This is a genomic window from Bradyrhizobium sp. MI1.11, from assembly GCF_055811255.1.
On the sequence record NZ_JBVVPM010000063.1, the window covers coordinates 1 to 42,919 of the forward strand.

General features: G+C 62.3%; 46 protein-coding genes and 2 pseudogenes. 21 read left to right on the forward strand and 27 right to left on the reverse strand.

Annotated features, from left to right (window positions below; all coding sequences use genetic code 11):
* Positions 1–269: 269 nt before the first annotated feature.
* On the reverse strand, positions 270–1,088 hold the full coding sequence (locus AC0L30_RS36255) for a quinoprotein dehydrogenase-associated SoxYZ-like carrier (RefSeq protein ID WP_007601393.1): 819 nt from the start codon (positions 1,086–1,088) through the stop codon (positions 270–272).
* A 50-nt stretch (positions 1,089–1,138) separates the two neighbouring features.
* Positions 1,139–2,065, reverse strand: a complete 927-nt coding sequence (locus AC0L30_RS36260) for a quinoprotein relay system zinc metallohydrolase 2 (RefSeq protein ID WP_473406311.1) — start codon at positions 2,063–2,065, stop codon at positions 1,139–1,141.
* A gap of 128 nt (positions 2,066–2,193) precedes the next feature.
* Here AC0L30_RS36260 and AC0L30_RS36265 point away from each other — a divergent pair, with 128 nt between their 5' ends.
* Both AC0L30_RS36265 and AC0L30_RS36270 read left to right on the forward strand, forming a co-directional pair.
* Complete coding sequence (locus AC0L30_RS36265; RefSeq protein WP_473367357.1) at positions 2,194–3,075, forward strand: substrate-binding domain-containing protein; 882 nt, start codon at positions 2,194–2,196, stop codon at positions 3,073–3,075.
* 1 nt (position 3,076) lies between these two features.
* Positions 3,077–3,634, forward strand: coding sequence for a PQQ-dependent catabolism-associated CXXCW motif protein (locus AC0L30_RS36270; protein ID WP_007601399.1), 558 nt, complete (start codon positions 3,077–3,079; stop codon positions 3,632–3,634).
* 160 nt (positions 3,635–3,794) lie between these two features.
* Here AC0L30_RS36270 and AC0L30_RS36275 read toward each other — a convergent pair whose 3' ends face one another.
* The 6 genes from AC0L30_RS36275 to AC0L30_RS36300 form a co-directional block, all read right to left on the reverse strand.
* Positions 3,795–4,094, reverse strand: a complete 300-nt coding sequence (locus AC0L30_RS36275) for a copper-binding protein (protein ID WP_007601401.1) — start codon at positions 4,092–4,094, stop codon at positions 3,795–3,797.
* Between the two features lie 131 nt (positions 4,095–4,225).
* The gene (locus tag AC0L30_RS36280) at positions 4,226–4,840 is read right to left on the reverse strand and encodes a hypothetical protein (protein WP_007601402.1); all 615 of its coding nucleotides are present in this window, start codon (positions 4,838–4,840) and stop codon (positions 4,226–4,228) included.
* Positions 4,837–5,685, reverse strand: a complete 849-nt coding sequence (locus tag AC0L30_RS36285; RefSeq protein ID WP_035994388.1) for an ABC transporter permease — start codon at positions 5,683–5,685, stop codon at positions 4,837–4,839. Before AC0L30_RS36285 ends, AC0L30_RS36280 begins: the two co-directional genes overlap by 4 nt.
* Positions 5,682–6,488 (reverse strand): ABC transporter ATP-binding protein, encoded by an 807-nt coding sequence (locus tag AC0L30_RS36290; RefSeq protein ID WP_473406312.1) that lies wholly within the window; start codon positions 6,486–6,488, stop codon positions 5,682–5,684. The genes AC0L30_RS36285 and AC0L30_RS36290 overlap by 4 nt, the downstream gene beginning before the upstream one ends.
* A complete protein-coding gene (locus AC0L30_RS36295) occupies positions 6,485–7,453 on the reverse strand; it encodes a YVTN family beta-propeller repeat protein (RefSeq protein WP_219678751.1) in 969 nt (322 codons plus the stop codon). The genes AC0L30_RS36290 and AC0L30_RS36295 overlap by 4 nt, the downstream gene beginning before the upstream one ends.
* 8 nt (positions 7,454–7,461) lie before the next feature.
* Positions 7,462–8,643 carry an ABC transporter substrate-binding protein gene (locus tag AC0L30_RS36300; protein WP_473406313.1) on the reverse strand — a complete coding sequence of 394 codons (1,182 nt, stop codon included), beginning with the start codon at positions 8,641–8,643 and terminating at the stop codon, positions 7,462–7,464.
* 58 nt (positions 8,644–8,701) lie between these two features.
* Here AC0L30_RS36300 and AC0L30_RS36305 point away from each other — a divergent pair, with 58 nt between their 5' ends.
* Complete coding sequence (locus AC0L30_RS36305; protein ID WP_007601407.1) at positions 8,702–9,271, forward strand: DUF3280 domain-containing protein; 570 nt, start codon at positions 8,702–8,704, stop codon at positions 9,269–9,271.
* Positions 9,272–9,280: 9 nt separating this feature from the next.
* On the opposite strand, the gene fghA is transcribed toward AC0L30_RS36305, so the two are convergent.
* Together fghA and AC0L30_RS36315 are read right to left on the reverse strand one after the other, a co-directional pair.
* Positions 9,281–10,126 (reverse strand): S-formylglutathione hydrolase, encoded by an 846-nt coding sequence (gene fghA, locus AC0L30_RS36310; protein WP_219678758.1) that lies wholly within the window; start codon positions 10,124–10,126, stop codon positions 9,281–9,283.
* Between the two features lie 70 nt (positions 10,127–10,196).
* The gene (locus AC0L30_RS36315; RefSeq protein WP_007601414.1) at positions 10,197–10,817 is read right to left on the reverse strand and encodes a response regulator; all 621 of its coding nucleotides are present in this window, start codon (positions 10,815–10,817) and stop codon (positions 10,197–10,199) included.
* Between the two features lie 146 nt (positions 10,818–10,963).
* Between AC0L30_RS36315 and AC0L30_RS36320 the strand changes: the two genes are divergently transcribed.
* The 6 genes from AC0L30_RS36320 to AC0L30_RS36345 all read left to right on the forward strand — a co-directional run bounded on the left by AC0L30_RS36320 (position 10,964) and on the right by AC0L30_RS36345 (position 16,429).
* Positions 10,964–12,322 carry a histidine kinase gene (locus tag AC0L30_RS36320; RefSeq protein WP_219678762.1) on the forward strand — a complete coding sequence of 453 codons (1,359 nt, stop codon included), beginning with the start codon at positions 10,964–10,966 and terminating at the stop codon, positions 12,320–12,322.
* 153 nt (positions 12,323–12,475) lie between these two features.
* A complete protein-coding gene (locus AC0L30_RS36325; RefSeq protein WP_473406314.1) occupies positions 12,476–14,965 on the forward strand; it encodes a TonB-dependent receptor in 2,490 nt (829 codons plus the stop codon).
* A gap of 130 nt (positions 14,966–15,095) precedes the next feature.
* Positions 15,096–15,395 carry a hypothetical protein gene (locus AC0L30_RS36330; protein ID WP_007601417.1) on the forward strand — a complete coding sequence of 100 codons (300 nt, stop codon included), beginning with the start codon at positions 15,096–15,098 and terminating at the stop codon, positions 15,393–15,395.
* The gene (locus tag AC0L30_RS36335) at positions 15,392–15,625 is read left to right on the forward strand and encodes a hypothetical protein (RefSeq protein WP_007601418.1); all 234 of its coding nucleotides are present in this window, start codon (positions 15,392–15,394) and stop codon (positions 15,623–15,625) included. Before AC0L30_RS36330 ends, AC0L30_RS36335 begins: the two co-directional genes overlap by 4 nt.
* A 169-nt stretch (positions 15,626–15,794) precedes the next feature.
* Positions 15,795–15,962, forward strand: coding sequence for a hypothetical protein (locus AC0L30_RS36340; protein WP_007601419.1), 168 nt, complete (start codon positions 15,795–15,797; stop codon positions 15,960–15,962).
* A 59-nt stretch (positions 15,963–16,021) separates the two neighbouring features.
* The gene (locus tag AC0L30_RS36345; RefSeq protein WP_219678769.1) at positions 16,022–16,429 is read left to right on the forward strand and encodes a hypothetical protein; all 408 of its coding nucleotides are present in this window, start codon (positions 16,022–16,024) and stop codon (positions 16,427–16,429) included.
* Positions 16,430–16,456: 27 nt separating this feature from the next.
* On the opposite strand, the gene AC0L30_RS36350 is transcribed toward AC0L30_RS36345, so the two are convergent.
* A complete protein-coding gene (locus AC0L30_RS36350; protein WP_007601421.1) occupies positions 16,457–16,663 on the reverse strand; it encodes a hypothetical protein in 207 nt (68 codons plus the stop codon).
* Positions 16,664–17,153: 490 nt separating this feature from the next.
* Here AC0L30_RS36350 and AC0L30_RS36355 point away from each other — a divergent pair, with 490 nt between their 5' ends.
* The 3 genes from AC0L30_RS36355 (at position 17,154) to AC0L30_RS36365 (ending at position 20,655) form a co-directional block, all read left to right on the forward strand.
* Positions 17,154–18,617: a GH1 family beta-glucosidase gene (locus tag AC0L30_RS36355; RefSeq protein WP_473406315.1), complete on the forward strand. Its 1,464-nt coding sequence runs from the start codon at positions 17,154–17,156 to the stop codon at positions 18,615–18,617.
* Positions 18,618–18,763: 146 nt separating this feature from the next.
* Complete coding sequence (locus AC0L30_RS36360) at positions 18,764–19,996, forward strand: acetyl-CoA C-acetyltransferase (protein WP_219678774.1); 1,233 nt, start codon at positions 18,764–18,766, stop codon at positions 19,994–19,996.
* 356 nt (positions 19,997–20,352) lie between these two features.
* On the forward strand, positions 20,353–20,655 hold the full coding sequence (locus AC0L30_RS36365) for an HU family DNA-binding protein (protein ID WP_007601427.1): 303 nt from the start codon (positions 20,353–20,355) through the stop codon (positions 20,653–20,655).
* A 72-nt stretch (positions 20,656–20,727) separates the two neighbouring features.
* On the opposite strand, the gene AC0L30_RS36370 is transcribed toward AC0L30_RS36365, so the two are convergent.
* The 5 genes from AC0L30_RS36370 to AC0L30_RS36390 all read right to left on the reverse strand — a co-directional run bounded on the left by AC0L30_RS36370 (position 20,728) and on the right by AC0L30_RS36390 (position 24,714).
* Positions 20,728–20,883, reverse strand: coding sequence for a hypothetical protein (locus tag AC0L30_RS36370; protein WP_007601430.1), 156 nt, complete (start codon positions 20,881–20,883; stop codon positions 20,728–20,730).
* Positions 20,884–20,888: 5 nt separating this feature from the next.
* Positions 20,889–23,294: an endopeptidase La gene (lon, locus tag AC0L30_RS36375; RefSeq protein ID WP_473406316.1), complete on the reverse strand. Its 2,406-nt coding sequence runs from the start codon at positions 23,292–23,294 to the stop codon at positions 20,889–20,891.
* An 8-nt stretch (positions 23,295–23,302) separates the two neighbouring features.
* Entirely contained in the window at positions 23,303–23,686 is a 384-nt protein-coding gene (locus tag AC0L30_RS36380) for an Hsp20/alpha crystallin family protein (RefSeq protein ID WP_007601432.1), read from the reverse strand.
* A gap of 154 nt (positions 23,687–23,840) precedes the next feature.
* Complete coding sequence (locus AC0L30_RS36385) at positions 23,841–24,407, reverse strand: YciE/YciF ferroxidase family protein (protein WP_354172330.1); 567 nt, start codon at positions 24,405–24,407, stop codon at positions 23,841–23,843.
* Positions 24,408–24,507: 100 nt separating this feature from the next.
* Positions 24,508–24,714, reverse strand: a complete 207-nt coding sequence (locus tag AC0L30_RS36390) for a hypothetical protein (protein WP_007601434.1) — start codon at positions 24,712–24,714, stop codon at positions 24,508–24,510.
* Between the two features lie 89 nt (positions 24,715–24,803).
* Between AC0L30_RS36390 and AC0L30_RS36395 the strand changes: the two genes are divergently transcribed.
* From AC0L30_RS36395 to AC0L30_RS36405, 3 genes are all read left to right on the forward strand, one after another.
* Complete coding sequence (locus AC0L30_RS36395) at positions 24,804–25,430, forward strand: MarC family protein (RefSeq protein ID WP_007601435.1); 627 nt, start codon at positions 24,804–24,806, stop codon at positions 25,428–25,430.
* 158 nt (positions 25,431–25,588) lie between these two features.
* A complete protein-coding gene (locus AC0L30_RS36400; RefSeq protein ID WP_007601436.1) occupies positions 25,589–26,242 on the forward strand; it encodes an L-fuculose-phosphate aldolase in 654 nt (217 codons plus the stop codon).
* Between the two features lie 12 nt (positions 26,243–26,254).
* Positions 26,255–28,042 (forward strand): chloride channel protein, encoded by a 1,788-nt coding sequence (locus tag AC0L30_RS36405; protein ID WP_007601437.1) that lies wholly within the window; start codon positions 26,255–26,257, stop codon positions 28,040–28,042.
* A gap of 50 nt (positions 28,043–28,092) precedes the next feature.
* On the opposite strand, the gene AC0L30_RS36410 is transcribed toward AC0L30_RS36405, so the two are convergent.
* A complete protein-coding gene (locus AC0L30_RS36410; protein ID WP_007601439.1) occupies positions 28,093–28,350 on the reverse strand; it encodes a DUF2798 domain-containing protein in 258 nt (85 codons plus the stop codon).
* A gap of 288 nt (positions 28,351–28,638) precedes the next feature.
* Here AC0L30_RS36410 and AC0L30_RS36415 point away from each other — a divergent pair, with 288 nt between their 5' ends.
* Positions 28,639–29,028: a hypothetical protein gene (locus tag AC0L30_RS36415; RefSeq protein WP_007601441.1), complete on the forward strand. Its 390-nt coding sequence runs from the start codon at positions 28,639–28,641 to the stop codon at positions 29,026–29,028.
* 653 nt (positions 29,029–29,681) lie between these two features.
* Here the strand turns inward: AC0L30_RS36415 and AC0L30_RS36420 are convergent.
* The 5 genes from AC0L30_RS36420 to AC0L30_RS36440 all read right to left on the reverse strand — a co-directional run bounded on the left by AC0L30_RS36420 (position 29,682) and on the right by AC0L30_RS36440 (position 32,376).
* Positions 29,682–29,885, reverse strand: coding sequence for a hypothetical protein (locus tag AC0L30_RS36420; protein WP_354172321.1), 204 nt, complete (start codon positions 29,883–29,885; stop codon positions 29,682–29,684).
* A gap of 122 nt (positions 29,886–30,007) precedes the next feature.
* A complete protein-coding gene (locus tag AC0L30_RS36425; protein ID WP_354172319.1) occupies positions 30,008–30,271 on the reverse strand; it encodes a hypothetical protein in 264 nt (87 codons plus the stop codon).
* 185 nt (positions 30,272–30,456) lie between these two features.
* Positions 30,457–31,167, reverse strand: coding sequence for an ion channel (locus AC0L30_RS36430; RefSeq protein ID WP_473406317.1), 711 nt, complete (start codon positions 31,165–31,167; stop codon positions 30,457–30,459).
* 124 nt (positions 31,168–31,291) lie between these two features.
* On the reverse strand, positions 31,292–31,660 hold the full coding sequence (locus AC0L30_RS36435) for a response regulator transcription factor (protein WP_354172315.1): 369 nt from the start codon (positions 31,658–31,660) through the stop codon (positions 31,292–31,294).
* An 83-nt stretch (positions 31,661–31,743) separates the two neighbouring features.
* Positions 31,744–32,376 (reverse strand): response regulator transcription factor, encoded by a 633-nt coding sequence (locus AC0L30_RS36440; RefSeq protein WP_354172313.1) that lies wholly within the window; start codon positions 32,374–32,376, stop codon positions 31,744–31,746.
* Positions 32,377–32,773: 397 nt separating this feature from the next.
* Here AC0L30_RS36440 and AC0L30_RS36445 point away from each other — a divergent pair, with 397 nt between their 5' ends.
* Together AC0L30_RS36445 and AC0L30_RS36450 are read left to right on the forward strand one after the other, a co-directional pair.
* Positions 32,774–34,114, forward strand: coding sequence for a carbohydrate porin (locus AC0L30_RS36445; protein WP_473406318.1), 1,341 nt, complete (start codon positions 32,774–32,776; stop codon positions 34,112–34,114).
* A gap of 13 nt (positions 34,115–34,127) precedes the next feature.
* Positions 34,128–35,999 (forward strand): sensor histidine kinase, encoded by a 1,872-nt coding sequence (locus AC0L30_RS36450; RefSeq protein ID WP_473406319.1) that lies wholly within the window; start codon positions 34,128–34,130, stop codon positions 35,997–35,999.
* 181 nt (positions 36,000–36,180) lie between these two features.
* Here AC0L30_RS36450 and AC0L30_RS36455 read toward each other — a convergent pair whose 3' ends face one another.
* Complete coding sequence (locus AC0L30_RS36455) at positions 36,181–36,468, reverse strand: helix-turn-helix transcriptional regulator (protein ID WP_354201711.1); 288 nt, start codon at positions 36,466–36,468, stop codon at positions 36,181–36,183.
* 47 nt (positions 36,469–36,515) lie between these two features.
* Positions 36,516–38,240: a DUF3631 domain-containing protein gene (locus AC0L30_RS36460; protein WP_473406320.1), complete on the reverse strand. Its 1,725-nt coding sequence runs from the start codon at positions 38,238–38,240 to the stop codon at positions 36,516–36,518.
* A gap of 61 nt (positions 38,241–38,301) precedes the next feature.
* On the opposite strand from AC0L30_RS36460, the pseudogene cax reads away from it, so the two are divergent.
* Positions 38,302–39,183: pseudogene (cax, locus tag AC0L30_RS36465) on the forward strand (calcium/proton exchanger); the annotation flags it as partial.
* Between the two features lie 175 nt (positions 39,184–39,358).
* On the opposite strand, the pseudogene AC0L30_RS36470 reads toward cax, so the two are convergent.
* A pseudogene (locus AC0L30_RS36470) lies at positions 39,359–39,625 on the reverse strand (tyrosine-type recombinase/integrase); the annotation flags it as partial.
* Positions 39,626–39,841: 216 nt separating this feature from the next.
* Here AC0L30_RS36470 and AC0L30_RS36475 point away from each other — a divergent pair.
* Both AC0L30_RS36475 and AC0L30_RS36480 read left to right on the forward strand, forming a co-directional pair.
* Positions 39,842–40,159, forward strand: a complete 318-nt coding sequence (locus tag AC0L30_RS36475; RefSeq protein ID WP_473249426.1) for a DUF1488 family protein — start codon at positions 39,842–39,844, stop codon at positions 40,157–40,159.
* A gap of 222 nt (positions 40,160–40,381) precedes the next feature.
* Positions 40,382–41,137 carry an outer membrane protein gene (locus tag AC0L30_RS36480; protein ID WP_354172300.1) on the forward strand — a complete coding sequence of 252 codons (756 nt, stop codon included), beginning with the start codon at positions 40,382–40,384 and terminating at the stop codon, positions 41,135–41,137.
* A 322-nt stretch (positions 41,138–41,459) separates the two neighbouring features.
* Here the strand turns inward: AC0L30_RS36480 and AC0L30_RS36485 are convergent, their stop codons facing one another.
* Positions 41,460–41,696, reverse strand: coding sequence for a hypothetical protein (locus AC0L30_RS36485; RefSeq protein ID WP_354172298.1), 237 nt, complete (start codon positions 41,694–41,696; stop codon positions 41,460–41,462).
* A 260-nt stretch (positions 41,697–41,956) separates the two neighbouring features.
* Positions 41,957–42,919 (reverse strand): hypothetical protein (locus AC0L30_RS36490; protein WP_473406321.1); only part of this gene is annotated, 963 nt, incomplete at its 5' end.

Below are 42,919 nucleotides of genomic sequence, written 5' to 3' on the forward strand. Positions count from 1 at the left end.
CTTGGCCGGAGCCTGTCGCGACCCAGACCTTCTCTCTCGACGTCTTCAGCCTCAAAAGCCAATAGCGCAACAAGCCCACAGGGGGAGAAGGTGGCGCGAAGCGCCGGATGGGGGTATGCCTCCGCGAATACTATCGCAAGAGAGTAGCTCGCGGAGGCAAACCCCTCACCCAAGCGAAGTTTTGTCTACCAGGGGTGCTGCCCTCTCCCACAAGGGGCGAGGGCACAGCCATCCGCAATGCGTTTGACTTTGAAGGGGAAGGTGGCGCGCTACGTCCCCGGCTTCTCCACATCCCACTCGTTGCGGAACACGTGACCATCCGTGTCCTTGGCTTCCGCGCGAAAACGCTTGGCGCCGTTGGACACATAGGTGAAGCGCAGATTGGGATCTTCCGAGATCGAGATGCCGCCTTCCATCGAAAGCACGGGGCTGTCGTCCTGTGTCAGCTTGAGCTGGTTGACGAAGAAGGCGGGAATGTAGAGCTGCGTGACCTGGTCCATCTGCAGCCCGGAATTGTTGGGATGGCCGATCATGATCTGCGCCTCCCGCATGCGGCTCGCGGGGGCCTCTTCGCGCGCGAATTGCCGGTAGCGCATCTGGCCGAGCCGGTTCTGGGCTTCCTCGGCATTCTTTCCCGCTGGTGCCGAGCAGCCGCCGGAGGCCTTCACATAGACTTTCGAGACGTAGAGCTGGCCATCGCTGAGCTCGGCCACCGCATGAACGTCGGTGTAATTGTTGACGCGCACGCGCGTCGAGATTTCAGTGACGTTGGCATCCGGTCCGAGCTCGAATTTCGCCGCCATCGGCGCGGGGTTACGATCGATCACCAGCGTGATCGAACGGATGCGGCGGGCATCGCCGGGCGAGAGCTTGCTGCGCAGGGTCACGGGCACGATGGCCGCGTCCTCGGCGCGGTACGGCATCTCGATGCCAATGACATTGCCGCCGTCATTCATCGGACGGTTGCTGAAGATGTCCTGCACCAGTCCCGGCCAGGGATCGTAAGCTTCTTCAGCCTGCACCGGCACGGCGAATGCAATGCCGAGGAGCAGGGCGATCAGAGGCAGTCGGCGCGTGCATCCCGTCATGGTCATGGTCCTGCGGACGAAGCAACGTAACGGACATCGTAGCGCGTCCGCTACTCCCATTCAATTTCCGAAAATGCTGCGGTTGCGTTGCGAGCGTTGTAGTCGTCGAACAGCTCCCAGTGCGGCCGTTCCGAGGCGGCGGCCTTGTCAGCGGCGGTTCGGATCGGTTCGCCCTTCTTGTTCGCTGCCCGGACGTCCGTCAGCAGTGCCATCAGATAGCGCCGCTCATCGATCAGCGCCGCAGGCCATTCGCTCACGGGCCCGTGACCGGGAACGACGCGCTGCGCCGGAATGCTATCGAGTTCCCCGAGGGTGCCGAGCCAGCCGCGAATGCTGCCGTCCATCACCGGAATATGGCGGAGGAAGACGAGGTCGCCAGCGAACAGCGTCTTCGTCGTCTCATCGAATACGGTCAAATCATTGTCGCTGTGCCCGGCCGGCCAGGCCCGCAAGCTCAGGCGGCGCGCGCCGAGATCGAGCGTCATTGTATCCGTGACAAGCATTGTGGGCGGCACGATCTTCACGGGAGATATCAATTCGTCGCCCATGATGCGCCTAAAATTGTCGAGATAGTACGGGCCGCGCGCAGCCAGCGCCCGCGGCAGCCTGCTGTGACCGACGAAAATGGTGTCTCCGACGGCGAAGGCCGCATTGCCGAAAACATGGTCGGGATGGCCGTGGGTATTGATGACGTAGCGGATCGGCTTGCTGGTGCGGGCTCGCACCGCCGCCAATAGCGCCTCGCCCTCGCGAAAGCTACCGCCGGTATCGATCACGGCCACCGCATTCTTGCCCACGATGAAGCCGACGTTGGCGATGTCGCCCTCGTTCTCGCGGGTCATCAGCGCGATGGTCCCGGAGTGTACGAATATTCCCGGCGCGACTTCGCTCACAGGCAATTCGGCCGCTGCGGCGCATGCTAGCGTCGCTGTCACCAGCAGGGACAAGGCTGCGATCACGAGAGCGATGCGAGACACTTTTCCGCCTCAGTTCAAAGGGTTGCGCGCATTGCACTGCAACAAAGAAAGCCAGCACAAACTCTGGCAAGACATGGCGCGTCATGCGTTGCATGGCTAGCATTCAAACAAGCGTAGGAGGAAGCGCGATGACGGAGGCCGGACGACATCGTCGCTGGTTGTTTTCACTGAGTATCCTGGTTGCGTCTTGCGCGTTCGGCGACGTCGCCATCGCGCAGACCAACGAGACGGGTGACCTCTCGTTCGAGCTGGTCGACCCCAAGGTGCTGCGCGTCTGTTCCGACCCGCGCAATCTGCCGTTCTCGAACGAGAAGGGCGAGGGGTTCGAGAACAAGCTTGCCGAGCTGTTTGCGGACAAGCTCCAGAAGAAGCTCGACTATGTCTTTTTTCCGCAAGCCACCGGCTTCGTGCGCATGACGCTCGGCTCGCATCGCTGCGACGTCATCATGGGCTTCCCCCAAGGCGATGACCTCGTGCAAGGCACCAATCCCTATTACCGCACGAGCTATGCGCTGGTCGCGAAAGCAGGCGGCGGGCTGGAGGAGGTCGACACGCTCGAGGATGCCAGGCTGAAGGGCAAGCATGTCGGCATCGTCGCCGGTACGCCGCCTGCCACCAACATGGCCATCGCGGGACTGATGGGTGATGCAAAGCCCTATCCGCTGATGATCGACACGCGCTACGACAATTCGGCGCAGGCAATGATCGATGATCTCACGGCGGGCAAGATCGACGCCGGCGTGCTGTGGGGACCGATGGCAGGATTCTACGCAAAGAAGGCGGGGTCGCTTCATGTCACGCCGCTGGTGAAGGAGACCACCGGGCCAAAACTGGTCTATCGCATCGGCATGGGCGTGCGTGGCGCCGACCAGAACTGGAAGCGGCAGCTCAACAAGCTGATCCAGGAGAACCAGGGCGAGATCAACAAGATCCTGCTCGATTTCGGCGTGCCGCTGCTGGACGAGAGCGATCGGCCGCTCGGCGCGGAGACGGCCAAGAAGGCACCATGACATGAGGCGGCGCGTTGTCGCTGCGCTGGTCGCCGCCGTGCTGATGGCGCCGGTCGTTGCGCAGCAGCAGGAGCCGTTCGAGCCCGAGGGCTATCGCACCGACAACTACCGCGCGCCCGTGCCGGCGACGCTCGGCGGCGCGCGCGTGCTGTCGACGTCAGAAGCCGAGGCGATCTGGCACGCGAAGAGCGGCGCCTTCATCGACGTGCTGCCGCGCGCGCCGAAGCCGAAGAACCTTCCAGCGGGGACCGTCTGGCGCGAGGCGCCGCGCAAAAACATTCCGGGCAGCATCTGGCTGCCGGATACCGGCTACGGCACGCTGCCGCCCGCCATGGACGACTATTTCCAGCGCGGCCTCGCGCGTGCATCACACGGCGACAAGACCGCGCTGCTCGTGATCTATTGCCTGGCCGATTGCTGGATGTCCTGGAACGCCGCCAAGCGCGCGCTCGCGTATGGCTACTCCAGCGTCGCCTGGTATCCCGATGGCACCGACGGCTGGGAGCGTGCAAAGCTTCCGACTGAGGAGGCGCAGCCCGAGCCGCGGCCGGAGCAGTGAAGAATTGAGCCGAGCTGTGTCCTCGACGGCCTCGTGGTTCGGGACGACCGCTTCGCGGTCTCCTCACCATGAGGGTCTGACATCTCGCCACGAAACCAGACCTCATCCTGAGGAGCCCGCCGTAGGCGGGCGTCTCGAAGGATGCCGCAAAGATCCCGGCCTACTGCTTCTGCAACTTCGTCAGCGTACCCGTGCCGTTATTGTCGGTCGCAGAGTAGCTCACTCGGTCGCCGGCGTGGACGGCGTCGAGCATCGCGGCATCCTTGGCCTTGTACTCCTGGAGCGCGCCTGCGCCGCCTGCGCTGCCGCCGACTGTGCCCTTCTGCGTCTGCTGGATCGAAATCGTGCTGTTGAGCCGATCTATCCGCGTGACCATTCCGGTCAGATCGTCAGCGAATGCGCTGCTTGCGAGCATGCTGATGGCCGCAGCGCCTGCGAGGATGAATTTTGTGGTTCCCATCGAGGCCTCCCGATGCCTTGGATTACCCGTCGACAAGACATCCTAGACCGATTTGGTTCCGGCATATAGCACAGGTTAATGATCGCAATGGAGGCGCGGGAACCTGCCGCAAGCGGTCAATGAGGCTGACGCTATTCCATTTCCTGCTGGATCACGCGTCCGAGCGCAAACAGCCGCTGGTCGATGGTGGTGGGAACCTCGCAAACGAACCGCACGACCTTGTGGCGGTCCTCGAAAATGCGGGTCTTCCAGATCAGCTCGTTGCTGAGCGCCTCGACCTTAGCCTCGTCGCGCGGCGTGGCGCCCTGGAGCGCCTGGAGCTGGACACTCTCCTCGCGGATCTTGTCGGCGGCTTCGCGCTGCTTGCGGCTGACGCGTTCCAACCCGCTCATGACCTGCGAGCGCTGAGCGTTGAGCGTGTCGAACAGGCCTGCGAACAGCAGTTTCGCATTCGCGGTCTTGTCGGCCGCGGAGCCCGCCAAAAACTCCTTCACCAACTTCTCGGCCTCTTCCAGCGGTGTCTTGCGTGCCGACAGTTTGGCGACCAGCGCGCTGACCTTGGCGTCGTCCTTCCACTTGTTCTGCACGTCGTCGAGCGAGGGGCCAGCCCAAACGGCCGCGAGCGAAATTTCCGGCACTTTTGCCTGCGTGCAGGGCCAATCCGGATAGCGCGGATCGGCCGCGCGTGCCGCCGTGCCCGCGGCTGCGAGCATCAGAGCGGCCATGGCCAGAACCCGAACCGTCATCCTTCGCCTCCCGCAGGGCCCCGTCGCGCCAGCCCGCGCGAGGGATCATAGGCCAGAATCGCGCCGATCATGAAGACGATTGTGCAGGTCGCGACCACCGCCAGCGAGATCCAGTTGATCTGTCCGTACAGCGCGAAGCGGATCAGCTCGACCGCATGGGTGAACGGATTGGCCTCGCAGACATAGTAGAGATATGGGCTGCCCTCCTGCACCCGCCAGAGCGGGTAGAGCGCCGATGAAGCGAAGAACATCGGGAAAATGACAAAGTTCATCACGCCGGCAAAGTTCTCCAGCTGCTTGATGCCGGAGGAGATCAGCATGCCGAGCGAACCCAGCATCAGTCCGGACAGGATCAGTGCCGGCAATACCGTGAGATAGCCTGACAGAGGAGGGGTGATGTCCCAGAACCAGGCGATCAGCAGGAACGCATAGACCTGGAGCAGCGACACCGCGGTGCCCGCGAGCAGCTTGCAGAACAACAGGTAGCCGCGCGGCAGTGGGCTGACCAGCAGCGTGCGCATGTTGCCCATCTCGCGGTCATAGACCATCGAGAGCGAGGATTGCATGCCGTTGAACAGCTGGATCATGGCCATCAGCCCGGGCGCGATGAAGACCTCGTAGAGGATGTAGGTCTCGTAGGGCGGGATGATGGAGATGCCGAGCACCTGGCGGAAACCGGCGGCGAAGATGAACAGCCACACCAGCGGCCGCACCAGCGCCGAGACGAAACGCTCGCGCTGGTGCAGGAAGCGCAGTCCTTCGCGCCAGACGATGCCCGTGAGGCAGGTCATGTATTCGGCGGCCGAGAAGCCGCGTGGCGCCTCGCGCATGCTGATGCTGCTCATGCGCCACCGCCCGGCACGGTCTGCGCGCCGGTCAGGCGCATGAAGGCGGAGTTGACGTCCTGCGCGCCGGCTTCCGCGACGACGCGGCTCATCGGTCCCCGCGCCAGCACCTTGCCCTGGTGCAGCACCACGAGATCGTCACCGGCCATGATCTCGTCGAACAGATGCGTGGCCCAGAGCACGCCGATGCCTTGCTCGCTCACGAGCTGGCGCACATGGCTGATGATGTCGGCGCGCGCTTTGACGTCGAGGCCGACGGTGGGCTCGTCCAGCAAGAGCAGGCGTGGCCGATGCAGCAGCGCACGGGCGATCTCCAGCCGCCGCATCTGCCCGCCCGAGAGATCGCGCACCTTGCTGCCGGCGCGCTCGGTAAGCCCGATGCGACCGAGCAGCTCGGCGGCTCGCGCGCGGGCCTCGCGGCGGCTGATGCCGTGGAGTGCGGCGTGATAGAGCAGGTTCTGCGTCAGCGACAGATCGAGATCGAGCGTGCGCGGCTGGAATACGACGCCGAGCAACCGCAGCGCTTCTCCGGGACTCTTGCTGACATCATGGCCGAAAATGCCGACGCGGCCGGACTGGATGCCGAACAGGCGCGTGACCAGCGAGAACAGCGTGCTCTTGCCCGCCCCGTTGAGGCCAAGCAGGGCCGTGAAGCTCGCGGGCTGCACGTCGAAGGACACGTCCATCAGCGCGCGGCGCGGGCCATAGGCGTGGCTGACGCTGTCGATCGATAGCGCGGGCACACCCGCCGGATCGGGCCTTGGTGTTTCGCGTTGTTCGGCGATGGGAGCAGGGCTGGTCATGGCGCGATCGTGATACCCCAGGGCAGTTCGCCCACCTGAATGGTCTTGATCACCTTTTGCGCGGCGACGTCGATGACGGAGACGTCGTTCGAGACGCCATTGGTGGTGAGCAGAAATTTTTCGTCCGGCGTGAAGGCCATGTGCCAGACCCGTTGTCCCACCAGCAGATATTTGGTCACCTTGCGCGAGGCGGTATCGACCACGGCGATGCGGTTGGCTGGCCCGAGCGCGATGAAGGCGGTCTTGTCGTCCCGGGTCATGCCGATGCCGACGGGCTGGATCGCCTCTTTCCTCAACCCCGGAATCTCGAAATTGATCTTCCCGGTCACCTCGTGCTTTGCGGGGTCGATGATCGAGACGGTGCCGCCGATCTCCGAGGACACCCACAATTCGGAAGCGTCGTGCTTGAATTCGGCAAAGCGCGGCCGCGCGTCGACCAGCACGTTGGCGACGATCTGGCGCGACGACGTGTCGATGAAATGCGCCATGTTGGTGGTCTCGGACGTGTTGATCAGCGTCTTGCCGTCCGGGCTGATCGTCATGCCCTCGGGCTCGACGCCGACCTGGATGTCGCCAAGGCGGGCGCGCTTCTCGAGGTCGATCACGGTCACCGTGTTGTCGTTCTCGTTCGCGACATAGAGGACCTTGCCAGCGGCATCCTGGGCGAACAATTCCGGGTCGGGCCCGGAGGGCAGGCTGTCCACCACGGTTTGCGTCTTGGCGTCGATCATCTGGATGGTGTCGTCGTCGCCGACCGCGACCATCACGAACTTGCCGTCGCGCGTGAAGTCGATGCCGCGCGGGCGCTGGCCGACCTTGATGGTCTTGGTCACCGTCCAGCTGTCGGTGTCGATCACCGACACCGTGTTGCTCTTCTCGTTCGAGACATAAGCGATGAACGCATGCGCCGGCGCTGCCGCCAGCGCCAGTCCGAACAGCAACCCAACACGCCACGTGCGCAACATCTGCTTTCTCATTTCAGCTTGCATTTGCTCTCCGGGCGGTCATAGCCGAGCGTGTCGAGCTCGGAGACTTGATGCAGGAAACCTTCTTGCGGCGACACCGACACCACCATGCGGCCATCGACCAGCAGGATCGGCTGGCGCAGCTGCAGGTTCCAATCGCGCAAGGTCAGCTTGGTGCCCTTGAAGGCGGCGACCGAGAACTCCGGGCCCTTGATGAAATCGGTGACCTTCTTGATATCGCCGGAATTGGTGCGCGAGGTGGCCTCTCCGATCATGCGCACGGCCGTCCACGCCTGCATGTCGAGCGCGGTCATCCGCCGCGCGTTGAGCTTGACGAAGCGGTTCTGCATCTGGATCGCGCCCCACTGGTCCTGCGCGGCATCCCAGCTCCGCGGCACCAGACCGGCAGAGCCCGCGACAGGCCGCGGATCCCAGGTGCGATAGGGCAGGTAGGCGCCGAACACCTCGCTCTCGTCGGCCGCGACCAGCACGTCATAGGCCGGAGCCTGTTGCGTGAACACCGGCATCTGGCGCTGGATCAGCGTCACGCCCGAGTCCGTGCGGCGCGCGCCGCCTTTGTCTTCGAAGCTGCGCTCCTGCACGATCTTGGCGCCGAACCGCGTCGCGGTGCGCCGGAGCGCATCGGCGAACAACTTGTCCTCGTCATGCGAGCCGACCACGAGCAGCCAGCGCTTCCACTGCTTCCACACCAGATATTGGCCGAGCGCATCGGCCAGCATTGCGCGGGTCGGCGCGGTATGGATGACATTGGCGCGGCAATCGGCCTCGCGCAGCCGCTCGTCGATCGCGCCGGCGTTGAACAGCAACGTGCCGCTCTCGCGCAAGGCGTCGGCGACTTTCAGCAGCGCGTCGGCCGGCAGATCGGCGATGATGAAGCCGTTGCGTGCGGCGAGGTCGGTCGCGGCCTGCACGGCATTCTCGCCCTCCTTGATCCGCCGCTCCTCCAGCGCAAAACGCTGGTTGAGGAATTTGCCGGTGGTGTTGTTGTCCTCGATGGCGAGGCGCGCGCCGGCGACGCCGTCATTCTCCGCGGGCTGCTCGACCAGCGACAGCGTCGATTTGGTGCCGGCGATTCCGAGATAGCCGACGCCGATAATGACAGGGTCGGCCGCGAGCGCGCTCGTCGCAGCAAAACCCAGGCCGATCAGGCCGACCAACCATCGGATCATGTTTCCTCCGTACAACTCCCCGGCTTGACCGCCGATGGAGAATTGTCTCTGCTAAAGCATGACCGATTTGTCAGGGCATGCAACCCCGCATTTCGTCCTCGCGCGCGTGAGGCCAGGAATCACGATCATGCGAGCGCTGATATGTTTCGCAGCTTTGTTGTTGACGGGCTCGGCCGCGTTCGCCGATCCGCCGAAACTCGCGGTGTTCGATTTCGAATTGATCGACACCAGCCTGCCCGGCGAGTTCTACGGCTCGAAGCCGGAGGAGGCGCGGCTCGACCTCATCAGCGAGCAGTTGCGCAAGGCACTGGTTGAGTCAGGCAGGTTCCAGCTGATCGATATCGCGCCGGTCCGGGACGCGGCCCGTCACGCCAATCTGCAGGCTTGCGGCGGCTGCGACCTCAAGCTTGCCGGGCAGCTCGGTGCCGATTTGGAAATCACCGGCATGGTGCAGAAGGTCTCGAACCTGATCATCAATCTGAACATCTATCTGCGCGACGTGAAGACCGGCAACATGATCACGGCCGCCAGCGCCGACATGCGCGGCAACACGGATGAATCCTGGACGCGCACGATGAGTTATCTGATCCGCAACAGGTTGCTGGCACCGAATTACGGCAAGCCGTGAGGGGGATATTTACTCCTTCAATCGCTCCGCATGCCAGTGCAGGTGATCGCCCATGAAGGTCGAGATGAAATAATAGCTGTGGTCATAGCCCGCCTGCCGCCGCAGCGTCAGCGGGATGTTGGCCTTGGCACAGGCCGCCTGCAGCAATTCAGGACGAAGCTGCTCCTTCAAGAAGTTATCAGCCTCGCCGACATCGACCAGAAAGCCTGAAAACTTCGCGCCGTCCTCGATCAGCGCCACCGTGTCGTGGCTGCGCCACATATCCTTGTTCGGCCCGAGATAGCCCGTCAGCGCCTTGATGCCCCAGGGCACGAGCGATGGCGCCACGATCGGCGCAAAGGCGCTGGCCGCGCGAAAACGGTGCGGGTTGCGCAGCGCGACCGTCAATGCGCCATGGCCGCCCATCGAATGGCCCATCACCGATTGCCGCTTGGCATCGACCGGAAAATTCTCCGCCACGAGTTTCGGCAGTTCGTCGGTGACGTAGCTCCACATGCGATAATTGCGCGAAAACGGCGCTTCCGTCGCGTCGACATAGAAGCCGGCGCCAAGACCGAAATCATAGGCATTATTGGCATCGCCCGGCACGTCGGGGCCCCGCGGGGAGGTGTCGGGCGCGACGAAGATCAGGCCGAGCTCGGCGCAGGCTTTGCGGAATTCGCCTTTCTCGGTGACGTTGGCATGCGTGCAAGTGAGGCCGGAGAGATACCAGACCACGGGCAGCTTGGCGCCCTGCGCGTGCGGAGGAACATAGACCGAGAACACCATGTCGGTTCCGGTTGCCTGGCTGGCATGGCGATACACGCCCTGCACGCCGCCATAGGATGTATTGGTCGAGACAGTCTGGATCGTCATGCCGTTATGCTCCGTGGCATCAAGCCACATCAGGATTGCAACGCTTGTGTGACCGAATTCGTGGCGGCCGTCAGGCCACGCCACTGTCGATCGCCAGCCGCACCAGCTCGACAGAGGTTTTCACCCCGAGCTTCTGGCGCATGATGGACGAGGTGTTGGCGACAGTCTTGTAGGACGACTGCACCAGCCAGGCGATCTCGGAAAGGCTCTTTCCGGCGCTGAGTAGCCGCAAAATCTCCATCTCGCGCGCATTCAGTTTCGACAGCGGGCTTTGCGCCAGCGCGGGTCCCGCAAAGGCGATGCTGCGCGCGATCGCGCTCGGCAGATAGGTGCCGCCGCCGCCAACGATGCGAATCGCCTCGACGAGATCATCGGGGTCACCGGTCTTGGAGACATAGCCCTTGGCGCCGCACTCGATCGCACGCGCGGCAAAAGCAGGGTCGTCGTTCATGCTGAACATGATGATTCGGGCCTCGGGCGCGCGCTCGAGGATGCGGCGCGCGAGCTCAAAGCCGGACACGGTCGGCAGGTTGATGTCGATGATCGAGAGGTCGGGGCGCTCGACGATGAAGACGCACTCGCCGTCTTCGGCGTCGGCGGCCTCCAAAATCTCGATCTCGCCCTCGTCGGCCAGCACGGCACGGCAGCCGGAGGCGACGATGGGATGATCGTCGACGATCAAAATGCGCATAGGCGTTCCTCGTGACAGCGTCTTGGCCTGTTTCGCGCCCGGCCGGGATTGCTGTACGCTTTCGATTAGATATCGGGCGCTTCGCCTCTGTCAACGTTATCGGACAGGCGCAGGCCAATCCTTCGCGGGGGGTACGGGCGATACCAATGTGGCAAAATCTATCCTTGCGCGGGCGCATCAACCTGCTCCTGGCGCTGCTGCTGGCGCTGGGACTCGCCGTCAATATCGGCCGCCAGGTCGCAGAAGCCGGGCCGCGCGTGCAGGCCGAGGACCAGAGCGTGATCCGGCTCGCGCGCGAATTCATCGAGATGATCGTTGCGGATCTCAACGAGGCGCCCGATCCGGATGCCAGGCTCAACCAGATTGCGCGCGACCTCAGTCGCCTGCGCCATGTCAGCATCGCGCTTCGGGACGAAGCCGGCAGTCCGCTGACGCAGCCGCGGACCGACGTCGATGACGACACCCGCGCGCCGCCGGCCTGGTTCGTCAGCCTGGTTCATCCCGAGCAGACCGCGGTGAGCGTACCCGTCTCGATCCACGGCAAGCCGGGTTCGCTGCTGATCACCTCCCATCCCGATGACGAGATCGCCGAGATCTGGGACGCCATCGTGACCCAGCTCGAGGTCGGCTCGGTGATCGCGCTGGCGCTGTTCCTGGTGATGATGAATGTGGTCGGCCGGGCGCTGGCGCCGCTCCAGTCCCTGGCGGATATGATGGCCGAGCTCGAAGACGGTCGCTATCAGGCGCGCGTCGCGCCGGGCGGCGCGCCGGAGCTCGCCGCGATCTGCACCAAGCTCAACCATCTTGCGGCAACGCTCAGTGACGCCATCGAGGACAAGCGGCGCCTCGCCGAGCGAACGGTATCGCTCCAGGATGTCGAGCGCAAGGAGATCGCCCGCGAGCTCCATGACGAGTTCGGGCCATATCTGTTCTCGCTGCGCGCGCATGCGAGCGCGCTGGCAAAGCAGGCGGACGGACGCGCCCCGAATGCGGAGGCCGTGCGAAAACACGGCAGCGCCATGCTGGAGCAGATCAACGCGCTTCAACAGTTCAATCGCCGCGTGCTGGAGCGCCTCCGGCCTGTCGGCCTGGCCGAGCTCGGCCTGCGCCAGGCACTGGAATCGCTGTCGCGGCTGTGGCGGGAGTCGCATCCCGATGTCGCCATCGAGACCGTGATCTCGCCGGCGCTTGGCGTCACCGGGGAGACCGCCGACCTCACCATCTACCGCATCGTGCAGGAGGCGCTCACCAACGTGTTCCGCCACGCCGGCGCGACCTCGGTCAATGTCGTCATCGAGCCGGTGGCGCAGGCGGCAAGCGATGGCCGCAGCGGTGCCCGAGTGCGGATCAGCGACAACGGCCGCGGCATGGAGCCGGGCCAGAAGCTCGGCTTCGGGCTCGTCGGCATGCGCGAGCGGATTCTGGCGCTGGGCGGCACGCTCAACGTCGTCTCGGGTGACGGCGGTCTGACCGTCGAGGCCCTGGTTCCGACGGCGGCGGCCTGATCGCGTCGGGAAAAATTCCCGATCTTGTCGGGAAAATTGGTGCGGATAGGGCCCGACCTTTTGTGGCTGGCGCACGCATCCCTGCCGATTACACTCGTCTCGACCAACCGGCGAAAATCAAAACAGCCGGTGGCCACGGATGGGAAGGCTGGGATGGGCAAGGCTCTTTGGTTCAAGGCTATTTGGTTCAAGCGTCGTTTGTTGATGGCCTCGGTTTCGACCGGGCTGCTCTCCGTCTTCGCGATCCCCGCGGGGGCCGCGCAGGACGAAGAAACTAACGTCCAGAACTTGCCGCCTGTCGAGGTAACGGCGCCGCCGCGGTCAACGGCGCGACGCACCGCGTCATCGCGACCGGTCGCGCACATCGGGGCACCGTCATCCGCCAGCCCCAAGACGCGCCTTTACGTCTACCCGACCGCGCCGGGTGCCGGCAGAGGTCTTGACGTCGACAAGGTTCCGTCGGCGATCAACGCCGTCGACGCCAGCCAGATCAAGCGCACCGGCTCCTTGAACATCACCGACGCGCTTCGCGACAACATCGCCGGCGTTAACATCACCGAGGTCACTGGCAATCCGTTCCAGCCGAATGTCGAATTCCGCGGCTTCGTCGCTTCGCCCGTGACGGGCACGCCGCAAGGCCTCGCGGTGTATCAGAACGGCGTTCGCATCAACGAAGCCTTCTCCGATGCCGTCAACTGGGACCTGATCCCGACCGCGGCGATCCGGTCGGTGACGCTCGTGACCAACAATCCCGCCTTCGGCCTCAACGCGCTAGGCGGCGCGATCAATTTGCAAATGAAGGACGGTTTCACCTATCAGGGCGCGGAGCTTGATCTCATGGGCGGCTCGTTCGGCCGCATCCAGGGCTCGGCGCAATGGGGCAAGACGGTTGACAAGAACTACGGCGTCTATGCCGCGCTCGAAGGCCTGCACGACAACGGCTTCCGCAATTTCTCCCAATCCGACGTGCGGCGCTTCTACGGCGACGTCGGCTACAAGGCCGGCGACAGCGAATTCCACGCCAATATGGGCGTCGCCAAGAACGATTTCGGCGCCAACGCCACCGTTCCCGCCGAGCTGCTCGACAAATATTGGGGCGCGACCTACACGACCCCGCAGACCACTTCCAATCGCGTCGGCTATCTCAACTTGACAGGCAAGGTCGATGCGACGCCGACCTGGACGCTCGAAGGCACCGCGCATGTGCGCAGGTACGAGCAGAAGCTCGTCGACGGCAATCCGACCGACGCGCAGGAATGCACCGATCCGGGGCTCACCGGCCTTCTTTGCTTCGGCGACGGCGCCACACCGGCAAACGGCGTTAACGGCCTGCCGCTTGCCAATCCTTTCGCGTCCGGGACCGTCCTCGGCGAGATCGACCGCAGCTCGATACGTTCGACCACCTTCGGCGTGTCGGGGCAGGCCACCAACACCGACCAGCTGTTCGGCCACGACAACCGCTTCGTGATGGGCGCGACCTATGACGCCAGTGTCACGCGCTACAACGCCACCGCCGAAATCGGTACGATCGGAGAAAACTACGTCGTCAGCGGCGGCGGCCTCTTCCTGGGGCCGACCGGCGTACCTGATACCGTTGCCGGCCCTGTCTCGCTGCGGACCGTCAATCAATATAACGGCCTCTACGCAATGGACACGTTCAATGTCACGGACGCCTTCGCCGTCACCGGCGGCGGCCGCTTCAACGTGGCGCGCATCACGCTGGAGGATCAGCTCGGGACCGATCTCAACGGCGATCACACCTTCGCCCGCTTCAATCCGGTGATCGGCGGCACCTACAAGATCACGCCGGAGCTGACGGCCTATGCCGGCTATTCCGAGGCCAATCGCGTTCCGACGCCGCTCGAGCTCGGCTGCTCCGATCCAGCCCGTCCCTGTCTCATTGCCGCGTTTCTCGTCTCCGATCCGCCATTGAAGCAGGTCGTGTCCAAGACCGTGGAAGCGGGCCTGCGCGGCAGCAGGGAGCTGAACATCGGCACGCTTGGTTGGAAAATCGGCGGCTTCCGCGCCACCAATGTCGACGACATCGTCGCCGTTCCCGCAGTCGGCCGCACCGGCTTCGGCTATTTCTCCAACGTCGGCCGGACCAGGCGTCAGGGGCTCGAAGCCGAGGTCAACATCAAGTCGCCCGCGCTTCAGTTTCAGGCGAGCTACGCGTTCGTCGACGCACGCTATCTCGACGCTTTCGCACTCGGCTCCGAAAGCCCGTTCAGGGATACTGTCACCGAAACCATTCAGGTGCTGCCCGGCAACCAGCTCCCCGCGATCCCGCGCCATCGCGTCAAGGTCGGTGTCGACTATGCCGTCACCGACGTGTGGAAGGTCGGCGGCAACGCGCTGTTCGTCTCCAGCCAATATCTGGTTGGGGACGAGTCCAACCAATATGCGAAGCTGCCGTCCTATACCGTGTTCAACCTGCACACGTCCTACCAAGTGACCAAGAACGTCCAGCTCTACGGCAAGATCGACAATATCTTCGACAAGCGTTACGCGACCTACGGACAGTTCTTCGACCGCACAGCCGTGCCCAACTTCACCAATGGCGCCGCCGAGTTCAGCGACCCGCGCTCACTCAGCCCGGCAAGGCCGCGCGCATTCTATGCGGGGATGCGGGTGACGTTCTGATCTGGCTCGGTAAGCCCGGGGTGGCGCCGCCCGGAACGGCGTGTCACGCCGGCTCTGTTCTACCTCAAGCCGATTGACTCATTGTTCATGTTTTGTTCTTATGCTGTTCGTCCAGCCAAGGGAGCGAGCCATGGACAACCGCATCAACGAAATCCGCAGGATCATCAGGGCGTTGCGCGTCAGCATGCGTGAGGCCGAGGCGATCATGCATGAGCAGATCAACAGGGACGAGGACTGTAGCTTCGTCGCAGGCGAAGTCATGAAGATGCGCACGGTGATGAGCGGGCTCGTTCAGGAGCGGGCCGCGCTCGGAGACACCGACCCGATCGTCGTCGCCAGCCTCTTCGTTCCCCGCCGTCGGCCGATGCCATCGCGCGTCGGTGTTGAGAAGCGCCGGCTGGTGCCGCCGCGAGAGATGGCACGGGCATGAAGGGGGAGAGGCCGACCTACTTCTCCGACATGCAGGAGCCCCCGGAATTTCTGAAGGCTCTCCATCATGCGCGGCGCCTGTCCTGCCTCGAGGGCTGGTGCCGCATGCACATCGAGGCCATCCAGGTCGCGATCGACCAGTACGCGGAAGCGGCTCTCGGTAACCGGGAGTTCTTCCTCAACAAGCCGCACAGCATCGGCGAGAATCGGAGAAGCGGTGACGTGCCGTAACAGCGGCGCATGTCGGCGTATCGACCTTTCGAAGTCTCCGATGATCCCTCACGCCGGCGAAGCTTGGCGTCGCGTTGCTTTTACCGATCGGAAACCATAGCGAATGATCCTAAAATTGTAACGAAACTGTTCGGCTGTCTCTGCGTCGGTTCGTCGGAGGGCCCGTCCGATGACAGAGCACCAGTTGAGAGAGCAGGAATTCCAGATCGCGCGTTACCGGCATTTGGAGCGCGAAGTGACCGATCCGCTTGCCGCGTGTCTGCTTCACAGCATCATTGAAGACCTCGAAGCCGAGCTGCGCAGGAATAGTCCGGATTGGCACGGGCCGCGCGATTAACGCTTTGTTAGCGCTGATCGTGTCGATGATGCGCGAGGGAATACCGGGAGACTGCTCCCATGTTGAAGGACGGCACCTATGCGGCGTGGTACAAGACGCCGCTCGATCAGGGGACCGGGATCGTCCATGTCGCAGACGGACAGATCTGGGGCTGCGACAGCCTGATGACCTATCACGGCTCTTGCAAGGTCGACGGAGATCGCTTCACCGCCACCGTGTCGACGAAGCGCCATACCGACGGACGCGCAACGGTGTTCGGCGTCGACGATGAGCTCACGCTGGATATCGAGGGAAACTGCCCGGGCAAGGTCGCGACCTACACGGCGACGGCAGCGCAAGTGCCGGGAATGATCCTCCAGGGTACGCTGATCCTGACGGAACAGCAGACGCCCGCGCCAGAACGAACCCGGCAGATACCGCCGTTCAATCCCGACAAGCTGCCAAAGTTGCCGAAGCGCTCGCGCTGAGCGAGGGAGCCGCCGTCATCCAGCAGTTCACTGCGAATACGAAAGCTGATCTTCCGTGACGACTCGCTCGATTTTCTCCGACTTGCACTTGATGCGGTATCGGAGACGTCCATCGGCCTCGATGGGCATATGCTGGACGATGGTATAAATCATCGGTGGCTCGGTTGCGGCACGTCCTTGTGGGCCTTGGGGCTGGTGGCGAACGTCTTCATTCAGCTTGTAGGCATACGACATAGATCTACCTCGAATTCACAGTGACTCTGACGCGGGGTCAGTCGTTGTATCCCTGGCAGGACAGGCACTTGGTCCAGCGGAAGAGGTTACCACAGTATGATGCGGTCGAACCGCGTCATAAGTCAGTCGTTCTCTTGGTTGACCGGTGCAGACAGACAATCGCCCAGACGGAGCGGCGATGGTTGCACCATATCCCATATTTGCGAACTTTGGTCGTAATTTCCGTGGGGTTTATGGCATTCTGTGAGCCTACGGGCCCCTGTCGAGGGGAACTGATAACTTCCTCGCCGGATTGGGCTGGAATTCGAATGACGGTGGGGCTGATATTTCGACTTTTGGGGTAGCTCGGCCGACGATCGGCGTGGCCCCTTTCGGACAACTTTGTCGCATTCGGCAATTCTGCATCCTCAGCCTTCGGCTCGCCCGCTTCTCAAACGACCCGCGATTCGCCATGGTGCCGCCGCAACAGCATCGCCCCGGAGCACTATCAATGTCGGACAAGGTCTCGCGTCGCCAGTTCGCCACGCTGGCGGGATTGTCCGCAGCCGGCATCGCCAATCCTCTCGGAGGGGCGGACGCCAAGCCCGCATCCCCGCCACGGAGCGGGGACGGCTTTCCGGCGGGCTTCGTCTGGGGCACGGCGACCTCGTCCTATCAGGTCGAGGGCGCGGTCAACGAGGACGGGCGAGGGGCCTCGATCTGGGACAAGTTCGTCCGCATCCCCGGCAAGATCGAAGACGGCAGCAGCGGCGACCGCGCCAACGAGCACTATCACCGCTACAAGGAGGACATCGCGCTCATCAAGGAGCTCGGCTGCAAGGCTTATCGCTTCTCGGTGGCCTGGCCGCGGCTGTTTCCGGACGGCGACGGCAAGCCCAACCCGAAGGGACTCGACTTCTACAACCGCCTGGTCGACGAACTCCTCAAGAACGGCATCGAGCCGTGGCTGACGCTTTATCATTGGGACCTGCCGCAATCGCTCCAGGACCGGTTTGGCGGCTGGCGCTCGACGGAGACCTGCAAGATATTCGGCGATTACGCGGCCTATGTCGCCGAGCACCTGACCGATCGCGTCAAGAACGTCTTTACACTGAACGAGAGCGGTCGGTTCGTCCATTTCGGCTACGGCATCGGCATCGACGCGCCCGGCGTGACGCTGCCGCAAGCCGAGGTCAACCAGATCAGGCACAACAGCGCGCTCGCACACGGGCTCGCGGTGCAGGCGGTACGCGCCCATGGCCGCCGCGGCATCAGGGTGGGGCCGGCCGAGAACATCGATGCCTGCGCCCCCGCGATCGACACACCGGAGAACGTCCGTGCCGCCGAGATCGCGCTGCGCGAAATGAACGCCGGCTATCTCAACGTCATCATGACGGGCCAGTACACCGACGCCTTCCTGAAGTTCGCCGGGCGCGACGCGCCGAAATACACCGATGCGGAGCTGAAGATCATCTCCTCGCCGGTCGATTTCCTCGGCCTCAACATCTACGCGCCGCAGAACTACGTGGTGGCCTCCGACCAGGGCGCGGGCTTCATGCCGCTGCCGATCCCGAAATCGTTCCCGCACATGAATTCGGACTGGCTGCGCATCGGTCCCGAGACGATCTACTGGGTGCCGAAGCTGGCGGCGAAGATCTGGAAGACGGACGCGATCTATATCAGCGAGAACGGCACCTCCGGCGACGACGTCGTGACGCCTGACGGCAAGATCTACGACACCGACCGCATCATGTATTTGCGCAACTACCTCGCCCAGCTCCAGCGCGCCACCGCCGAAGGCGTGCCGGTGCGCGGCTACTTCCTCTGGAGCTTGATGGACAATTTTGAATGGGTGTTCGGGCTCAACAAGCGCTTTGGGCTCTACCACGTCAATTTCGACACGCAGGTGCGCACGCCGAAACTCAGCGCCAGCTTCTATCGCAACGTGATCGCGAAGAACGCGGCGGGGGTGTGATTGCTCTCCCGCGCCCCGTTCTTGCTGGGGCGCGACAAGCTTGGCTCGCGCTGAGGAGACAGGGTGAGGGGTTCCGCCAGCGTGCATTGACTCCCTTCGCCTCCTGATTCAAAACGCCTCTAACCATTCAAAAAGAGGAAACGCCAATGACCGACGCACTTATCATTGATGCCTGCCGAACTCCGCGGGGCGTCGGCAAGCCTGGCAAGGGGGCGCTCTCGGGCATTCATCCGCAGCAGCTGGGAGCAACCGTGCTGCGCGCGCTCGCGGCGCGCACCGGCATCGATACCGGCGACGTTGACGACATCATCTGGGGCTGCAGCGCACAGGTCGCAACCCAAGGCGGCGATCTCGGCCGCATGTCGGCGTTGGACGCCGGCTACGACGTGCGTGCGAGTGCCGTGACGCTGGATCGCTTTTGTGGAAGCGGCATCACCAGCGTCAACATGGCTGCAAGCTCGATCATGGCGGGCGCGGAAGACCTCGTCGTCGCCGGCGGCTGCGAGATGATGTCGATGGAAGGCCGGCGCGGCGGCGGTCCGATGATGATGGACAACGGCAATCTGCGCCTGCGTGCGCGGCATCCGCAGTCGCATCAGGGCGTCTGCGCCGACGCGATCGCAACGCTGGAAGGCATCACGCGAAGGGACGTCGACGCGCTCGGCCTCGAAAGCCAGAAGCGCGCCGCGCACGCGATCGCGAACGGCCACTTCAAGAACAGCCTCGTGCCGGTGCATCGCGAGGATGGCAGCCTCGCGCTCGACCATGAAGAATATCCGCGGCCGCAGACCACGATGGAAGGGCTGAGCGCGTTGAAGCCGGCATTCCCTGCGGTCGCCGACCATGCGCTCGACGACAAGGGCACGACCTATCGCGGCCTGATCCTGCAGGAGTACCCCGACCTCGAGATCGACTTCATGCACCACGCCGGCAATTCGTCCGGCGTCGTCGACGGCGCGGCCGCGATCCTTCTGGCGTCGCCTGCTTACGCGAAGGCGCATGGGCTCAAGCCGCGCGCCCGCGTGGTTGCGATGGCCAACATGGGGGACTCGCCGACGCTGATGCTGAACGCGCCGGTGCCGGCGACGCGCAAGGTGCTGGCGAAAGCGGGGCTGACCATCAACGACATCGACCTGTTCGAGATCAACGAGGCCTTTGCCGTGGTTGCGGAAAAATACATCCGCGACCTCAAACTCGACCGCGCCAAGGTCAACGTCAATGGCGGCTCGATCGCACTCGGCCATCCCATCGGCGCCACCGGCTCGATCCTGATCGGCACCGTGCTCGACGAGCTCGAACGGCGCGACTTGAAGCGCGGTCTCGTCACCATGTGCGCGGCCGGTGGCATGGCCCCGGCCGTCATCATCGAACGTATCTAGCGCGAGCGAAGCTCGTCGCGCTCTGTAAAGATAAGGGAAAAAAGTCCCCGCGATCGCCGCATCACGACGATCTAGGCTTATTTTCCAGGGTGAATCGCGACCGGACTCCGACAAAGAGGCCGGTCGTCGCTTGTCGAAAGCATCGAATCAGCTTTAGCAAGGCTGCGTGCGGGCCTTTGAAACAAGGTAAAATCCGCTGCCTGAGGCTTCTCCCGCTCCGGAAGTGGCTAAAAAGCAGGGTTTTTTGCCACAGAGGGCCAAAAAAGCCCGTAAAACCCCGACAAAACTGTGCAGAAGGCTATAGGCCTTCACCGGTTGGTCTAATATGCAGCCGTCAACGAATCAGAGGAGACACGATGGCCACCCAAATGTCGAAATCGCAGCTGATCGAAAAGATCGCGACCACCACCGAGCTTTCCAAGCGTGACGTCAAGAGCGTCATGGAGACGCTGACCGACGTCGGCCACAAGGAGCTCAAGAAGAACGGGCTGTTCCTGGTACCGGGCTTCGCCAAGTTCGTGGTCATCAAGAAGCCCGCGACCAAGGCACGCAAGGGCACCAACCCGTTCACGGGCGAAGAGATGATGTTCAAGGCCAAGCCGGCCCGCAAGATCGTTCGCGCCCGCCCGGTCAAGGCCGCCAAGGACGCCGTGGGCTAACGACGCAAAGGCCCCCTCCCGTAGGAGGGGGCCTTTTGTTCGGGGCTGTCGCGAGGACTTGAGACGGAGGGCTCAACCCTTGCGGCGCTTCGCGCGGACCGGGACCGGCTGAAGCCGCGGTCCTGATGCCGCCAGCGCATCGCGAACCCCGTCGATGGCGCGATCGAGCAACTGCCGCAGCCGCTGCGCCTGCCGCGATCGCTTCGCTCTTTCCAGCAGTTTCTTCATCACATTCACTCCGCCGCTTCGACCTTGGCATCGGCTTGGGCCTCGGCCGGCTCGAGCGCCGCGGCGATGGCTTCGTCGACGCGCTCCAGCCAGATGAATTCGAGGTTGTCCCGCGCGCTCTTCGGGATGTCGTCGTAGTCCCGCTTGTTGCGCGCCGGCAGCATCACCCGCTTCAGCCCCGCGGCCGCAGCCGCCACCACTTTCTCCTTGATGCCACCGACCGGCAGCACCAGGCCGCGGAGCGAGATCTCGCCGGTCATGGCGGTGTCGCTGCGCACCGTGCGATTGGTGAGCAGGGACGTCAGCGCCGTGAACATCGCAACGCCCGCGCTCGGCCCGTCCTTCGGCGTCGCGCCTGCGGGCACGTGAACGTGGATGTCGCTCTTTTCGAACAGCTGCGGATCGATGCCGAGCTGCGTGGCCTTGCTCTTCACCAGCGTCATCGCAGCCTGCACGCTCTCGCGCATGACCTCGCCGAGCTGGCCGGTCAGGATCATCCCGCCGCGGCCGGATACCCGCGAGGCTTCGATGAACAGGATGTCGCCGCCGACCGGCGTCCAGGCAAGGCCGGTGGCCACGCCTGGAATGCTGGTGCGCTGCGCGATCTCGCCCTCGAAGCGCGGCTGGCCGAGTACGGTGCCGATATCCTTCGGCGTCACGACGACCTTGGCAGCCGTGCCTTCGGCGACCTGCACGGCGGCATGGCGGAACAGCTTGCCGATCTCGCGCTCGAGGTTACGCACGCCGGCTTCGCGGGTGTAGCCGTTGACGACCAGCTCCAGCGCCTCCGGCTCGATCTCGGCCTGCTCGGCCGTCAAGCCGTTGGCCTCGAGCTGCCGCCGCACCAGATAGCGCTTGGCGATCTCCAGCTTCTCTTCCTGGGTGTAGCCGGTGAGGCTGATCAGCTCCATGCGGTCCAGCAGCGGACCTGGGATCTGGTCCAGCATGTTGGCGGTCGCGATGAACACAACGCGCGACAGGTCGAAGGGCACGCCCAAATAATTGTCCCGGAACGTCCCGTTCTGCTCGGGGTCGAGCACCTCCAGCATCGCGGCGGAAGGATCGCCCTGCACGCCGCGACCCATCTTGTCGATCTCGTCCAGCATCATGACGCAGTTCCGGGTGCCCGCCTTCTTGATGCCCTGGATGATGTTGCCGGGCAGCGCGCCGATATAGGTGCGCCGATGGCCGCGGATCTCGGCCTCGTCATGCACGCCGCCGAGGCTGACGCGCACGAAGGGACGGTCCATCGCGCGTGCGATGGATTGACCGAGCGAGGTCTTGCCGACGCCGGGCGGTCCGACGAAGCACAGGATCGGCGCCTTGCCCTGCGGCGCCAGCTTGCGCACCGCCAGATATTCGATGATCCGGCTCTTGATCTTCTCCAGGCCAAAGTGATCGGCATCGAGGATGCGGCGCGCTTCCTTGATGTCGATCGGCTTCTCCGCGGGCAGCGCCCACGGCAGCTCGATCAGCCAGTCCAGGTAAGTGCGGACCATGCCGGCCTCGCCGGCGGCCTCCGGCATGCGCTCGTAGCGGCGCAGCTCCTTCTTCGCATGCGCGTCGGCCTCGGGCGGCATGTTGGCCTTGGCGATGGCAGCGGTCAGCTCGGCGACCTCGGCCGCCTTGCCGTCGCCTTCGCCGAGCTGGCGCTGAATGGTCGCCATCTGCTCGCGCAGGATCGCCTCGCGCTGCCGTTCGTCGAAGCTGGCGCGGGTCTGCTGGCCGATCTCGTTGCTGATGCGCAGCACCTCCAGCCGTTCGGCCAGATGCTTCGACACCTTCTCGACACGCAGAGCGAGGTCGATGGTCTCCAACACCTCCTGCTTGTCCTGCGGCTTGATGTCCATGAACGAGGTCGCCAGGTCCGCCAGCGCGCCGGGCGCGGTGGTGCCCTGGAACATCGCGATCAGCTCGGGCGGCGCCTGCGGCAGCAGCTCGATCGCCTCGATGGCCTGGCGCTGCAGGTTGAGCCCGCGGGCCTCGATCTCGGGCGTGCTCGTGGTCGGCTCCGGAATCTGCTGGATCCGCGCGGCCGGGAACGGCGTCCCCGGCAGGAAGTCGAGGATGCGCGCGCGCTGCACGCCCTGGCAGACGATGTGATGGGTGCCGTCGGGTGCGGTGATGTAGCGCACGATGTTGGCGATGGTCGCGACCCGATAGAGGTCGTCCGGTCCGGGCTCCTCGGTCTCGGGGCTGCGTTGCAGGACGATGCCGACCGGCCGCTGCTCGCGCAGCGCCTGCTGCGCGGCAGCGACCGACTTCGGCCGCGCGATCGCGATCGGCGCGATGGCGCCGGGGAACAGCACCATCTCGCGCACCGGGATGATGATCAGCGCGTCTTCGGGAATCTTCACGTCGGAATTGCTCTGGGGATTGGTCGGTGCGGTATTCATTGGTTCGGTGGCCATGATCGACCTCAGGATTTGGCGAGGCGCAGCGCGACGCAGCCGTCCATCACGAAGCGGCTGATGGCGTAGCGGCCAACGGGCAATGCAATGCGGCGCTCAAAACGCCCCTGCGGCAGTTCGAGCCGGTGGATGCGGGCGTTGCGAAGCTCCGGCGGAAGGGTGCGTTGGCCGGAGATCACGAGCACGCCGTCATGGATGACAGTCTCGACATTGTCGGGATTGACACCCGGAAGCGCGACCAGGATCAGAAGCTCATGCTCGGTTTCGAGCACGTCGATCGGTGGCTCCCAGCACGCTTCCTGGCGGCCGAATTGCTGGCGCAGCCGTTCGGCGCGAGTCAGCGAGTCCAGGGCTTCGGACAGCATCCAGTCGAGGGGATTTTTGGGTTGCATGATGCGGGCTCGGCGGTGGGGAACGCTGAATATGGGGCCGGTTCCCGAGAATTCCAGCCCGGCGGCGCGCAGGTGCCATGCGGATCGTGCGATCCGAAAACACAAGCGCCGCGGCCTTCCGGCCGCGGCGTTTCGTCGTCACGCCACGTGGGGCTCAGGCCGCCTGGCGGTATTCCTCTTCCGCCTCGAGGTTGATCACGGAGGTGGCGAGCTCGGTCAGGGTGTGATCGGTCGCCTCTTCCTCGTCCAGCGTCGCCTGCAGCAGCTTTGCCGCGTCCTGCATGCCGAGCTCCTCGGCCCAGGTGCGCAGCGTGCCGTAGCGGGAGATTTCGTAATGCTCGACCGCCTGCGCAGCTGCGAGCAGGCCGGCGTCGAGCGCAGGAGCGTTCTTGAACTCCTTCATGATCTCGGCGCCTTCGTCGGTGATGCCGTTGATCGCTTCGCAGGGCTTGCCGCGGGCCGGCTTGCCCAACATCTTGAAGATCTGGTCCAGACGTTTGACCTGGCCCTGGGTCTCGCGCAGATGCTTGTTGAAAGCCGCCGCGAGCTCCTTCGAGTTGGCGGCCTTGGCCATCTTGGGCAAGGTCTTGATGATCTTGTTCTCGGCGAAATAGATGTCCTTGAGCGTCTCGAAAAACAGGTCGCTCAACATCTTCGGCGCCTGACGGGCGCGGCCCGTCGACGATTTCTTGGTTGTGCGCTTCTTTGCTTTCTTGGCCATACATCCTCCTCTTGAGGTGACACGCGAAGGCATCGCCTTCCGCAATCCTCAGGCGATCAAAAGCTTTCGGAGAACGAAAGTTCCAAACGGCAACCTGCGCTCAGGTCGGACGCTTGTAGGGATCTTCCTGCCGCTGCCGCGCCTCGGTGTTGCGGTCGAGCTGTGCGCGCTCGCGGCGCCGCAGGCGCCCCGCCTTCGCCACGCCGTAGACCAGGACCGCACCGAGCACGAAGGCTCCGATGAACCAGAGCCAGAGCAGGTTGCCCGAAAGGTGACCCAGCAACATTCCAATTCCACTGTCGCTCATTGTGCATCTCCGGTGATTTTCAAAGCGGTTCTGCCGGGCTAAGTCAGTCCGCCAGCCATCGTTCCTGCGTCCAGGGGGCCCACCGAGACATGATCGACTTCACCTTGTCTGCGTTCGTGACGCTGCTGCTCGTGGTCGATCCCGTGGGCCTTGCGCCGGCCTTCCTCGCCGCGACCGGAGGCATGCCCGACAAGACCAAACGCACCATCGCGCTGCGCGCGCCACTGATTGCGGCGTCGATCCTGGTGGTGATCGCCCTGATTGGAAACTGGCTGCTGCGCCAGCTCGGGATCGGCATCCCCGCCTTCCAGATCGCCGGCGGACTGCTGCTGTTCGGCGTGTCCTACCAGATGATCTTCGGCGACCGTCCGCATCGGGAGGCCCGCGAGGCCGACAAGGCAAGCTCCGAGCATGCCTCCGACGTCGCGGTATTCCCGCTGGCGATCCCGATGATGGCCGGTCCTGGCGCGATCGCGACCACGCTGCTCCTGACGGGCGATGCCGGCTACGGGCCGAGGCTCGCGATCATCATCGCGGTCGTGCTCTCCGTGTGCCTGCTTTGCATGCTCTGCTTTGTCTCCGCGAACATGATCGCGCGGAGCCTTGGGCGCACCGGCAACGCCGTCCTCTCGCGCGTGCTCGGCATGCTGCTCGCGGCCTATTCGGTGCAGTTCGTGATCAACGGCATCGCGGCCGTCCGGGCGAGCTTGCCGTAGAGCTGCGACAATCTGTTAATGCGTTGATTTTCATGTTTATTTCATGATGCCATGAGGCGGCTGGCGCGATCGCGCGCGATCCGGTCCGCTTTCTCTTGCGCTGCCATAATGCTTGACGTACTCCCCGTCTGACAGGCGCCCATCGTCAGGAAATCGAGATGTCGATGACAGCGGACGAGCTCGACAAGAGACAGGCCATCATCGGCGCCTGCCGCCGCATGAACGCGCTCGGCATCAACCAGGGCACCTCGGGCAATATCAGCGTCCGGCATGTGGACGGGCTTCTGGTCACCCCGACCAGCGTGCCCTACGACGCCATGACGCCGGACCAGATCGTGTTCATGGCGATGGACGGCTCGCACGCGCCCGATCAGAAGCCGTCAAGCGAGTGGCGCTTCCACCTCGACATCCTGAAGGCCCGGCCAGACGTCAACGCCGTCGTCCACGCCCATCCGACCTATTGCACCATCCTGGCGATCATGGGCCTGGAGATCCCGCCCGTGCACTACATGATCGCAGCCGCCGGCGGCGACAGCATCCGCTGCGCGCCCTATGCCACCTTCGGAACGGCGGAGCTGTCCGAACATGCAGTGCGGGCGCTGGAGGGCCGGCTTGCCTGCCTGCTCGACCATCACGGCATGATCGCGATCGGCAAGTCGTTGGACAAGGCGATGTGGCTCGCCGTCGAGGTCGAGACGCTGGCGCGGCAATATCACGGCTGTCTCCAGATCGGAGAGCCGCCGCTGCTGTCGAGTGCCGAGATCGAGCGGGTCCGCCAGCGCATGTCCGGTTACGGCATGTCGGAAGGGTAGGGCGGGCCAAAAGTGTTCCTGCGGATCAGACATCTCGCCGACCGCAAGGGGACGAACCGCGTCATGGTTCGGCTGCGGGCGCTGCTGCGCAGCAACGAATTCTATCTGATCCCGCTGGCGCTGGTGATCGGCACGCTCGCCGGCGCCATCGTGACGCTGATGGCCGAGATTGCGCAGATTGCCCATATGGTGATCTACGGCATTCCCATCGACGTTCGCCTGTCCGCCAATACCAGCGTCAGTCCCTGGGCCGCGTTGATCGCGCCCGCGCTGGGCGGATTGGCGCTCGGGATCATGGAGTGGTGGCGGCGAAGGCTCAAGCTCTCCAGCGCGGTCGATCCGATCGAGGCGAACGCGCTGCGTGGCGGCAATCTGTCGATGCGCGACAGCGTGGTGGTGTCGAGCCAGACCTTGATCTCGAACGGCTGCGGCGCCTCCGTCGGCCTCGAAGCCGGCTATACCCAGATCGGCTCGGGCATCGCCTCGCTGCTCGGCAAGTTCTTCAATCTGCGCCGCAACGATCTGCGCCTGATCGTCGGCTGCGGTGCCGCTGCGGCGATCGCGGCCGCCTTCGGTGCGCCGATCACCGGCGCCTTCTACGCCTGCGAGCTGATCGTCGGCGTCTATTCGGTCGGCAGCGCTGCGCCAATCCTCGCCGCCTCGCTCGCGGGTGCACTGACCGCGCAATGGCTCGGCGGCGCGCCATACTCGCTCGAAATACCCAAGGTCAGCGCCGTCGGCGTCGAGCAATATCTGGCGCTGATCGGGCTCGCGCTCGTCACCAGCGGCGTCGGCATCGCCGTGATGCGCTCGTCCTCGATGTTCGAGCGCCTGTTCAAATGGCTGCCGGTCTGGCTGCGCCCGGTGATCGGCGGCCTCATCGTCGGAGGCTTTGCGATTGTCACGCCGCAGGTGCTGGCGGCCGGCCACGGCGCGATGGTGCTCGATCTCTTTCACGACATGACGATCGGCCTGATCGCGCTGATCATCGCCTTGAAGGTGACGGCCTGCCTGATCTCGCTCGCCTCCGGCTTCCGCGGCGGGCTGTTCTTTGCCTCGCTGTTCGTCGGCAGCCTGATCGGAAAGTTCTTTTCGGCGGTGCTGCTCTTGATCAGCCCGAACTTCGTGATCGATCCGCTGGTCGCGATGCTCACGGGCATGGCGACGCTCGGCGTCGCCATCGTCGGCGGTCCCTTGACCATGTCGTTCCTCGTGCTCGAGATGACCCGCAACGTCGACGTCACCGCCGTGGTGCTCGCCGGCTGCATCGTCACCTCGATCTGCGTCCGCTTCATGTTCGGACACTCCTTCTCGACCTGGCGCCTGCATCTGCGCGGCGAGACCATTCGTAGCGCCAACGACGTCGGCTGGCTGCGCAACCTCACCGTCGAGCGGCTGATGCGCTCCGATGTCGGCAAGGTGCCGTCGACCACGACGATCGCCGCGGTCCGCCGCGAATTCGCGCTGGGCTCGCGGCCCGGGATCGTCATCGTCAACAATGCGGACGAATATGTCGGTCTCGTCCTGCTGCCCGACCTGTTCTCCGGCGATCTCGACACCATCGCCGACGAAATCCAGGTGATCGAGCTCGCGCGCCTGACCGAGATCGTGCTGATCCCCGAAATGAACGTGAAGTCGGCCATGGCGGTGTTCGACGAGGCGGAAGCCGAGATGCTGGCAGTCGTCGATTCCACCGACAGCCGCAAAGTGGTCGGCTTCCTCACCGAGACCTTCGCCCGCCGCCGCTATGTCGAGGAGATCGACAAGGCAACGCGCGGCGTGCTGGGGGCGCTGTCGTAAAGTCACGCGGAAGCGGGACGGCGTGCGTCACGCGCCGCCGTCCGCGCCTGCTATCGGCTCGGTTGGGCGGGAGCCGCAACGACGCCCGCCACGATCCGGCGGACCAGCGGCAGCACCATCAGCAGCGTCGGAAAGGCGACGAGCCATGACAGCGCCCAGGCGCCCGGCCAGGTCGCGAGGAACGCCGGCGTTGCGCCGAGGCTTCGAAGGGTGGAAATGATCGACACCACGGCCGTCATGAGGACGGACAGCACAAATGGCATCACGATCGGCGCATAGCGCGCCGGCAGTTTGCGAACCGCAATCATCTGGTTTCTCTTTGGAATAGGACGCGTCAGTCACGGTGAACCCAAGAATGGCATCGATCCCGACGGCGTCGGTTGATGCGTTGGTTCACGTAAAACGCTTACGGCGACCGAAAAACGGTGCGGCTGTTCATTATCCGCTCATGTTGGATGGTTCAAGCTGGATCTGGTCGTTCGGTTTACAATCGTTCAAAGCGTGGCAGATTGCCGCGATCACGAAACCATTTCAGTAGCTTGCGCATTAAATCTTGTTTGATGATGTCGCTTTGAGCGAGAACAGGGAAGGTCAAGATGAATAAGGGACCGATGATTTCTGCAGCCGGCCGCAACGTTGCGTTGGCAGCTTTCGCAAGTCTTGTTCTGATTGCGGCCTCTGTCACGCCTTCGGCTGCCAACTCGCCCGCACCCAGCAAGGCCGCTGCCGCGGGCCCGGCCGCTCCGGCTGCCACCGATTTCAGCGCCGCTCGCCGCCACCGCTACTATCGACGAGGTCCGAACGCTGCAGGCCTCGCCTTCATGGGCGTGGCGGCAGGTCTGATCGGCGGCGCGATCGCAGAGAGCAGGCGCCAAGAGTACTACGAGGACCGCTATAATTACGGCCCCGGTCCTTACTACGGCGGCCAGGGATATTACGGCGGCGGTCCCTACTATGGTCCGCGTGGCTATTATCAGCCGTATTAGGCGCCTGTCCTCGCCGCAGTCTCGTTTCGCGCCAAGGGGCGGTGTTTTGCACCGCCCCTTGTTGCTTCTGCGCGAGGCGTCTCATTGCGCGACCTGTGTCGCGGGTGCGTCAATCCTCTCTTGAAAAAATATTCCACTTTACCGAAATTCGGTTTTGGCGTATGTGTCGCCCATCCCGGCTCATCCTTGAGGGGCGATCTTGTGGTCGTCATATTCGCGAGCCGGGCTTGCGGTGGACGCGGCAGCGTTCGGGTGCGAGAGGTTTGGGCAGGGCGGATTGCTCTCCGTGAGCCCGAGGCTTCGTTCCGACGAGCGGCGCTGCTAGGCTTCGTCTCGTCATCAGGTCGGCGGCAACGTGCACAACGTCGTCGAAACCGGTGGTGAAATGGCGGGCCGTGCGTACGGCAAAACCGTGTGGTCCTGTCGTCCAGTGATTTCTGGTGGGTTGGAACCTGAAAACCCTCGATCATTGAGGGGGTTGTAAGGATCGCCACCGGGCGCTTGGTCCGGCCTGAAACCGCCGGGCCCTATTAGGCCCTAGTTTCACATGGTGGTTCAAACACCCTTCCGTTTCCAAGGAAAGCGAGTGCGTTGCGACGACGGACCTGTTTCGGCTCCGACATCCTCAAGCTCCCGGCTTGCTGGCACGCTGATCAGTCATTTACTTGGTCAGCTTCAAACCACGCTGGAATCTCCTGCGACGGAATCGACACTCTCGGCAGGTGCGGGATGATGGTGCCTGCAGTGACAATCAATCCTTCGGCGAATTTCGCTCGCGCAAAATCCCGCGCTTCTGCTTCAGTGACGAACGTCTTGGTCAGGCGCGGATGTCGCCGTCTTTGCAGCGTGCCATCCATGGGCACTTCAAACGTTACCACGTGTACTTCATACCGCGAGGCCGCTGCTCGTCATCGGTCCCGGTCCTCCGGGCCGAGATGACCGCGACAGCTCCTTTCTGCCCAGTCACCTGCAAACTGGCTTATCGCCGCACGCCGACGCGGTTGACGCCACCATTGGCATTGCCACCGGCATTATGGCGTACCGCAGCGCGGGCCACTGGACGCGCACCCAGCACCACACCGGCCCGAGCAACGCAACCCGCCGGGTAGGCAGTGTATTGGCAATACACGACTGCATTGGCTGGGCTTGGATTCAGCGTGAGACCTGCAAGGCCCAAGAGGGCGCTAGCAGCAATCCCGCTAATTGTCGCTGACTGGATCGAAAGACGCTTCTTGGGATGCATGCGGGTCTCCCTTTTGTGCCTGCACAAGAGATACACGGACGCCGTCTCTGGTGCGGCTGCAACGCAGCGTGTCCGCTAAAGGATCGCCGGCGTTGACACAGATCAACCAAGCGTTCGCCTAGCGACGCGGGAACCCCACACAAGAGGTGAGCGCAGCGCACACGTGTCGGTGCAGCTCCTGCGGCTCAGGTGGTAGGCGTGAGCTTACTCGCTGAGCCCGTACTGCCGAGCTCGAGGGTGACGAGCCTCGCGAGAAGCGTTGCCGGATAAAGCTGACCGATCACGCTCTCGATGTTGCAGAGACTTCGTGCCAACGGATGCACCGGAACGATGTCTCCATACCCAGTCGACGTAAGCGTGACAAAGCTCATGTAAAAAAGCGATGCGGCGACCGAATGATCGTCCTCGAAAGCTATTCCCTTGATTGCGTCGGGAGCCGCCAGCCCTACAAACAGGAACAGCGTTGCAAAGGCCACCGCAATCAAAAGGTACAGAAGGATCGCTCCGATAATTCGGTGAAATGTAACGAGACCTCGCCTGAATACGGCCTGAAGCACGACAACGCCTAACGTGCAGGCGATGACCAGCCATGCGCCGGCCAAAATGTGAAGGTGGTACGGTACTGGGTAGTAAATGCGCAGGAAGAATACGGCGACGTTGAAAACGAGCGCGAGCGACATCAGAACGAGAGCAGTCGGATTGTTGGAGATGATCACCATGCTGACGATGATCGCTAGCAACAGGCCATCCGCAAACAGATGAAAGGCGGTAATGCCCATTGCTTGTAGCGGGGCGAAGACAAAAATCAGTAATGCCAGCACTCCCGTGAGCACCGAGAGCAGCCAGTCAATGCGTTCTCCGCGCAAACGGCGCAGCTCGCTTACGGGCGTCTTCATCGATGTTCCTAAGGCCTGGCGCTGACCGCAGCGCTGCACCTTTGTACAATTCAGGACGAAAGTTCAGTCTCGTTGACCTAGATCAAGGGAACGGGAGCAAACCCGGGCGCGCTCAGTGAATGGGTTAGTGGCCTGCCGCAGCCTGTTTGAGCGGTTCGATCAGCTCGTGCGCTGAGAACGGCTTCGTTAGAAATGCGACGCATCCGGACAGCAGTGCGGCGTCGCGAACGGAATGGGTCTCATTGCCGGTGATGAAAATGACGGGGACCAAAACGCCTCGCGCTTTGAGTTGATGTCGCAGGTCGATCCCGGATCGCAGGTTGAGGTTGATGTCCAAGATGATGCAGAGTGCGTTGGCGATGTCGGCGTGCTGCTCCAGATCTTCGGCAGACGAGAAGAGGAGCGGTTTATAGTCATGTTGGCGGAGCAGCCGCCGTACAGCCCTTAGCATTCCGGGATCGTCGTCAACGACTATGACTTGCCTGCTGTGCACTCCGGGACCTCTGATCGCTTCCGGGGCATAATCGCTAGCGGCTCTGCGGAGCCGTGGCGTTTACCTAAGATACTTCTTTCAGCTCAGGGCGTGTGTTCCGTGTTTGGGGAAAGAGCGCCGATCCTCTCGGCAAGAGATACCAGCTCAGCTAACGACCGGACCTGCATTTTCTCCATCACACCGTGACGGTGAGCTTTGATCGTGCGCTCCGTTGTTCCAAGCGCGTGAGCGATCTGCTTGTTGATTTTGCCCCGAACGATGAAGTTGAAGACCTGTCGCTCGCGCGGCGTCAATGTAGCGAGACGAGCACGGGTCGCACTTACTTTGTTTTGCAGATCTAATGTCGATTGATGATGTGCCAACGCTCCTGCGATTGCGCGAAGAAGGTCTTCGGAGCTTACCGGCTTGCTCAAGAAATCCCGAGCGCCCGCCTTTATGGCCCGCACGGTGATAGGAATGTCGGTATGACCGGAGAGAAATATGATCGGCAATGCCGAGCCGAATTCGCCCAATGTTTTTTGCAAGGCCGGGCCGTCCAGATCGGGCATTTGCACGTCGAGAAGAATACAACCCGGACTGCCGTCGCTCGGCAGTCGGTCGAGCAACTCCTGCGCTGACGCATAGACTGCGACCTGGTAACCGGCGTGCTTCAAATGCCGCTCCATGGCCCCCCGGAATGACGGATCATCGTCGACAATATGCACGAGCCCAAACATCGGTCCTCTTTCGCTGCAAAAATGTACCGCGCAACTCGGGGAGAGTAAGTGTCGTTTGGCCCTTGTTCAGGCATAGCTGATCTGTCGCTGCGATCTACTACCAAAGTCTCAATGCGGTTTGTGCCACGCCGTCGTGCCGCGCTGCCCTGACGATGGCGACACTCCGCATGGACGGTCGACAGCTACTACCGTGCCCTGCCAAGGCGCGAAAACCGGGCGATGGCACTCTATCAGAGATTCAACCGGACGTTTTCCAGGTTGCGTTGCGGATCGCTACCAAATTATGATCGATGGTCAGGTAAGTCATACGGCGTATGACGATGCGAGATTTGGCGGACCTGCGGCCTTGCACCAGCCGTGCCAGCGATGGTGCACCTCGCATTGCGATTGGGACTGCATGTTGAAGGCGTTCGCATTATCGATTTGTGCTGGCTTCCTTCTGCGGGCGACCTGTCATGCTGCGGAGCTGACAGAAGACACCGCATTCGGCCCCGCGCCAGTCGCGCCAAAGGTTGACTTTCAGTCGCTTCGGATCAAGGGGCTCATCGTGGCGCTGCCTGGCCCGCAGGACACCGTCGATCCCGATTTCGCCGGCATCCGATCAAGTCTCGCGGCACTCGGGATCGGCTACGTCGGCTACACGAACAACAACTTTTACGACAACATGCTGCCCGCCGAACGGAACACGTTTGGCCAGCAGGTCTATAATGGCCAGAAGCCAACCTTCTTCACGAATAACGTGATGCAGATGACTTACGACCTCAGCAGATACGGGATTTCCGACGGTCAGATCGCGGTCGGCGGCATCTACAATTACGACAGCTGGGCACCGGCCGGGCCGAACGCATTTAGCCTTGCGACACTCAGCTATTATCAGACCTTCCTGAACCGGCAGGTGGAATTGAAGGTTGGATATTTGGCCAATGTCGTTGAGTATTGGGGACCATTTCTGGCAGGCAATTTGTCGTCCAGCATCTTTGGACCGAGCGGACAGATTCCGGTCGCGGCGGGTCTAAGCGCCTGGGCCTGGGCGAAACCGGCGATCAACATCAAGGTCAACGGCCCGGAGGGGCTATATGACAAATTCGGTGTGCAGGTGGCGAGCAGCCCGGATGGTCCCTTCGCCGAGAAGACCGCTAACCCGACCGGCCTGGACTGGTCGACGCCGAACAGTGGATTCCTCGCGATCAACGAGGTTGGCTATCGCAAGGAGGCCGCTCCCGGCCAGCTTGCGACCTGGGTGCGTGCCGCAGCTATCATCAACACCAGCAAGTATGTCGATTTCGAATTCGGCGGTCGGAATGCCGGGAATTACGCAGCCTATCTTCTGGCGGATCGACAATTTGTCCAACTTGTTCCAGTCGAAGGTCAGGCGGCAAGGGGGTGGTACGCTGGGCTAACCGCGATGTACGCTCCGCCGGAATTTAATCGCGTCAGCGAGTACTATGAGGCACGCCTCTATGGCATAGGTCTGCTGCCGTCCCGGCCAGGCGATATGGTATCCTTGGTTGTCTCCCGCAATGTCTTCAGCCAATATCTGGTCGATGCCGCCGTGCGAGGCGGCCAGCTCGCGCATACTGACAATTTTTCGATAACTGCAGCCTATTATGCACCCGTTGCGCCCGGCATCCGTGTGGGCATCGGGCTCGGGTACACCAATAACCCCACGCCGGTGGTCTATACGCCGCAGACCGGGAGTGCCCTTAACGTGTTAGCCAATGCGACGATGTACTGGTGAGGCGACCATCGCGATGACCTCGCTAAAGCGGCACGTTTGTGTGTGGGTCGCTGCCGTTGTCGTGCTTGTCGTCTCGATAGGGGGCACAACCGCCCAAACCCTGTCTGGCCAGATTGCCGGCCAACCGAAAAAGATTTTGCTGCTTCATACATTCGGTCCGAATTTTGAGCAGGGAGCCGCGTGGAGCAGAGAAATACAGAGAGAACTCAACAAACAATCGCCTTGGCCGCTGAACATTCAGGAACACTCGCTCGTCACGGCGCTGGACGGGGACGACGCCGCCGATGCGAAATTTGTTGAGTATCTTAAGGCGCTCTATACTCAACGGCCGCCAGATTTGATCGTCGCTCTTGGTGCCCCCGCTGCCCTCTTCGTCCAGCAGCACAGGCCAGACCTCTATCCGACGACGCCGATGCTGCTTGCGGCAGTCGAGGTGCGGCGGGTTGAGCCATCCATGTTGTCCGAGCGGGACGCTTTGGCCGGGGTGCGATACGATCAAGTCGCGGCTTTTGAAAACATTTTGCGGCTGTTGCCGGAGACAAAAGCCATCGCGATCATCCTCGGAAGCTCCCCCAGTGAGCGCTTTTGGGCTGCCGAGAGCCAACGGATAGTCGGTCCACTGCTGAAGAAAAACAAAGTTGAGTTAATCTTTTTCGGCGAGCAGCCGTTAGCGGATATACTGAAAGCAGTTGCGACTTTGCCACCGCACACTGCACTTTTTTATCAGCAGCTAGCGGTGGACGGTGCAGGTGCCGTCTATGGAGACAAGGAGCCATTGAGGCGCATCTATGAAGTCGCCAACGCTCCCATTTTTTCGTTCGATCAGTCTTATTTTGTCGGTCAGGTCGTAGGCGGTCCGATGTTTTCACCGGCTGAGGGCGCCCAATCAATGGCTGCTGTTGCCGTGCGCATGTTGGGAGGCGAGAAGATCAGCGGCATCAATCCCGTCGGCTTCTCAGCACCGAAATACGATTGGCGACTACTTCAGCGCTGGAACATCAGCGAGAGCCGCCTGCCGGCTGGGAGCGAAATCCTGTTTCGGGAGCAAACTGCATGGCAGCGTTATTCCTCACAAATCGTGCTGATAGTTGCCGTTCTTCTCGCCCAAGCTGGGTTAATCTTGGCCCTGCTCAATGCACATCGTCAGCGTCGGTTGGCGGAAGTACAAGCGCGGCAGCGAATGAAAGAACTCGCCCACGTCAACCGCTTCTCAACCGCTGGCGAACTTACCGCGTCGATTGCCCATGAAATAAATCAGCCGCTAGGGTCCATTCTGACGAATACCGAAACGGCACAGGCGATACTTAAATCTCCCAATCCGGACCTTGCCGAACTAAGCGAAATCCTGGGCGATATTCTACGGGATGATCAGCGCGCCAGCGAAGTCATCCGAAGGATACGAAGCCTGATGAAAAAGGCCCCCTTCGACCCGGTACAATTGGACCTCAACGATGTTGTGCGGGAAACCGTAGATTTTCTTTCAGCACTGGCCATCGCACGACAGATCGAATTGACCAGTCTGACCATGTCGAATGCGCTTCCGATCGTCGGTGACCGCATTCAACTTCAACAGGTTGTTCTGAACCTTGTAATGAACGGCATCGAGGCGATGAAGGATACGCCGCCTGGACATCGCAGCATCAGCATCCGGACTTCGCGCGTTGAGGAGTTCGCCCAGTTATCCGTTTCGGATCGCGGGCCCGGTATTTCCGAAGACAAGCTAAACCAGGTTTTCGAACCTTTTTTCACCAGCAAGGCGGAAGGCATGGGCATGGGGCTGTCCATCGCCCGCACCATTATCGAGGCGCACAACGGGTTCATTTCGGCAAAAAATCGCGATCACGGCGGCGCAACGTTCCGGATCAGGCTTCCCATTGTCGGTTGACCCAAACGGCAGCCGTGCGCCAAGCGCAGTGGTCGAGCCGATCCATCCAAAGGCGACCCGGTTCTCCTGCTGATGGAGGAGGAAAGGGGCGTGTGGATGCGGGCACCTTTCAGACCATGCTCCGGAAAGCCCAGGCGAATCGTATAGGTCAAAGAACAAATTTCAGCGCGTCTTCGCAAGGCTACCGAACAGCGCCGGCGCGCCGGCCCTTGCCCCGTGCCCGACGCGGATCGAACTCATCAACCGCATTCTGCCAAGCCACGATCTCGTCTTCATACCAGACGCGCCGGTTCGGGCTGATGTAGGTGCATTTCGGAAAGCGACCTGCCTTCTCCATGCGATACAGCGTGGTGCGGCTCACCGGGATGATGTCCAACACCTGAGCTTCGGTGAGCATGCGGCGCGCAGCGGTGATGTGCACCACTTCGGTGTCGGCTTCGGCGAGTGCTACCTTTTTTGCGGTCATCATGTACTTCCATCATCTCGACGGGCCGGTAGACCTGGTCCGCGTCTTCATTACTTGGCCGTGCACTCCAGGGGGGCGCAAACGACCTGCATCACGCGCTCGGACTCGATCTCGATGAACTCGGGGAAAACACCGTGGTCCGAGAGAATCGCGCGCAGTTCGGCATCCAGTGCCGCCTGCCGGAGCGTGCCTGTCGCCAGCCGCTCTTCCTCGACTTTGCCCAGATACCACTCGGCGAGCTCGCGGATGAAGTGAACGCTCAGGCCCTTCTCGGAACCTTCCGCTGCAAGCCTCGTCGGCCTCTCTGTGCCGCCCGGAAAAGGCGTCACATCCGTCACATCCGTCACAGCGTCTGTAGCCTGAGCATTGTGATGTGACGGATGATCCTTGCCGGTGACGCTGCAACCGTCACAAGCGTCACACGCTCCCCCCTGAACAGCCTCGCTTGTGACGCTTGTGACGGTTGTGACGCCTTCTCGGGGACTGAGAGAGACGGGAGGGGGCAAATAGCGCCGCCACGCATCTTCCAGATCGGCGAGGAGGTAGCCCTTGCACTGGTTCGCCCCATGCGGCCGGAGCTTGTCGGACTTGATGCCGTAGCCATGCAGCCGGCTCGCCAGGGAATGGTCGTTGAAGGGCTCCTTGAGGTGGCTCCACGGGGCTGCCTCGAGCGCGTGCAGCGCCTCCAGAATTGCCTTAGTTGGAAGCCCTTTCGGGACGGTCATCTGGATCGCCGCGTCGGCTGCGGCGAAAATCGTCCGCAAATCAGACAGTAGGCGGATGTTCAGGCTCGGTGGTGTATCGGTAGTCGCGGCGGCAACCAGCGCGACGGCTGCTTTGCGCGCCAGTTCAGGCCACTCGCCACCCGCAAGGTCTGCAACCGCCAGCAGCGGCTCCCACAGGTCTGCGGTCCGGTCCTCGATGCCTGAGGGCATTTCCGGCCGCGCTGCCTCGGCGTGGCCTGCGCTGGCTGCCGCCCAGTCTTCGAGCCGGAGGAAGAGATTCCTACCAACGGGGGCGTGGGTGCGGTGCCGGAAAGCCTCGACGTGCTCGTTGGGCGCGCGCCGCCGCATCCGGATGACCACGCTGCGCGTCATGATCGAGTCCGGCAGCCAGCCCAGCCCTGCCAGCGCGACGGCGGCAAAGCTTTGCACGTCCTCGGTCTCGACGCGCTTTCCGTAGATGACGCAACGACCGAAGGTGGCGCCGCGGCGGTGACCGCTGTTGAGGAACGACCGAACGTCCTCATGCTCCCGCGCCTTCGGTCCGAAGATTGCGTCGATCTCGTCGAACAGGATGGTCGGCGGTCCACCTTCGCCCCCGCACTTCCGATACAGGTAGGCGGGTGAAACGTTCGTGGCATGCACGGGCCTTGGCACCAGCATCTCAGTCACCTCCAGGGCGCGAGTCTTGCCCGACCCAGGTTCCGGCGAAAGGAATGCAAGCCGCGCGGTGCTCTCCCATGCGCTCATCAGGTGCGTGTGTACGACCCAGAGGGTATGCGCGATGGCCGCGTGCACGGAGGGATAACTGACGAACCGGCACAGGAAGCCACGCACGTCCTCGAGGAGCGCGGCGCCGGCTTCAGCAGGTGCCCCGGCGTTGCGGCGCACAAGCCTGCCGGCCTCGGCTTTCAGCTTCACGGCGCCCTCGACGAGGCGCGGGATGTCGGCGAGGCGCTCCTGCCGGCGGTCATCACGCGGAGTGTTGGACTGCTCCATTAACCCGCGCAGGAAATTAACGACGGCACCAGGCTCCATCCCGGCATAGATCATCTTGCAGGAGAGATCGCGCAGATTGTCGTGGAGCGAATGCCCGGCGAGAATGTCGCGCTAGACGCTGGGAAACCTAACGGAGCTGATCATTGCGATCACCGCGCTTCAGGCCGGCCAGTATATGCTCGTGAAAGCGTCGATTGCCGGTGCGATTGTCACCAACGCCCTGTTCATGCTCGGTGCCTGTCTATTGCTCGGCGGCCTGCGCTATCACGTCCAGGAATATAATCGTGCCGGCGCGCGGCTCTACTCCGGTCTCTTGCTGATGGCCACCGTCGCCCTGCTCGCCCCGTCGGCGGTCGCCGACCTCGATCTCGTACAAGGCGAGGCTGTCATGCGGAAGCTCAGCGTCGGTCTCGCCATACTGCTCATCATCGCTTACGCGCTCGGCCTGCTGTTCTCACTGAAGACCCACAAGGAATTGTTCGCAAGTGCGGACCATAGCGAGGGTGAGGAACATTGGCCGATTGGCCTTGCGGTCGGCACGCTGCTCGTCGTCACTTTGTTGGTTGCACTAGTGAGTGAGATTTTTGTCGAGTCCGTACAGAAGGCGGCGGAAACGTTTGGAATGAGCCCAGCCTTTGTCGGGTTTATCATCGTCTCAATGGTCGGCGCCGCCGCCGAGTTTGCCGTGGCATTTTCTGCGGCGCGCAAGGACCGCCTCGACATGAGCGTCAGCATCGCGCTCGGCAGCGCTTCCCAGATCGCGCTGTTCGTCGCACCCGCACTGGTGCTGCTCAGCTATGTCGTCGGACCGTCGCCAATGAGCCTGCAGTTCTGGCCGGGCGCCGTCACCATGGTGATGATTGCGACCGTGACCGCGAGCTTCATTACGAGCAGCGGGCGCTCGGCCTGGTTCGTCGGCGCCCTGCTTATCTTCATCTACGCGGTCTTTGCGTTGACGCTGTACGTGGTCCCGCCAGCGAGCCAGGAGATTGGGTGACGCCAACACCTCCTTTTCATCACCGTCCGTCGGCGCCGTGCCGTTTGTGAGTGAGTCCGTTGTTGGCCCGGAGCCGTCTGTGAGGGCAGCGTAGAGCACGTCTGCTCTGCCCCCGAAATCAGACGTCAACTTGTTCTGCTATCGCGAGGGCGTCGTCGACCTCGATGCCTAGGTATCAAACGGTGCTCTCGATCTTGGTATGCCCCAGCAGGAGTTGTACGGCTCGCAGGTTGCCGGTTCGGCGATAGATCAAGGTTGCCTTGGTCCGGCGAAGCGAATGCGTCCCGAACAGGTGCGGATCCAGTCCGATATCAACGATCCAGTGAGATAGGAGTCGGGCGTACTGGCGCGTCGTCATATGCCCACTCCGCCGCCGGCCAGTGAACCAAGTATTCTCCCGACTTCTTGCCAGTTGGAGGAGGAGCAATGTTTCCGCGTGAAGGACGCGAACGGAAGGCGTGCTGCGCTGCAATACCAAGACCGGGTCGATCTCGGTGACGTCACCCGCGATCCCAGCAGGTCTCGAATTTGCAAACCGCTGAGGACATGCTTTGCTCCGTTGCCTCAAGAAGGTCAGTTGCCGCGCCTTATAGATGCTCACCTGGCAGCCCACCGCGCGGTCCGCTTCACGGGTCGTTGGGAAAAGGGGACCGGGTTCATGCCGCTGAGGAGAGGAAAGGCCATTGGGTATGATGCCGACCTGATGGCGTTCAAGTTTACGATGAGGAATGGACAGCAAATTGTGCAATGCCAAATTAGCACTGCCGCGCTTAGCGACTTGGCTGATCGCCGGAGAGGCTCGAAGGGGGACTTGCTTGCTGAATTTAAGGCTCGTCGCGTGCTGATCGAAGCCATAGCGTCCGCACTGTTCGACCAATCATCCAATGAGAAAACAAGGGTGGTCAGTATTTTTTCGAAACACATTCCGACCAGCCGTTTCGGCAGACGTCATACGATAAAGCCGGGAAGTAGCTGAACGGTCGGATAGCGCCTATTCGCCGCGATCTCCGCCGAATGAGTGACTTTACTCAAAAAAATACAAACAAATCATCAGCTTAGACGAATGCTCACTTTGGTCTTGAGTGTTGTCCATCGGATACAGGTCTTTGGGAGATTTCCACCTATCGTGCCACCATAGATCGATCGGCAGTCGTGCCAATGACCGCTTCGCCTGAAGCGCATAACAAGTGGGGATTTAATGATGAAGAAGTTTTTACTAGGCACGGTAGGCGTGCTTGCTCTCGGAATGGCTGTGCCAGCCTCGGCTGCCGACATGCCGATGAAGGCTGCGCCGGCTCCCTACGTTGCCCCGATCTACAACTGGACCGGCTTCTATATCGGCGGCAATGGCGGCTGGGCGCAGAACCACAATTGCGTGGATTTCCTTGACGCGGCTGGCGTGGCCTTCGCTTCTGGCTGCCGCGATCGGTCCGGTGGCGTCATTGGTGGCCAGCTCGGTTATCGCTGGCAATCCAGCCAGTGGGTGTTTGGTCTGGAAGCGCAGGGCGATTGGGCGGATCTCAGCAACCAGCGCGTCAGCCTCATCAATCCTGCGCTCTCAACTCGTACCAAAACCAGTGCCATCGGCCTCTTCACCGGTCAGATCGGCTACGCTTGGAATGCGTCACTGTTTTACGTGAAGGGCGGCGCGGCGGTGACGGACAACCGCTTCAGCGTCCTCGAAAACGCTTTCGGCACTGAACTCGTGGCGCAAAGCGCGACCCGCTGGGGTGGCACCGTGGGTGTTGGTTGGGAGTATGGCTTCGCGCCGAATTGGTCAGCCGGTATTGAGTACGACCATCTGTTCATGGGGCACCGCAATAATTCGTTCACGGCCCCTCCCGCTCTTGCTGGATTTGTGAACGACCGGATCACGCAGGACGTGGACATGCTCACGGTGCGCGTGAACTACCGCTTCGGCAATTACGGCAGCCCGGTCGTCGCGAAGTACTGATCTCGCGTTATTTAGAGTTCTCCAGCAAACGAAGGTCGGCAGAAATGCCGGCCTTTTTTGTTGGAGGGTACAATCTAAAAGTCCTCAGACCCGCCACCCGCAATCGAGCCCTCGGTTAGCTCTGTCCCCTGCACCGGCTAATGACCCGCCGCGAACCGCGGCGGAGGATCGAAGACATGGCTCAAATCCAAAAAAACCGCGAGCGGAGCGGTGCGCCGAGAGCGCGAGGAAAAGTGCGCTAGACCGGCTCACGCTTATCAGACGCACGAAAGGCAGCGCCGACGTGATGATTGCCTTCTATACGCGTCACGCTCCCTGCGCATCAGGCTGTATGTCGACGAGAACTTCCCTTGAAAAACGGATCAAGTTTCACGGGTTCCCCGGTATCTTTCCAGTACAGTTGTTTACCGGCGCTCGCCGCCACCGCGAGGCGGTGGTGACCGCCGATCAGCGTATGCTCATCCGATGCCATCGCAACGATCTCGCCAGCTTCGTCCACGATGTTTCGCATGCGCCTTTCTTTGGCGGCCGTCGCGCGGGCATCGTTGATTTGGATCATGTGAGGCAATAACTGGTACCAGTACCTGACCGAAATCAATCCCGGCCAACCGCCCCGGAGAGGTCCCGCCCTTCGTCCGAAACGCACGAACCGCACACGCTGGCGTTGCAGCGAAAATCCGATAGTTTAATTCGTTCCGGCGCTTTAGATGTTCGATCTGCGACAATCAAACAACCGTTTACCCGGTGCCTGCAACAGTTCAGTCCGAGCGAACTCTTGGTGGGCTGCCATCGCTCTGAACAGGATCGTAGCGCAAAACGCTAGCGGGGTTGCGCTATGTCGGCATCCAATTCGAGGGGATCCCGCGCAGCCTCAAAGCGGGGAATAAGATCGGCAGGCAACGCTACCAGTTTTGCTGCACGGTTGATCGACGATCCGAAAACTGTGGCGGCAGCGATGTGCTTTGCGAGCCTCGTGTAGTCGGACCATATCAAGTAGAACATGAGTGGTGGCTGCTCTCCATTCGCCAACAGTTGACTGGAGCGTTCGCCAGCACCCTCAGTTAACCACCACCTGTGAGCAAGCGTGACGAGACTTCTGAAGTGACGAATAGTGCCCAACTGCTTACTTGGCTGAACGCCGGCCAATTTGGCGCAATGTGTTAGCCAATTGAGACCAGCCAAGATAGCAATCGAAAAATCAGTCGCCGCCGTTCCCGTGAAATCGACCACGGTCTCGTCGTGAGGACGCTGGAGGAGGTAAGCGTCTATCATTTCGATTTGCCGGTCTGCATCGCTTAGTAAGTCAAAGTCAGCCCTTGGCACCATCATTACATAGCGCATCGCTTCCAGCCGGGTGTGATCCCAAACCGAGCGAACATCACCGTTCAAATCCGACAATGTCCGCTTGCACGCTGGATAGATCAGTTCGCCCTGATCGACCTCATCGAGATATCGAGGAACGTGGCGGCGCAATTCATCGAGGATAACGTGCGGTCCGAAGAAGCGGTGACCGCCCGCTTTGTAGTCGGAATGCTTCCTGAGCCGCTTTCTGGGTTGCCACCAATCAAACAAGTGCCTTGCCTCCCAGCCAGGCGAAGGAATCGGGAGCAAACCCTGATAGCCGCTACCGCCATCGGCAATCCAAACGAATAGCTGCGGATTCCGGGGATTGCGGCCAGGGATTCCGATTGAACGCGACCATGCATTCCGATCGAAGGCGGCCACCTGTTCCGACGAAGGCGGCCGGAGTGTCGTTGCCGGCATGAGGAGTTGGGTCAGGTT

Excerpts from the sequence above, each read along its gene's own strand:
- AC0L30_RS36255 (WP_007601393.1), bottom strand. The coding sequence starts at position 1,088 with ATGACGGGATGCACGCGCCGACTGCCTCTGATCGCCCTGCTCCTCGGC.
- AC0L30_RS36265 (WP_473367357.1), top strand. The coding sequence starts at position 2,194 with ATGACGGAGGCCGGACGACATCGTCGCTGGTTGTTTTCACTGAGTATC.
- AC0L30_RS36270 (WP_007601399.1), top strand. The coding sequence starts at position 3,077 with ATGAGGCGGCGCGTTGTCGCTGCGCTGGTCGCCGCCGTGCTGATGGCG.
- AC0L30_RS36275 (WP_007601401.1), bottom strand. The coding sequence starts at position 4,094 with ATGGGAACCACAAAATTCATCCTCGCAGGCGCTGCGGCCATCAGCATG.
- AC0L30_RS36280 (WP_007601402.1), bottom strand. The coding sequence starts at position 4,840 with ATGACGGTTCGGGTTCTGGCCATGGCCGCTCTGATGCTCGCAGCCGCG.
- AC0L30_RS36285 (WP_035994388.1), bottom strand. The coding sequence starts at position 5,685 with ATGAGCAGCATCAGCATGCGCGAGGCGCCACGCGGCTTCTCGGCCGCC.
- AC0L30_RS36290 (WP_473406312.1), bottom strand. The coding sequence starts at position 6,488 with ATGACCAGCCCTGCTCCCATCGCCGAACAACGCGAAACACCAAGGCCC.
- AC0L30_RS36295 (WP_219678751.1), bottom strand. The coding sequence starts at position 7,453 with ATGTTGCGCACGTGGCGTGTTGGGTTGCTGTTCGGACTGGCGCTGGCG.
- AC0L30_RS36300 (WP_473406313.1), bottom strand. The coding sequence starts at position 8,643 with ATGATCCGATGGTTGGTCGGCCTGATCGGCCTGGGTTTTGCTGCGACG.
- AC0L30_RS36305 (WP_007601407.1), top strand. The coding sequence starts at position 8,702 with ATGACCGATTTGTCAGGGCATGCAACCCCGCATTTCGTCCTCGCGCGC.
- fghA (WP_219678758.1), bottom strand. The coding sequence starts at position 10,126 with ATGACGATCCAGACTGTCTCGACCAATACATCCTATGGCGGCGTGCAG.
- AC0L30_RS36315 (WP_007601414.1), bottom strand. The coding sequence starts at position 10,817 with ATGCGCATTTTGATCGTCGACGATCATCCCATCGTCGCCTCCGGCTGC.
- AC0L30_RS36320 (WP_219678762.1), top strand. The coding sequence starts at position 10,964 with ATGTGGCAAAATCTATCCTTGCGCGGGCGCATCAACCTGCTCCTGGCG.
- AC0L30_RS36325 (WP_473406314.1), top strand. The coding sequence starts at position 12,476 with ATGGGCAAGGCTCTTTGGTTCAAGGCTATTTGGTTCAAGCGTCGTTTG.
- AC0L30_RS36330 (WP_007601417.1), top strand. The coding sequence starts at position 15,096 with ATGGACAACCGCATCAACGAAATCCGCAGGATCATCAGGGCGTTGCGC.
- AC0L30_RS36335 (WP_007601418.1), top strand. The coding sequence starts at position 15,392 with ATGAAGGGGGAGAGGCCGACCTACTTCTCCGACATGCAGGAGCCCCCG.
- AC0L30_RS36340 (WP_007601419.1), top strand. The coding sequence starts at position 15,795 with ATGACAGAGCACCAGTTGAGAGAGCAGGAATTCCAGATCGCGCGTTAC.
- AC0L30_RS36345 (WP_219678769.1), top strand. The coding sequence starts at position 16,022 with ATGTTGAAGGACGGCACCTATGCGGCGTGGTACAAGACGCCGCTCGAT.
- AC0L30_RS36350 (WP_007601421.1), bottom strand. The coding sequence starts at position 16,663 with ATGTCGTATGCCTACAAGCTGAATGAAGACGTTCGCCACCAGCCCCAA.
- AC0L30_RS36355 (WP_473406315.1), top strand. The coding sequence starts at position 17,154 with ATGTCGGACAAGGTCTCGCGTCGCCAGTTCGCCACGCTGGCGGGATTG.
- AC0L30_RS36360 (WP_219678774.1), top strand. The coding sequence starts at position 18,764 with ATGACCGACGCACTTATCATTGATGCCTGCCGAACTCCGCGGGGCGTC.
- AC0L30_RS36365 (WP_007601427.1), top strand. The coding sequence starts at position 20,353 with ATGGCCACCCAAATGTCGAAATCGCAGCTGATCGAAAAGATCGCGACC.
- AC0L30_RS36370 (WP_007601430.1), bottom strand. The coding sequence starts at position 20,883 with ATGAAGAAACTGCTGGAAAGAGCGAAGCGATCGCGGCAGGCGCAGCGG.
- lon (WP_473406316.1), bottom strand. The coding sequence starts at position 23,294 with ATGGCCACCGAACCAATGAATACCGCACCGACCAATCCCCAGAGCAAT.
- AC0L30_RS36380 (WP_007601432.1), bottom strand. The coding sequence starts at position 23,686 with ATGCAACCCAAAAATCCCCTCGACTGGATGCTGTCCGAAGCCCTGGAC.
- AC0L30_RS36385 (WP_354172330.1), bottom strand. The coding sequence starts at position 24,407 with ATGGCCAAGAAAGCAAAGAAGCGCACAACCAAGAAATCGTCGACGGGC.
- AC0L30_RS36390 (WP_007601434.1), bottom strand. The coding sequence starts at position 24,714 with ATGAGCGACAGTGGAATTGGAATGTTGCTGGGTCACCTTTCGGGCAAC.
- AC0L30_RS36395 (WP_007601435.1), top strand. The coding sequence starts at position 24,804 with ATGATCGACTTCACCTTGTCTGCGTTCGTGACGCTGCTGCTCGTGGTC.
- AC0L30_RS36400 (WP_007601436.1), top strand. The coding sequence starts at position 25,589 with ATGTCGATGACAGCGGACGAGCTCGACAAGAGACAGGCCATCATCGGC.
- AC0L30_RS36410 (WP_007601439.1), bottom strand. The coding sequence starts at position 28,350 with ATGATTGCGGTTCGCAAACTGCCGGCGCGCTATGCGCCGATCGTGATG.
- AC0L30_RS36415 (WP_007601441.1), top strand. The coding sequence starts at position 28,639 with ATGAATAAGGGACCGATGATTTCTGCAGCCGGCCGCAACGTTGCGTTG.
- AC0L30_RS36420 (WP_354172321.1), bottom strand. The coding sequence starts at position 29,885 with ATGGATGGCACGCTGCAAAGACGGCGACATCCGCGCCTGACCAAGACG.
- AC0L30_RS36425 (WP_354172319.1), bottom strand. The coding sequence starts at position 30,271 with ATGCATCCCAAGAAGCGTCTTTCGATCCAGTCAGCGACAATTAGCGGG.
- AC0L30_RS36430 (WP_473406317.1), bottom strand. The coding sequence starts at position 31,167 with ATGAAGACGCCCGTAAGCGAGCTGCGCCGTTTGCGCGGAGAACGCATT.
- AC0L30_RS36440 (WP_354172313.1), bottom strand. The coding sequence starts at position 32,376 with ATGTTTGGGCTCGTGCATATTGTCGACGATGATCCGTCATTCCGGGGG.
- AC0L30_RS36445 (WP_473406318.1), top strand. The coding sequence starts at position 32,774 with ATGTTGAAGGCGTTCGCATTATCGATTTGTGCTGGCTTCCTTCTGCGG.
- AC0L30_RS36450 (WP_473406319.1), top strand. The coding sequence starts at position 34,128 with ATGACCTCGCTAAAGCGGCACGTTTGTGTGTGGGTCGCTGCCGTTGTC.
- AC0L30_RS36455 (WP_354201711.1), bottom strand. The coding sequence starts at position 36,468 with ATGATGACCGCAAAAAAGGTAGCACTCGCCGAAGCCGACACCGAAGTG.
- AC0L30_RS36460 (WP_473406320.1), bottom strand. The coding sequence starts at position 38,240 with ATGATCTATGCCGGGATGGAGCCTGGTGCCGTCGTTAATTTCCTGCGC.
- AC0L30_RS36475 (WP_473249426.1), top strand. The coding sequence starts at position 39,842 with ATGCCGCTGAGGAGAGGAAAGGCCATTGGGTATGATGCCGACCTGATG.
- AC0L30_RS36480 (WP_354172300.1), top strand. The coding sequence starts at position 40,382 with ATGATGAAGAAGTTTTTACTAGGCACGGTAGGCGTGCTTGCTCTCGGA.
- AC0L30_RS36485 (WP_354172298.1), bottom strand. The coding sequence starts at position 41,696 with ATGATCCAAATCAACGATGCCCGCGCGACGGCCGCCAAAGAAAGGCGC.